Origin of the sequence: Streptomyces sp. DT190 (genome assembly GCF_049846985.1) — a bacterium.
Lineage (GTDB): Bacteria > Actinomycetota > Actinomycetes > Streptomycetales > Streptomycetaceae > Streptomyces.
Genome location: NZ_JBNCNM010000005.1, coordinates 1 through 55,066 on the forward strand (window position 1 = coordinate 1; position 55,066 = coordinate 55,066).

General features: G+C 71.3%; 52 protein-coding genes, 3 pseudogenes and 1 riboswitch (1 of these 56 cut by a window edge). Of the genes and pseudogenes, 23 read left to right on the top strand and 32 right to left on the bottom strand.

Annotated elements, in window-relative coordinates:
- Window positions 1-206: 206 nt before the first annotated feature.
- Window positions 207-1,457 (bottom strand): NAD(P)-dependent malic enzyme, encoded by a 1,251-nt coding sequence (locus ACPXCS_RS11385; RefSeq protein WP_425946426.1) that lies wholly within the window; start codon window positions 1,455-1,457, stop codon window positions 207-209.
- Window positions 1,458-2,081: 624 nt separating this feature from the next.
- Between ACPXCS_RS11385 and ACPXCS_RS11390 the strand changes: the two genes are divergently transcribed.
- Genes ACPXCS_RS11390 through ACPXCS_RS11400 form a run of 3 tightly spaced genes read left to right on the top strand, consistent with a single transcriptional unit; the run spans window position 2,082 to window position 4,770 of the window.
- Window positions 2,082-3,038 carry an ABC transporter substrate-binding protein gene (locus tag ACPXCS_RS11390; protein WP_425946427.1) on the top strand — a complete coding sequence of 319 codons (957 nt, stop codon included), beginning with the start codon at window positions 2,082-2,084 and terminating at the stop codon, window positions 3,036-3,038.
- Between the two features lie 32 nt (window positions 3,039-3,070).
- Window positions 3,071-4,012, top strand: a complete 942-nt coding sequence (locus tag ACPXCS_RS11395) for an amino acid ABC transporter permease (RefSeq protein ID WP_425946428.1) — start codon at window positions 3,071-3,073, stop codon at window positions 4,010-4,012.
- Window positions 4,009-4,770, top strand: coding sequence for an amino acid ABC transporter ATP-binding protein (locus tag ACPXCS_RS11400; RefSeq protein WP_425946429.1), 762 nt, complete (start codon window positions 4,009-4,011; stop codon window positions 4,768-4,770). Before ACPXCS_RS11395 ends, ACPXCS_RS11400 begins: the two co-directional genes overlap by 4 nt.
- Before the next feature lie 55 nt (window positions 4,771-4,825).
- On the opposite strand, the gene ACPXCS_RS11405 is transcribed toward ACPXCS_RS11400, so the two are convergent.
- Window positions 4,826-5,596 (bottom strand): class I SAM-dependent methyltransferase, encoded by a 771-nt coding sequence (locus ACPXCS_RS11405; protein WP_425946430.1) that lies wholly within the window; start codon window positions 5,594-5,596, stop codon window positions 4,826-4,828.
- A gap of 89 nt (window positions 5,597-5,685) precedes the next feature.
- Between ACPXCS_RS11405 and ACPXCS_RS11410 the strand changes: the two genes are divergently transcribed.
- Window positions 5,686-6,345, top strand: a complete 660-nt coding sequence (locus tag ACPXCS_RS11410; protein ID WP_425946431.1) for a CGNR zinc finger domain-containing protein — start codon at window positions 5,686-5,688, stop codon at window positions 6,343-6,345.
- Between the two features lie 65 nt (window positions 6,346-6,410).
- Here ACPXCS_RS11410 and sodX read toward each other — a convergent pair.
- A pseudogene (sodX, locus tag ACPXCS_RS11415) lies at window positions 6,411-6,662 on the bottom strand (nickel-type superoxide dismutase maturation protease); the annotation flags it as partial.
- A 146-nt stretch (window positions 6,663-6,808) separates the two neighbouring features.
- On the opposite strand from sodX, the gene sodN reads away from it, so the two are divergent.
- Window positions 6,809-7,204, top strand: a complete 396-nt coding sequence (gene sodN, locus ACPXCS_RS11420; protein ID WP_004983535.1) for a superoxide dismutase, Ni — start codon at window positions 6,809-6,811, stop codon at window positions 7,202-7,204.
- A 141-nt stretch (window positions 7,205-7,345) separates the two neighbouring features.
- Here the strand turns inward: sodN and ACPXCS_RS11425 are convergent, their stop codons facing one another.
- Window positions 7,346-8,500, bottom strand: coding sequence for an anion permease (locus tag ACPXCS_RS11425; protein ID WP_425946432.1), 1,155 nt, complete (start codon window positions 8,498-8,500; stop codon window positions 7,346-7,348).
- A 104-nt stretch (window positions 8,501-8,604) separates the two neighbouring features.
- Here ACPXCS_RS11425 and ACPXCS_RS11430 point away from each other — a divergent pair, with 104 nt between their 5' ends.
- Window positions 8,605-9,339 (top strand): VOC family protein, encoded by a 735-nt coding sequence (locus tag ACPXCS_RS11430; RefSeq protein ID WP_425946433.1) that lies wholly within the window; start codon window positions 8,605-8,607, stop codon window positions 9,337-9,339.
- 58 nt (window positions 9,340-9,397) lie between these two features.
- Here ACPXCS_RS11430 and ACPXCS_RS11435 read toward each other — a convergent pair whose 3' ends face one another.
- The 4 genes from ACPXCS_RS11435 to ACPXCS_RS11450 all read right to left on the bottom strand — a co-directional run bounded on the left by ACPXCS_RS11435 (window position 9,398) and on the right by ACPXCS_RS11450 (window position 13,575).
- A complete protein-coding gene (locus ACPXCS_RS11435; protein WP_425946434.1) occupies window positions 9,398-9,712 on the bottom strand; it encodes a hypothetical protein in 315 nt (104 codons plus the stop codon).
- 178 nt (window positions 9,713-9,890) lie between these two features.
- Window positions 9,891-10,544, bottom strand: a complete 654-nt coding sequence (locus ACPXCS_RS11440; protein ID WP_425946435.1) for a GNAT family N-acetyltransferase — start codon at window positions 10,542-10,544, stop codon at window positions 9,891-9,893.
- 346 nt (window positions 10,545-10,890) lie between these two features.
- A complete protein-coding gene (locus tag ACPXCS_RS11445; RefSeq protein WP_425946436.1) occupies window positions 10,891-12,057 on the bottom strand; it encodes a family 2 encapsulin nanocompartment cargo protein polyprenyl transferase in 1,167 nt (388 codons plus the stop codon).
- 111 nt (window positions 12,058-12,168) lie between these two features.
- Window positions 12,169-13,575 carry a family 2B encapsulin nanocompartment shell protein gene (locus tag ACPXCS_RS11450; protein WP_425946437.1) on the bottom strand — a complete coding sequence of 469 codons (1,407 nt, stop codon included), beginning with the start codon at window positions 13,573-13,575 and terminating at the stop codon, window positions 12,169-12,171.
- Window positions 13,576-13,901: 326 nt separating this feature from the next.
- On the opposite strand from ACPXCS_RS11450, the pseudogene ACPXCS_RS11455 reads away from it, so the two are divergent.
- Together ACPXCS_RS11455 and ACPXCS_RS11460 are read left to right on the top strand one after the other, a co-directional pair.
- Window positions 13,902-14,300: pseudogene (locus ACPXCS_RS11455) on the top strand (DUF6010 family protein); the annotation flags it as partial.
- Window positions 14,301-14,445: 145 nt separating this feature from the next.
- Window positions 14,446-15,363 carry a 1-aminocyclopropane-1-carboxylate deaminase/D-cysteine desulfhydrase gene (locus tag ACPXCS_RS11460; protein WP_425946438.1) on the top strand — a complete coding sequence of 306 codons (918 nt, stop codon included), beginning with the start codon at window positions 14,446-14,448 and terminating at the stop codon, window positions 15,361-15,363.
- Between the two features lie 155 nt (window positions 15,364-15,518).
- On the opposite strand, the gene ACPXCS_RS11465 is transcribed toward ACPXCS_RS11460, so the two are convergent.
- Window positions 15,519-17,117 carry a Na+/H+ antiporter gene (locus ACPXCS_RS11465; RefSeq protein ID WP_425946439.1) on the bottom strand — a complete coding sequence of 533 codons (1,599 nt, stop codon included), beginning with the start codon at window positions 17,115-17,117 and terminating at the stop codon, window positions 15,519-15,521.
- A 62-nt stretch (window positions 17,118-17,179) separates the two neighbouring features.
- Between ACPXCS_RS11465 and ACPXCS_RS11470 the strand changes: the two genes are divergently transcribed.
- From ACPXCS_RS11470 to ACPXCS_RS11480, 3 genes are all read left to right on the top strand, one after another.
- Window positions 17,180-17,440 carry a UBP-type zinc finger domain-containing protein gene (locus ACPXCS_RS11470; RefSeq protein WP_425946440.1) on the top strand — a complete coding sequence of 87 codons (261 nt, stop codon included), beginning with the start codon at window positions 17,180-17,182 and terminating at the stop codon, window positions 17,438-17,440.
- A 274-nt stretch (window positions 17,441-17,714) separates the two neighbouring features.
- Window positions 17,715-18,128: a hypothetical protein gene (locus ACPXCS_RS11475; RefSeq protein WP_003992877.1), complete on the top strand. Its 414-nt coding sequence runs from the start codon at window positions 17,715-17,717 to the stop codon at window positions 18,126-18,128.
- 17 nt (window positions 18,129-18,145) lie between these two features.
- Window positions 18,146-19,282, top strand: a complete 1,137-nt coding sequence (locus ACPXCS_RS11480; protein WP_425946706.1) for an RNA polymerase sigma factor SigF — start codon at window positions 18,146-18,148, stop codon at window positions 19,280-19,282.
- 52 nt (window positions 19,283-19,334) lie between these two features.
- On the opposite strand, the gene ACPXCS_RS11485 is transcribed toward ACPXCS_RS11480, so the two are convergent.
- On the bottom strand, window positions 19,335-19,784 hold the full coding sequence (locus ACPXCS_RS11485) for a hypothetical protein (protein ID WP_425946441.1): 450 nt from the start codon (window positions 19,782-19,784) through the stop codon (window positions 19,335-19,337).
- Window positions 19,785-19,900: 116 nt separating this feature from the next.
- Between ACPXCS_RS11485 and ACPXCS_RS11490 the strand changes: the two genes are divergently transcribed.
- Window positions 19,901-20,869: a diacylglycerol/lipid kinase family protein gene (locus ACPXCS_RS11490; RefSeq protein WP_425946442.1), complete on the top strand. Its 969-nt coding sequence runs from the start codon at window positions 19,901-19,903 to the stop codon at window positions 20,867-20,869.
- Window positions 20,870-21,187: 318 nt separating this feature from the next.
- Window positions 21,188-21,445, top strand: a complete 258-nt coding sequence (locus ACPXCS_RS11495; RefSeq protein WP_003992873.1) for a WhiB family transcriptional regulator — start codon at window positions 21,188-21,190, stop codon at window positions 21,443-21,445.
- A gap of 228 nt (window positions 21,446-21,673) precedes the next feature.
- Here ACPXCS_RS11495 and ACPXCS_RS11500 read toward each other — a convergent pair whose 3' ends face one another.
- On the bottom strand, window positions 21,674-23,140 hold the full coding sequence (locus tag ACPXCS_RS11500; protein ID WP_425946707.1) for a sensor histidine kinase: 1,467 nt from the start codon (window positions 23,138-23,140) through the stop codon (window positions 21,674-21,676).
- A 368-nt stretch (window positions 23,141-23,508) separates the two neighbouring features.
- Window positions 23,509-24,159: a TetR/AcrR family transcriptional regulator gene (locus ACPXCS_RS11505; protein WP_425946443.1), complete on the bottom strand. Its 651-nt coding sequence runs from the start codon at window positions 24,157-24,159 to the stop codon at window positions 23,509-23,511.
- A gap of 97 nt (window positions 24,160-24,256) precedes the next feature.
- Here ACPXCS_RS11505 and ACPXCS_RS11510 point away from each other — a divergent pair, with 97 nt between their 5' ends.
- Together ACPXCS_RS11510 and nagB are read left to right on the top strand one after the other, a co-directional pair.
- A complete protein-coding gene (locus tag ACPXCS_RS11510) occupies window positions 24,257-25,009 on the top strand; it encodes an SDR family oxidoreductase (RefSeq protein ID WP_425946444.1) in 753 nt (250 codons plus the stop codon).
- 596 nt (window positions 25,010-25,605) lie between these two features.
- Window positions 25,606-26,391, top strand: coding sequence for a glucosamine-6-phosphate deaminase (nagB, locus tag ACPXCS_RS11515; protein WP_425946445.1), 786 nt, complete (start codon window positions 25,606-25,608; stop codon window positions 26,389-26,391).
- 43 nt (window positions 26,392-26,434) lie between these two features.
- Here nagB and ACPXCS_RS11520 read toward each other — a convergent pair whose 3' ends face one another.
- The 6 genes from ACPXCS_RS11520 to ACPXCS_RS11545 all read right to left on the bottom strand — a co-directional run bounded on the left by ACPXCS_RS11520 (window position 26,435) and on the right by ACPXCS_RS11545 (window position 32,216).
- On the bottom strand, window positions 26,435-26,980 hold the full coding sequence (locus tag ACPXCS_RS11520) for a hypothetical protein (protein WP_425946446.1): 546 nt from the start codon (window positions 26,978-26,980) through the stop codon (window positions 26,435-26,437).
- Window positions 26,977-27,225, bottom strand: coding sequence for a helix-turn-helix transcriptional regulator (locus ACPXCS_RS11525; protein WP_425946447.1), 249 nt, complete (start codon window positions 27,223-27,225; stop codon window positions 26,977-26,979). Before ACPXCS_RS11525 ends, ACPXCS_RS11520 begins: the two co-directional genes overlap by 4 nt.
- 261 nt (window positions 27,226-27,486) lie before the next feature.
- On the bottom strand, window positions 27,487-29,025 hold the full coding sequence (locus ACPXCS_RS11530) for a glycoside hydrolase family 3 protein (RefSeq protein WP_425946448.1): 1,539 nt from the start codon (window positions 29,023-29,025) through the stop codon (window positions 27,487-27,489).
- Between the two features lie 9 nt (window positions 29,026-29,034).
- On the bottom strand, window positions 29,035-29,880 hold the full coding sequence (locus ACPXCS_RS11535) for a carbohydrate ABC transporter permease (RefSeq protein WP_425946449.1): 846 nt from the start codon (window positions 29,878-29,880) through the stop codon (window positions 29,035-29,037).
- A complete protein-coding gene (locus ACPXCS_RS11540; protein WP_425946450.1) occupies window positions 29,877-30,866 on the bottom strand; it encodes a carbohydrate ABC transporter permease in 990 nt (329 codons plus the stop codon). The genes ACPXCS_RS11535 and ACPXCS_RS11540 overlap by 4 nt, the downstream gene beginning before the upstream one ends.
- 69 nt (window positions 30,867-30,935) lie before the next feature.
- Window positions 30,936-32,216, bottom strand: coding sequence for an extracellular solute-binding protein (locus ACPXCS_RS11545; RefSeq protein WP_425946451.1), 1,281 nt, complete (start codon window positions 32,214-32,216; stop codon window positions 30,936-30,938).
- A gap of 312 nt (window positions 32,217-32,528) precedes the next feature.
- On the opposite strand from ACPXCS_RS11545, the gene ACPXCS_RS11550 reads away from it, so the two are divergent.
- From ACPXCS_RS11550 to ACPXCS_RS11570, 5 genes are all read left to right on the top strand, one after another.
- Entirely contained in the window at window positions 32,529-33,293 is a 765-nt protein-coding gene (locus tag ACPXCS_RS11550) for a GntR family transcriptional regulator (protein ID WP_309097218.1), read from the top strand.
- 130 nt (window positions 33,294-33,423) lie between these two features.
- The gene (locus ACPXCS_RS11555) at window positions 33,424-33,690 is read left to right on the top strand and encodes a DUF3311 domain-containing protein (RefSeq protein ID WP_425946452.1); all 267 of its coding nucleotides are present in this window, start codon (window positions 33,424-33,426) and stop codon (window positions 33,688-33,690) included.
- Window positions 33,687-35,315: a monocarboxylate uptake permease MctP gene (gene mctP, locus ACPXCS_RS11560; protein WP_425946453.1), complete on the top strand. Its 1,629-nt coding sequence runs from the start codon at window positions 33,687-33,689 to the stop codon at window positions 35,313-35,315. Before ACPXCS_RS11555 ends, mctP begins: the two co-directional genes overlap by 4 nt.
- 203 nt (window positions 35,316-35,518) lie before the next feature.
- A riboswitch (cobalamin riboswitch) is annotated at window positions 35,519-35,647 on the top strand.
- A 122-nt stretch (window positions 35,648-35,769) separates the two neighbouring features.
- Window positions 35,770-38,121 carry a ribonucleoside-diphosphate reductase subunit alpha gene (locus ACPXCS_RS11565; RefSeq protein WP_425946454.1) on the top strand — a complete coding sequence of 784 codons (2,352 nt, stop codon included), beginning with the start codon at window positions 35,770-35,772 and terminating at the stop codon, window positions 38,119-38,121.
- Window positions 38,121-39,128 carry a ribonucleotide-diphosphate reductase subunit beta gene (locus tag ACPXCS_RS11570; RefSeq protein WP_425946455.1) on the top strand — a complete coding sequence of 336 codons (1,008 nt, stop codon included), beginning with the start codon at window positions 38,121-38,123 and terminating at the stop codon, window positions 39,126-39,128. The genes ACPXCS_RS11565 and ACPXCS_RS11570 overlap by 1 nt, the downstream gene beginning before the upstream one ends.
- Here the strand turns inward: ACPXCS_RS11570 and ACPXCS_RS11575 are convergent.
- Window positions 39,041-39,283, bottom strand: coding sequence for a hypothetical protein (locus ACPXCS_RS11575; protein WP_425946456.1), 243 nt, complete (start codon window positions 39,281-39,283; stop codon window positions 39,041-39,043). The two genes, ACPXCS_RS11570 and ACPXCS_RS11575, sit on opposite strands and share 88 nt — an antisense overlap.
- Window positions 39,284-39,376: 93 nt before the next feature.
- On the opposite strand from ACPXCS_RS11575, the gene ACPXCS_RS11580 reads away from it, so the two are divergent.
- Window positions 39,377-40,339 carry a helix-turn-helix domain-containing protein gene (locus tag ACPXCS_RS11580; RefSeq protein ID WP_311679453.1) on the top strand — a complete coding sequence of 321 codons (963 nt, stop codon included), beginning with the start codon at window positions 39,377-39,379 and terminating at the stop codon, window positions 40,337-40,339.
- Window positions 40,340-40,351: 12 nt separating this feature from the next.
- Here the strand turns inward: ACPXCS_RS11580 and ACPXCS_RS11585 are convergent, their stop codons facing one another.
- The 13 genes and pseudogenes from ACPXCS_RS11585 to ACPXCS_RS11645 all read right to left on the bottom strand — a co-directional run bounded on the left by ACPXCS_RS11585 (window position 40,352) and on the right by ACPXCS_RS11645 (window position 52,909).
- On the bottom strand, window positions 40,352-41,722 hold the full coding sequence (locus ACPXCS_RS11585) for a cytochrome P450 (RefSeq protein ID WP_425946457.1): 1,371 nt from the start codon (window positions 41,720-41,722) through the stop codon (window positions 40,352-40,354).
- Complete coding sequence (gene cyc1, locus ACPXCS_RS11590) at window positions 41,719-42,804, bottom strand: epi-isozizaene synthase (protein WP_425946458.1); 1,086 nt, start codon at window positions 42,802-42,804, stop codon at window positions 41,719-41,721. Before cyc1 ends, ACPXCS_RS11585 begins: the two co-directional genes overlap by 4 nt.
- A 295-nt stretch (window positions 42,805-43,099) precedes the next feature.
- Window positions 43,100-43,750: a peptide deformylase gene (gene def, locus ACPXCS_RS11595; RefSeq protein ID WP_425946459.1), complete on the bottom strand. Its 651-nt coding sequence runs from the start codon at window positions 43,748-43,750 to the stop codon at window positions 43,100-43,102.
- A gap of 127 nt (window positions 43,751-43,877) precedes the next feature.
- Window positions 43,878-44,858 (bottom strand): tetratricopeptide repeat protein, encoded by a 981-nt coding sequence (locus ACPXCS_RS11600; RefSeq protein WP_425946708.1) that lies wholly within the window; start codon window positions 44,856-44,858, stop codon window positions 43,878-43,880.
- A 117-nt stretch (window positions 44,859-44,975) separates the two neighbouring features.
- Window positions 44,976-46,223: an HD domain-containing protein gene (locus ACPXCS_RS11605; protein ID WP_425946460.1), complete on the bottom strand. Its 1,248-nt coding sequence runs from the start codon at window positions 46,221-46,223 to the stop codon at window positions 44,976-44,978.
- A gap of 308 nt (window positions 46,224-46,531) precedes the next feature.
- Window positions 46,532-47,833 (bottom strand): annotated as a pseudogene (locus ACPXCS_RS11610) (HD-GYP domain-containing protein); the annotation flags it as partial.
- 153 nt (window positions 47,834-47,986) lie between these two features.
- A complete protein-coding gene (rsrA, locus tag ACPXCS_RS11615) occupies window positions 47,987-48,298 on the bottom strand; it encodes a mycothiol system anti-sigma-R factor (protein ID WP_309095367.1) in 312 nt (103 codons plus the stop codon).
- On the bottom strand, window positions 48,295-48,981 hold the full coding sequence (gene sigR / locus ACPXCS_RS11620) for an RNA polymerase sigma factor SigR (RefSeq protein ID WP_425946461.1): 687 nt from the start codon (window positions 48,979-48,981) through the stop codon (window positions 48,295-48,297). The genes rsrA and sigR overlap by 4 nt, the downstream gene beginning before the upstream one ends.
- A gap of 256 nt (window positions 48,982-49,237) precedes the next feature.
- Complete coding sequence (locus ACPXCS_RS11625) at window positions 49,238-49,903, bottom strand: alpha/beta family hydrolase (RefSeq protein WP_425946462.1); 666 nt, start codon at window positions 49,901-49,903, stop codon at window positions 49,238-49,240.
- A 1-nt stretch (window position 49,904) separates the two neighbouring features.
- Window positions 49,905-50,720, bottom strand: a complete 816-nt coding sequence (locus ACPXCS_RS11630) for an SOS response-associated peptidase (RefSeq protein ID WP_425946464.1) — start codon at window positions 50,718-50,720, stop codon at window positions 49,905-49,907.
- 239 nt (window positions 50,721-50,959) lie between these two features.
- Window positions 50,960-51,895 (bottom strand): YihY/virulence factor BrkB family protein, encoded by a 936-nt coding sequence (locus ACPXCS_RS11635; protein ID WP_425946465.1) that lies wholly within the window; start codon window positions 51,893-51,895, stop codon window positions 50,960-50,962.
- On the bottom strand, window positions 51,885-52,262 hold the full coding sequence (locus tag ACPXCS_RS11640; RefSeq protein WP_425946466.1) for a hypothetical protein: 378 nt from the start codon (window positions 52,260-52,262) through the stop codon (window positions 51,885-51,887). The genes ACPXCS_RS11635 and ACPXCS_RS11640 overlap by 11 nt, the downstream gene beginning before the upstream one ends.
- A gap of 233 nt (window positions 52,263-52,495) precedes the next feature.
- The gene (locus ACPXCS_RS11645) at window positions 52,496-52,909 is read right to left on the bottom strand and encodes a sigma factor (RefSeq protein WP_425946467.1); all 414 of its coding nucleotides are present in this window, start codon (window positions 52,907-52,909) and stop codon (window positions 52,496-52,498) included.
- 201 nt (window positions 52,910-53,110) lie between these two features.
- Here ACPXCS_RS11645 and ACPXCS_RS11650 point away from each other — a divergent pair, with 201 nt between their 5' ends.
- Window positions 53,111-53,833 (top strand): M50 family metallopeptidase, encoded by a 723-nt coding sequence (locus tag ACPXCS_RS11650; RefSeq protein ID WP_425946468.1) that lies wholly within the window; start codon window positions 53,111-53,113, stop codon window positions 53,831-53,833.
- Window positions 53,834-53,906: 73 nt separating this feature from the next.
- A protein-coding gene (gene aroA, locus ACPXCS_RS11655; protein WP_425946469.1) for a 3-phosphoshikimate 1-carboxyvinyltransferase crosses the window boundary here: on the top strand, window positions 53,907-55,066 show its 5' portion. 157 nt of this gene lie beyond the right edge of the window; only the first 1,160 of its 1,317 coding nucleotides appear in the window; its start codon is at window positions 53,907-53,909; its stop codon lies beyond the right edge, outside the window.

Here is a 55,066-nt window from a genome sequence, read left to right on the forward strand (position 1 = left end):
CGCCCCCCGCCGCCCCCCCCCCCCCCCCCCCCCCCCCCCCCCCCCCCCCCCCCCCCCCCCGCCCCACCACCCCCCGTCAGGCGAAGACGCGAAGCCCCCCCACGCACACCCCGCACACCCCGCACACCACCTGAACAGCCGATCCCCGGCAAAGAAATGACCCCGCCCAGCCCGGACGGGGTCACCTCACCACTTCACTCGCGGTGTCAGCGACGCGCGACACCCTCGGCCCGGGCCGCCGCCGCCACGGCCGCCGTCACCGCCGGCGCCACCCGCTCGTCGAACGGAGAGGGGATGACGTAGTCGGCCGCGAGGTCGTCCCCGACCACGGCCGCCAGCGCCTCCGCCGCGGCCAGCTTCATGCCCTCCGTGATCCGCGAGGCCCGCACCTGCAGGGCCCCCGCGAAGATCCCCGGGAACGCGAGCACGTTGTTGATCTGGTTCGGGAAATCCGACCGCCCGGTGGCGACCACAGCCGCGTACTTGTGCGCGACCTCGGGGTGCACCTCCGGGTTCGGGTTCGCCATGGCGAAGACGAACGCGCCCTCGGCCATGGACGCGACCGCGGACTCCGGCACGGTCCCTCCCGAGACCCCGATGAACACGTCGGCCCCGGCCAGCGCCGTCTCCAGCGACCCGGTGATCCCGGCCTTGTTCGTGAACCCGGCCAGGTCCCGCTTGACCGGCGTGAGGTCGTCCCGGTCCGCCGACACGACACCCTTGCGGTCGGCCACCGCGACATCCCCGATCCCGGCCTCGACCAGCATCTTCGCGATGGCGACACCCGCCGCCCCCGCGCCGGAGATGACGGCCCGCAGGTCACCGACGGCCCGCCCGCTCAGCCGCGCGGCGTTCCGCAGGGCGGCCAGCGTCACGACCGCCGTACCGTGCTGGTCGTCGTGGAAGACCGGGATGTCCAGCCGCTCCTGCAGCTTCCGCTCGATCTCGAAGCACCGCGGCGCCGAGATGTCCTCCAGGTTGACCCCGCCGAACGACGGCGCAAGCCGCACCACGGTCTCGACGATCTCGTCGACGTCCGTGCAGTTCAGCGCGATCGGGACCGCGTCCACGCCGCCGAACTGCTTGAACAGGATGGCCTTGCCCTCCATCACCGGGAGGGAGGCCTCGGGCCCGATGTCACCGAGCCCCAGCACGGCCGTACCGTCCGTCACGACGGCGACGACCGAGGACTTCCACGTGTAGTCGTGCACCAGCTCCGGCTGCTCCGCGATCGCGCTGCACACCTTCGCGACGCCGGGCGTGTACGCCAGGGACAGGTCGTCCTTGTCACGGACCGGCACGGTGGCCTGCACAGCCATCTTGCCGCCGCGGTGCAGCGCGAATGCCGGATCGAAGGAGTCGAGGGAGTCGAGGGAGTCGAGGGGCTCCGCACCGCCCTCGCTGCCCGCATCACCGGTCTTGCTCTCGCTGCGAGGATTGACGATCTCCGCTGCCACTTCGTTTTACCCCTTAAATCTTCATCGGTTTGAGGGTGGCCACTCCTGGTGAGGGGTGGGCGGGACCGCGCACGGCCGAGGTCGTGCATGTACGTGATACGTACGGGCGCGTACGCGACGGGCGCGCCGCACACGCGCCCTGAGCCCCGGATGAGGGGTGTAAAGACCCTTCTTACCGGACGGAAGGCACCGAGGACGAGTCCATAACGCCAAGGTCACATGCCGGTGCCCTGACTCTTCGTCCAAAATCGGGACAAGGCCTGGACAAACCATCGAGAACCACTCAAGCAGCGGTGAAGTCCACGGCCCACGTGCCGAAATCCCGGGATATGCCGAAGATCTTCCGGCCGGAAGGAAGCATTCCCACAGAAGGTCCGGCCGTGATGTACCGGAGTGGTGCGGTTCGGGGGTCGCCCGTTATCCGATTTTGACATGGCTGGCCCCCAGAATGGCGCAGTCCGAATGGCAAGATGCCGTAATCACACGAGGTCGCGACACTCGAAGACGTGTGTTCTCGTCGACCCACGGCGCTGCCGACCCCGTCGGCAGGCCACGGCACTGCCGAACCCATCGGCAGCGCTGAGCCCCATCGGCAACTCCACCCATCCGCCGGAGGAACCCACCATGACCGCAAGCTCCACCCGTCGTACGACCGCCGCCCGCTCCCGGCTAGCAGCGGTCGGTGCGATCGCGGTCGCAGGCGCGCTGATGCTCACCGGATGCGGTGACCAGACCAAGGACAACGGCTCGGACAGCGAGACCGCGACGGCCTCCGCCCCGCTCGCCGACAAGCTGCCCAAGGCGATCCGCGACAAGGGCGTCATCAAGGTCGGTTCGGACATCGCCTACGCCCCGGTCGAGTTCAAGGACAGCTCCGGCAAGGTCGTCGGCATCGACCCGGACATCGCCGCCGCCATGGGCAAGCAGCTCGGTGTCGACTTCCAGTTCGAGAACGGCACCTTCGACACGCTGATCACCGGTCTGCGCTCCAAGCGGTACGACATCGCCATGTCCGCGATGACCGACACCAAGGACCGCCAGGAGGGCATCGACTCCGACACCGGCAAGAAGGTCGGCGAGGGCGTCGACTTCGTCGACTACTTCACCGCCGGTGTGTCGATCTACACCAAGAAGGGCGACGACCAGGGCATCAAGACCTGGTCCGACCTGTGCGGCAAGAAGATCGTGCTGCAGCGCGGCACGGTCTCCGAGGACCTCGCCAAGGCCGAGTCGAAGAAGTGCCCGTCCGGCAAGAAGATCGCCATCGAGCCCTTCGACAACGACCAGCAGGCCCAGACCCGCCTGCGCGCGGGCGGCGCCGACGCCGGCTCGTCCGACTTCCCGGTCGCCGCGTACGCCGTGAAGACCTCCGGCGGCGGCAAGGACTTCCAGCTGGTCGGCGAGCAGGTCGAGGCCGCTCCGTACGGCATCGCGGTCGCCAAGAACCAGACGGAGCTGCGGGACGCCCTCAAGGCCGCTCTCGACGCCATCATCGACAACGGCGAGTACGAGAAGATCCTCAAGAAGTGGGGCGTCACCGACGGCTCCGTCGACGAGGCCACGATCAACGGCGGCAAGTGACCGCGACGCAGCGGCACTGAAAGGCAACACCCGTGACTGTTGACATCGACAAGACGGCGGGCGACACGCCCCCGGCCGGGCCGGAGGCCATCAAGGCCATCCCGGTCCGGCACTACGGGCGGTACATCTCCGCCGTCGTCGCCATCGCCCTGCTGGGCGGCGTCGTCTACGCGTTCGCCCAGGGCAAGATCAACTGGGACGCGATCCCGGACTACTTCTTCGACGACCGCATCGTCGACGGCGTCGGCAAGACGCTCCTGCTGACCGTGCTGTCCATGGCGATCGGCATCGTCGGCGGTGTCCTGCTCGCCGTGATGCGCCTGTCGAAGAACCCGGTGACCTCGTCGATCGCCTGGTTCTACATCTGGTTCTTCCGCGGCACCCCGGTCCTGGTCCAGCTGATCGTCTGGTTCAACCTGGGCCTGGTCTTCGAGTACATCAACCTCGGGCCGTTCTACAAGGACGAGTGGTCGGACTTCATGACCCCGTTCCTGACGGCGCTGCTGGGCCTCGGCCTGAACGAGGCCGCGTACATGGCGGAGATCTGCCGCGCCGGTCTGCTCTCGGTCGACGAGGGCCAGACCGAGGCGTCGCACGCCCTGGGCATGAGCCACTCCAGGACGCTGCGCCGGATCGTGATCCCGCAGGCGATGCGCGTGATCGTGCCGCCGACGGGCAACGAGGTCATCAACATGCTGAAGACGACCTCGCTGGTCTCGGTCGTCCAGTACCCCGAACTGCTCCGCGCCGGCCAGGACATCGGCCAGACCTCCGGTGCCCCCGCCGAGATGCTGTTCCTGGCGGCGGCCTGGTACCTGCTGCTGACCTCGGTCTTCAGCGTCGGCCAGTACTACCTGGAGCGGTACTACGCGCGTGGTTCGAGCCGCTCGCTCCCGGCCACGCCGTTCCAGAAGATCAAGGCGAACGTGCTGTCCCTGTCCAACCGCTCGTCGACGACGGGAGGCACCGCATGACCGCCATGGTGAAGGCCGAGGGCGTCCACAAGTCCTTCGGCCCCGTCGAGGTCCTCAAGGGCATCGACCTGGAGGTGAAGGCCGGCGAGGTGTTCTGCCTCATCGGACCGTCCGGCTCCGGCAAGTCGACCTTCCTCCGGTGCATCAACCACCTGGAGAAGATCAACGCCGGCCGCCTGTACGTCGACGGCGAACTGGTCGGCTACCGGCAGAAGGGCGACAAGCTCTACGAGCTGAAGGACAGCGAGGTCGCCCGGAAGCGCCGTGACATCGGCATGGTCTTCCAGCGCTTCAACCTGTTCCCGCACATGACGGCCGTGGAGAACGTCATGGAGGCGCCGGTCCAGGTCAAGGGCGTGAACAAGGGCCAGGCGCGGCTGCGGGCCCTGGAGCTGCTGGACCGGGTGGGTCTGGCCGACAAGGCGGGCAACTACCCCTCGCAGCTCTCCGGCGGCCAGCAGCAGCGCGTCGCCATCGCCCGGGCCCTGGCCATGGACCCGAAGCTGATGCTGTTCGACGAGCCGACCTCGGCGCTGGACCCGGAGCTGGTGGGTGACGTCCTGGACGTCATGCGCGACCTCGCCGAGTCCGGTATGACGATGGTCGTCGTCACCCATGAGATGGGCTTCGCCCGCGAGGTGGGCGACAGCCTGGTGTTCATGGACGGCGGTGTGGTGGTCGAATCCGGTCACCCGCGCGAGGTGCTGACGAACCCGCAGCACGAGCGGACGAAGTCGTTCCTGTCCAAGGTCCTCTGAGGGTCCGCACGTGAGGGGGCGGCACGGGATCTCCGTGCCGCCCCCTTCGCACGGGCTACTTCATGGCGAGCAGCAGGGTGTCCGAGGGCGAGCACCACACGGGCCTGGCCTCGCCGAATCCCTTCTCGCGCAGCACGCGCGCGTGCCACTGCACCGACGGCATGTCGCCGTCGGCGTGGTCGCCGTAGATCTCGTAGCGCCGGGCCGTGGGGCCCGCGAGGAGCGGGTCCTTCGCGGCGAGCTGCCACCACTCGGTCCAGCCGAGCACGCCGGATTCCCTGGCCTGTTCCATGCGGGCGTGGCGCTGCGCGCGTTCGGCGGCGTTGATCCGGGGCGTCGTCTCGTCGATCATGTGGTCCGCGTTCATGAAGACACCGCCGTCGCGGACGAGTCCGGCGATCCGGCCGTAGAGCTCCGCGAGAGGTTCCCGGTGCAGCCAGTGCAGGGCCGTCGCGGTCAGGACGGCGTCGTACGACGCGTGCGGCAGCCGCGCCGGCCAGTCGGGGTCCTTGAGGTCGGCGCTGACGAGGGTGACCCGGTCGTCGCCCGCGAAGGTGCCCTCGGCGATGGCGAGGAGCGCCGGGTCGAGGTCGACGCCGGTGCTGGTGGCGTCCGGGAACCGGGCGAGCAGCCGGGCGGTGATGCTGCCCGTGCCGCAGGCGAGGTCCAGGACGCGCGGGGCGGTGCCCACGACGGCCTCGACCATGTCGAGCATGATCCGGAACCGCTCCTCGCGGTCGGGCATGTACCACTCCTGCTGCCGGTCCCAGCTCTCCTGCCAGGCCTGCCAGTCGGTGGTGGCGGTCCGGATGTCCGCGTCCGTCATCGAGCCCCTCCCTCGTAATACCCTGGATGCACCATCAGCTCTTACCAGTGCGCGCTCACGACCCTAAAGCCCCTCCGTAAGGACTACAAGTGGAACTGGCCTATTACTCGGACTACGCCGTGCGTCTCGTCAACACCGAGGAGCCGGCCCGGGGCAAGGACACCCTGACGTCGGTCGAGGCCGTTCGCGACCTGTTCGGCGGCCAGCAGTCGGCGGCCCGCCGCGCCACGGACGCGGACGTGACCCGCTTCCGTTCGGTGCGGGCCCGGCTGCGCGCGGTCTTCGAGGCGGCCGACAGCGGTGACGAGCAGCTCGCCGTGGACCTGCTGAACTCGCTGCTGCTGGAGTTCCCGGTGAGCCCGCAGATCTCCGGGCACGACTTCCGGGACGACGACGGCCGCCCGCTGTGGCACATGCACCTGGCGGACCACCCGTCGAACGCGACCGCGGGCTACGCGGCGATCGCCGCGATGGGCCTGGCCTTCCACCTGACCGAGTACGGCGTGGACCGCCTCGGTCTGTGCGAGGCCCCGCCCTGCCGCAACGCCTACCTGGACACCTCGACCAACCGCTCCCGGCGCTACTGCTCCGACCGCTGCGCGACCCGCGCCAACGTGGCGGCCTACCGGGCCCGCAAACGCCTGGAGGCGGCCCGGCCCGGCCTGCCCGAGAAGACCGGCCTGGCGGCCGACAGCGCCCAGCCGAGCAGCGCCCACGGCGAGCGCCGGCCGGGCCTGAGCGGCCGGTAGCGGAACCGGACCCGGCCCAGCACCAGGTCGTCGGGCACGACGCCGTAGTCGGTGCTGTCGCCGCCCGCGTAGGCGTTGTCGCCGAGCACCCACCAGCCGTTCTCGCGCCGCTCGGCGGCCCGCTTCACCACGAGCAGGTCCTGCTGGAAGGGATGCCGCAGCACGACGACGTCACCGGCCTTGATCCGGACGCCGTAGTGCACCAGGAGCCGGTCCCCGTGGTACAGCGTCGGCACCATGGACGGCCCGGTCACCTCGGCCACCCCGAACGGAGCGGCCGGCCTCCCCCGCTCGGACTCCTGCGACAGCTCCGGCATCACCCGGCACCTCCCCGGTTCTTTCCTCCACCAGTCTCAGTCTCACCCCGGACTTTTGTCCTAAGCCCTAGGGGGCACTCGCGAAAACCCCTCCCCCACGGAGTAATGTCCCCTGTGAGAAGACGATCACGAGGAAGGAATGCTCCATGCTTTCCCGCCTGTTTGCACCCAAGGTCAAGGTCAGCGCGCACTGCGACCTTCCCTGCGGTGTCTACGACCCCGCCCAGGCCCGCATCGAGGCGGAGTCGGTCAAGGCCGTCCAGGAGAAGATGGCCGGAAACGACGACCCGCACTTCCAGGCCCGCGCCACCGTCATCAAGGAGCAGCGTGCCGAGCTCGCGAAGCACCACGTCTCGGTGCTCTGGAGCGACTACTTCAAGCCCCCGCACTTCGAGAAGTACCCGGAGCTGCACCAGCTGGTCAACGACACCCTGAAGGCCCTCTCGGCCGCCAAGGCGTCGACCGACCCGGCCACCGGCCAGAAGGCGCTGGACTACATCGCCCAGATCGACAAGATCTTCTGGGAGACCAAGAAGGCCTGAGCGCCGCGCACCCCGAAGGGGCCCGGCCGTCGATACGGCCGGGCCCCTTCGTCGTACGCGCCCGGCGCGGCCCGGGCCCCGGCAGTCCTGTGCGCTCCCTCCCGGCGCTCCCGCCCGGCCGGGTGCCGGCCCCCGGTCGCCTCAGGCGGCCGCGCCGACCTTGGACGGCGGATCGCTGTGCAGGCCGACCTCGTGCGTGTCGTTGACGTTCCGCGCGTGCACCGGGTTGCGGCGCGAGAGCAGCACGATGACCGCGGCGAGGGCCGCGCCGACCACGGCGACGACCGCCGTGCCGACGTCGCCGCCGCTCTGCACGATCGCGGCGGCCGCGCCTCCGACCAGCCCGGAGGCGGGCAGGGTGAGCATCCAGGCGACCGCCATCCGGCCCGCGACGCCCCAGCGGACCTCCGCGAGCCTGCGGCCGAGCCCCGCGCCGAGGATGCTGCCCGAGGCGACCTGGGTGGTGGACAGGGCGAAGCCGAGGTGGGCGGAGGTCAGGATGACGGTCGTGGAGGCGGTCTCGGCCGCGAAGCCCTGCGGCGACCGGATCTCGGTGAGGCCCTTGCCCATGGTGCGGATGATCCGCCAGCCGCCGAGGTAGGTGCCGAGGCCGATCGCGATGCCCGCGGAGGCGACCACCCACAGGGGCGGGCCGGCGTCGGGGCCGAGCGCGCCGGCCGCGATCAGGGTGAGGGTGATGACGCCCATGGTCTTCTGGGCGTCGTTGGTGCCGTGGGCGAGGGAGACGAGCGAGGCGGAGGCGATCTGGCCGATCCGGAAGCCCTTCGTCACGGACTCCTCGCTCGCGCGGTCGGTGAGCCGGTAGGCGAGGACGGTGGCCAGCAGCGCCGCCACCCCGGCCACGACCGGTGAGGCCACCGCGGGGACCAGCACCTTCTCGACGACCTGGCCGAAGTCGACCCCGTGGTTGCCCGCCCCCACCCACACGGCCCCGATCAGCCCGCCGAACAGGGCGTGCGAGGAGCTGGACGGCAGGCCGACGAGCCAGGTCAGCAGGTTCCACAGGATGGCCCCGACGAGCCCCGCGAAGATCATCCCCGGGGTGACGAGGGTGTCGTCCACGATGCCGCCCGAGATCGTCCTGGCGACCTCGGTGGACAGGAAGGCACCGACCACGTTGAGGACACCGCTGATCAGGACCGCTCTGCGCGGCGCGAGCGCGCCGGTGGCGATGGACGTGGCCATCGCGTTCGCCGTGTCGTGGAATCCGTTGGTGAAGTCGAAGGCGAGCGCCGTGACGATGACGACGGCCACGAGGAACGTGATGTGGTCCATTGCTGCATGCAAACAAGCCCGGGCCGGCGGGCGGGGACGGCGAGGCGCAGGCAGGTCAAGGTTCACGCAGGTGGCCGTGGCGTGCCCGCTCTACGATCACGGCCATGAGCATCCGCTGGACCTACGCCTTCGCCGACCGGCCGCACGCCGCCTTCGGCGCCGCCTGTGACTTCTGGACGGCGGTCACCGCCACCCGGCTCTCCGAACCGCGCGGTGAGCGGCGCGAGTTCGTCACGCTGCTCCCGGACGGCGCCGACGCCTGCGTCAAGGCCCAGGCGGTCGCATCGGGTCCCGGCGGCGCGCACCTGGACTTCTGCGTCGACGACGTACGAGGGTTCGCCGACTCGGCGGTGCGGCTCGGGGCGCGGGTGGTGCGGGACGTCGACTCGCTCGTCGTCCTGCGCTCACCGGGCGGGCAGTTGTTCTGCGCGGACGCCTGGCAGGGGCAGGCGTCCCGGCCGGGCGTGGTGCGGGGCAGCCGGCTCGACCAGGTGTGCGTGGACGTGCCGCCGTCGGCGTACGCGGCGGAAGTCGCCTTCTGGAGCGCGCTGTTGACCGGCTGGGAGTCCCGGCCGGGCTCCCTCCCCGAGTTCCACGTGGTCGAACCGCCGCCGGAACTGCCGATCCGGCTGCTCCTGCAACGCCTCGGCACGGAACGCCCGGCCTCCGCCCACCTCGACCTCGCCTGCGCGGACGCGGCGGAGACCCGGGCGTGGCACGAGACGCTCGGGGCCGCGTTCGTGGCCGGCTTCTCCGGCTGGACGGTGATGCGCGACCCGGCGGGCGGCACGTACTGCCTGACGACCCGGGACCCGGAGACGGGCCGGCCGCGGGTCTAGTCCGACTTGCCCCTGGGCCCCGAGCCCCGGCGCCCCGGCCCTGGTGCGCACGCCGGGCTCAGGGGTTCTTGGTGACGGTCTCTCCGGGGGCCGTCTCCGGCGGAGCCGTCTCCGCCGGGGTCGTCACGGGTCGGGTGGTCACCGCAGGAACGGAGCCCTCGGCGGACCGGGCCGTCCCGGCGTGCTCGGCGGGCCGGGCGCCCTCGGCCGGGCGGCCGGCTTCCGAGTCCTCCGCGTCATAAGCCCCGCAGTCGGGATTGCGGCAGGGGCCCGCCACCCACTTCGGGACCCATGTGCCCAGCGTCTTGTGCCGCCGGACGACTGTTTCCACTGGCTGTCCGCAGGTCGGACAGACGTGCTCGTCGCTGCCCATGCCTTCAGGGTAGGCCGGTGCGGGCCCGCGTGCTTGGCGACCGTGCGGCCGGAGGGGGACCGGGCCCTCGCCGTGGGTGACGGGGGTGTCCTCGCCGTACGGGGACCGGGTGCCCCTCGCCGTGGGTGACGGGAGTGTCCTCGCCGTACGGGGACGGGGCTGACCTCGCCGTACGGGGCTACGCGGCCCTCTCGGTGCGCGGCTCGCGCCACATCGGCCACATGGCCGGGCCGTCGGGGAGGTCCAGGACCGGGCCGGAGAGCTCGAAGCCGAGACGTTCGTACAGCTTGCGGCTGCGGGCGCTGCTCGCCTCCAGATACGCGGGCAGCCCTTCGCGGTCGCAACGGTCGAGGACCGACCCGATGAGCGCGGTACCGAGCCCCTCGCCCTGACGGCCGGGGGCCACGCCGATCATCCACAGGTACTCGTGGGCCCGCCCGGAGGGGTGGATCGCGGCCGTGAGACGGCCGATCTCCTCGATGCGCGGGTTGTCCGGGTCGACGGCCTGCCGCACCTGGGCCGGGCCGTCGTCCTCGTCGGCGAGGCCGTCCTCGCCGTGGCCGTCCGGGCCGTGGCCGTCCGCGCCGTGGCCGTCCTCGGCCGGCATGGAGAGCCACAGCGCGCAGGCGGAGCCGTCCTCGGTGACGTCGATGCGGCCGGAGGCGAGCACGATGTCGGTGAAGGCGGCCATGAGCCCGGGGTGCTTGGCACGGCGGTCCGCCGCGCCGGGGAAGACCCAGCCGCTGACGGGGTCGTCCTGGAAGGCCTCATCCAGGAGCCGGACGATCAGTTCCCGGTCCGCCTCGCCCGCCGTCCGGATCGCCACGCCCATGTCCCCGCCCCTTCGGTCGTGCCGGCCGCCGGTGCCGCTCACCGGTGCCGACGGGCGTTGATCGTAGGGCGGCCCGGGCCCGAGGCGGGGAGACGGACCGGGACCTTGGCGGAAACGCGTCGAACGCCGTCCAAAGCGGGGCACGTGACACGAGTGAGGGGGGCGGGGCACGTGACAAAAGAGGGACGGGCCCCGCACACCGTGGGGCAGTGCGGGACCCGCCGGCCGGAGCCCGGAGACCGTGCGGGGTCAGGATCCGCACGGCCCCGGTGCCCCGGAGCTCTGCCCTCCGGTCACCCGGAGAGCCGTCAGATGTCGTGCCATCAACCTCCGCCGCCGTCGGCCGTCAGCCGCTGCGCCGGGTCACGAACTCGGCGAGGGCCAGCAGACCGCCCGCCGCCTCGGGATCCGGTACCGCACGGGCCAGTTGCTGCATCGCCTGGACCATCCGGTCGGCCGCCTGGTCCTGCGCCCAGTCACGGCCGCCCGCGCGCTCCACGGTCAGGGCGATGTGCTCCAGGTCCTCGGTGTCACCGGGTCGTGCGTACAGGTCGGCGAGTTCGGCGGCCTCGGGCGTGCCGGAGACGAAGGCCGCGACCACCGGCAGGGACTTCTTGCGGGCGGCCAGATCCGCGCCGACGGGCTTGCCGGTGCGGCTCTGGTCGCCCCATATGCCGATGATGTCGTCGATCAGCTGGAAGGCCAGCCCGGCCTCCCGGCCGAAGGCGTCCAGCGCCGCCACCTCGGCCTCCTCGACCCCCGCGTACAGCGCGCCGAGCGCGCAGGCGCTGCCCAGCAGGGCGCCCGTCTTGGCCTCCGCCATGGCGAGCACCTCGTCCAGCGTGACCTCGGCCGGGGCGCGCCGCTCCAGGGCCGTGTCCGCGTGCTGCCCCGCGCACAGTTCGACCACGCAGTCCGCGAGCCGGGCGGCGGCCGCCGAGGACGCCGGATGCGGGTCCTCGGCGAGCAGCCGCAGGGCCAGCGCCTGCAGGGCGTCCCCGGCGAGGATCGCGGCGGCGTCACCGAACACGGCCCAGACGGTGGGCCGGTGGCGGCGGGTGGCGTCGCGGTCCATCACGTCGTCGTGCAGCAGCGTGAAGTTGTGGACCAGCTCCACCGCCGCGGCTGCCCGGACCGCCCTCGCCCGGGCCTCCGGTCCCCCCAGGGCGGCCGCGGCCGCGAGGACGAGCGCGGGACGGATCGCCTTGCCCGAGCCGCCCTCGGCCGGTGTGCCGTCCGCCTGCTCCCAGCCGAAGTGGTAGCGGGCGATCCGGCGGAGCGGCCCGGGCAGTGAGTCGAGCGCGGCCCGCAGCACCGGGTCGACCTCCGCCCGGGCACGCTCCAGGAGTGTGACCGCCTCATGCACCTCGGCCGGTCCCGGCCCGCCGTCCTGCTGCGTCCCGATGGGCCCCCGCCCTTCCGGCGCCCCGGCTGCCTGCCGGGGCTCGGGGCCGCGCTGCCCGGGGGCGGGCAGTGTCGGCCCCGTCCTGGACTCCGTGAGGGACTCACTCATGGGACCGCCTCGGAGAAGGAACGGACGGTGGCGCCTGGGCTGCCGCCGGGCGCGTACCCCCAGGGTGTACCCGTCCCGCCGCGGCGGGACACGGCCTGCGTACCGGAAGCGTCACTGCCAGCGGCCGATCTCGACGTTCTCCAGGACACCGAGCGCGTCCGGTACCAGGACCGCTGCCGAGTAGTAGGCCGTGACCAGGTACTTGATGATGGCCTGTTCGTTGATGCCCATGAAGCGCACCGACAGGCTCGGCTCGATCTCGTCCGGGATGCCGGAGGCCCGCAGACCGATGACGCCCTGGTCGCTCTCGCCGGTACGCATGGCGATGATCGACGTCGTGCGCGCTTCCGTCACCGGGATCTTGTTGCACGGGAAGATCGGCACGCCGCGCCAGGTGGGGATGCGGTTGCCGCCCATGTCGATGGTCTCCGGGACCAGTCCCCGCCTGTTCAGTTCGCGGCCGAACGCGGCGATCGCGCGCGGGTGGGCGAGCAGGAGCTTGGTGCCGCGGCGCCGGCTGAGCAGCTCGTCCAGGTCGTCCGGGCTGGGCACGCCGTCGTGCGGCTGGATGCGCTGGTCGTACTCGCAGTTGTGCAGGAGCCCGAAGTCGCGGTTGTTGATGAGCTCGTGCTCCTGGCGCTCCTTCAGCGCCTCGACCGTCAGCCGGATCTGCTGCTCGGTCTGGTTCATGGGCTGGTTGTACAGATCCGCCACGCGCGTGTGGATGCGCAGCACGGTCTGGGCGACGCTCAGTTCGTACTCGCGCGGCCGGGCCTCGTAGTCGACGAACGTGTGCGGGATGTCCGGCTCCCCGGAGTGGCCGGAGGCGAGGTCGATCTCCTTCTCGCCGTACTTGTTGGAGCGCTGCGAGGGGATCGAGCGGCGCTGCCGGAGGTGCTCCCGCAGCGAGTCCGAGCGCTCGGCGATCTGCGCGAACTCCTGGCGGGGCAGGACGAGGACGGTGCACGCGGTGAGCGCGCGGGCCGTGTACTCCCAGATGGCGTCCTCGTTCAGCAGCGCGTCGTCGCCGAAGTAGGCGCCGTCGGCGAGGATGCCGAGGGACTCGTCGTCCCCGTAGGGGCCGGTGCCGACCTTCTCGACGCGGCCGTGCGCCAGCAGGTACACCTCGTCCGCCGGGCTGCCGAAGGGGACGATCACCTCGCCCGCCGGGATCTCCCGCTGCTCGCAGCGGCGGGCGATCTCGTAGAGCACCTCCTCGTCCTCGTAGGAGCGCAGCGCGGGCAGTTCGCCCAGCTCCGCTGGGATGACCTCGACGCGATCGCCGGTCTTGACGAACGTCAGCCGCCCGTCGCCCACGGCGAACGTCAGCCTCCGGTTCACCCGGTACGTACCGCCCTGGATGTCGACCCAGGGCAGCATCCGCAGCAGCCAGCGGGAGCTGATCTCCTGCATCTGCGGCACGGACTTGGTCGTGGTGGCCAGGTTCCGCGCGGCCGCCGTGCCGAGACTCTGCTGCGGCTTGGTCTGCTCCGTGCGGACCTCTTCGCCTACCGACATAGAGAACTGCCCTCCCGGTTGTGACCGACGCCCATACGCCTCGGGCATCGATGTGCACGACCAGCCTTCCTCACGCAGCGCAGCGATGGTATTACCCGAAAGAGCGGGAATGGATCTTCGTACTGCTGGGCAGGAGGCGCTTCTTCCGGTGTCCCATCCGGTGGTTCTCCGGTGTCCCTAGCGGCGTTCGAGGAGAGCCCTGCCGGGGTCCGGCGCCGGGCTGGCGGCAACCCGTGGGAACTTGGCGGCCGTACCCCTTTGGGGCTGGTGGGGCCGGTTCTAGCGTGATGAGCCGTTCCCCCACCGCCTCCAGAAACGGCCCCGCCATGCAGTACGTCGCGCCGATCGGTATCGGCCTCCTCTACGCCCTGGTGATGTCCCTGGTCCGCGAACCGCACCGGCGGCGGCTGAACGCGGTCATGGTCGCCGGTGCCGGCGCCGCTTACCTCAGCGGGGGCGGCCTGGGCGGCTGGGAGTTCGCCTTCACCGCGCTGCTGACGTACGTGGCCTTCCGCGGTCTGGAGTCGTGGACGTGGATCGGCGTCGGCTGGATGCTGCACACCGCGTGGGACGTCGTCCACCACATCAAGGGCAACCCGATCATCCCGTTCGCCCACACCTCCTCGCTGGGCTGCGCGATCTGCGACCCGGTGATCGCGCTCTGGTGCCTGCGCGGCGGGCCGTCGCTCACCGCGTGGGCGCGCAGCCGGCTCGGAGCCGGGCGGCCGCGGCTCGGAGCCGGGCGGCCGCGGCTCGGAGCCGGGCGGCCGCGGCCCGCCGCGCGGGCCGGCGAGGACCGCGGCTCCGACGAGCCCGGCCGCGGTGGGAGGGCCGACGCCGCTTCTCCCACCCCCGGGTGACAATGGCCCGGTGACCAGCCCCGGCACCCCCGACACCCCCGGCCTCGCCGGCCTCCGGCCCCGGCTGCCCTCGCCGGTGCAGGAGGTCGTCGACGGCCGGTTCGAGCGCCGGGGCGTGCGCCTGCTGCTCAAGCGGGACGACCTGATCCACCCGGAGCTCATCGGCAACAAGTGGCGCAAGCTGGCGCCGAACCTCGCTGCGGCGGCCGGCCGTACCGTCGTCACGTTCGGCGGCGCCTGGTCCAACCACCTGCGCGCCACGGCCGCGGCGGGGCGCCTGCTCGGCATCCCCACGATCGGTGTCGTGCGCGGCGACGAGCTGGCCGACCGGCCCCTCAACCCCTCCCTGGCCCGGTGCGCGGCCGACGGCATGCGGCTGCACTTCACCGACCGGTCGACCTACCGCCGCACGTCCGAGCCGCATGTCCTGAGCGGCCTGCTGCGCGCGGCGGACGCCGAGCACGCGTACGTCGTCCCCGAGGGCGGCAGCAACGCCGAGGCGGTGCGCGGCTGCCGGGAGCTCGGTGCCGAGCTGCGCGGCCGGGCCGACGTCGTCGCCGTGGCGTGCGGTACCGGCGGCACGCTGGCGGGGCTGGCCGCCGGTCTGGCGGCCGGGCAGCGCGCGCTGGGCGTGCCGGTCCTCAAGGGCGGCTTCCTGACCGCTGACACCGAGGCCCTGCAGCGGGACGCCTTCGGCGGGCCGCGGGGCACCTGGAGCATGGACGACCGCTTCCATTTCGGCGGCTACGCGCGCGTGCCCGCCGAGCTCGACGCCTTCGCCGCGGACTTCGAACAGCGGCACGGGCTACCCGTCGAACGCCTGTATGTCGCCAAGCTGCTGTACGGGCTCGTCGCTCTGGCCGGCGAGGGCGCCTTCCCGCGCGGGACGACGGTGGCGGCCGTGATCACAGGCCGTCCCTTTCCCTGACGTCCGGCCGCACCTTTTCCGACGTCCGGCTGCTCCTTTCCCTGATGTCCGGCCGCCCTACCCGGCCGTCAGGGCGCCTTTCCCCAGCTCAGGCCGCCTGCCTTAGCCTCCCGAGCCCTCCGGTCCGCCCCGGTGGTCCGGACCAGGCCCCGCCGCTACGCCGCCTCCCGGAAGGCCGCCGCCTCCTCCAGGTCCAGCCGGCGCAGCAGCGTGCGCAGCATCTCGTCGTCGATGTACCGGCCGTCCCGGAGCCTGACGAACACCTCGCGCTCGGCGCTGATCATCTCGCGCGACAGCCTCCGGTAGGTGTCGTCGACGGACTCCCCGGTGACCGGGTTGGCCTGCCCGAGCCGCTCCCAGACCGCGTTGCGACGGCGCTCCAGAACGGTGCGCAGCCGGTCGGCGAGGGGGGCGGGCAGGGCGTTGCGCTCGTCGGACAGCAGTTCGTCCAGGCGCCGCTCGGCGGCCCGGGAGGCCTGCGCCTGAGCGTTGGCCTCGGCGAGCGTCTCGGCCTGCGCGTCCCGCCCCGGGAACTTCAGCAGACGGATCAGCGGGGGCAGGGTCAGGCCCTGTACGACGAGGGTCCCGATGACGGTCGTGAAGGTCAGGAAGAGGATGAGGTTGCGCTGCGGGAACGGTTCCTCACCGTCGTGCATGGTGAGCGGGATGGAGAAGGCGATCGCCAGCGAGACCACGCCCCGCATGCCGGCCCACGCGATCACGAACGGCCCCTTCCAGGTCAGCTCCCCCTCCCGCTCCCGGATGCGTGCCGACATCAGCCGCGGCAGGAAGGTCGCCGGGTACACCCAGACGAACCGGGCCGCGACGACCACCAGGAAGACGGCGACGGCGTACCAGGCGGCGTCGACGCCCTCGTACTCGCCGAGGCCGCGGAGCACCACGGGCAGCTGCAGTCCGATCAGCGCGAACACCGCGGACTCCAGGACGAAGGCGACCATCTTCCACACCGCCTCCTCCTGCAGGCGCGTGGCGAAGTCGACCTCCCACGCGCGGTGTCCCAGGTAGAGCGCGACCACGACGACCGCGAGGACACCGGAGGCGTGCACCGCCTCGGCGACGGCGTACGCGACGAACGGGATCAGCAGGGAGAGCGTGTTCTGCGGCAGCGCCTCCTTCACGTGCGTGCGCAGCCAGTGGATCGGCGCCATGAGAAGCAGTCCGACCACGACGCCGCCGATCGCCGCGAGCAGGAACTCGCCGATGCCCCCGGCCCAGGTGGCACCCTCCCCGACGGCGGCCGCCAGGGCGACCCGGTAGGCGGTGATCGCGGTCGCGTCGTTCAGCAGGGACTCGCCCTGCAGGATCGTGGTGACCCGCGACGGCAGCCCGACCCGGCGGGCCACGGCGGTCGCCGCGACGGCGTCCGGCGGTGCCACGACCGCGCCGAAGACCAGGGCCGCGGTCAACGGCATGCCCGGCACGATCAGGTACAGCGCCCAGCCGACCACGAAGGTCGCGAAGAGCACGTACCCGACGGACAGCATCGCGACCGGCCTCAGCTGCGCCCGCAGGTCGAGGTAGGAGCTGTCGGTGGCGGCCGTGTGCAGCAGCGGGGGCAGGATGAGCGGCAGGACGATGTGCGGGTCGAGGGTGTAGTCGGGCACGCCCGGCAGGTAACTGACCGCCAGACCGGCCGCGACCAGCAGCAGCGGCGCCGGCACCGGGGTGCGCCGCGCGGCCGCGGCGATCGCGGCGCTGCCCGCCACCAGCAACAGCAGTGGCATCACGTCCATGGTTCTCGCCCGCCCTCTTTTTTCGACGCGGTCTTCCGCTCGACCGTCGTAACCTGGCAATCATGAAACAGTGCACGCACGCCGACGCGCTGCCGCACCCCGAACCGGGCCCGCTCACCGAGACCTGTCCGGAGTGCCTGGCGGAGGGCACGGATCCGGTGCAACTACGGCTGTGCCTCAGTTGCGGTCACGTCGGCTGCTGCGACTCCTCGCCGGGGCGGCACGCGGCGCAGCACCACAAGCAGTCCGGTCATCCCGTCATGCGGACGCACGAGCCCGGGGAGACCTGGCGCTGGTGCTTCGTCGACCATGTCCTCGTGTGAGACGGCACCCGCCCGGCAAAGGACGGTCCGACCAGGACGGTTCGAGCGTCTGACGTCTGGGTACGTCAATCCGGCGCGCGCTCTTCCCATTTGGGCCCGCCCAACCCCTAGACACGGAGCGTGTCCACAGGTTTACTGTGAGTGACGGCAAGGGGTTGGGGTCCCGGGGACAGGATCGTCGAGAGCGCGATAGCGTCACCGCTGAACCACGTATCGCGTTACCCCGGGGGGCGACCCTCGGCCCTGAAACGCTTGTACCACCATGGAGGTGAGGGTGTCCCAGATCGCAGGCGAGCCCGCGACCCAGGACTTCGTCGAAGTCCGGCTGCCGGCCGCGGGTGCCTACCTGTCGGTGCTGCGTACGGCCACGGCCGGTCTCGCGGCCCGTTTGGACTTCACCCTCGACGAGATCGAGGACCTGCGCATCGCGGTGGACGAGGCCTGCGCGATCCTGCTGCAGCAGGCCGTGCCCGGCTCGGTGCTCAGTTGCGTCTTCCGCCTCGTCGACGACTCACTCGAGGTCACCGTCTCGGCGCCGACCACGGATGGTCATGCCCCCTCGCGGGACACCTTCGCCTGGACCGTCCTGTCCGCCCTGGCGGGCAAGGTCTCCTCCGCGGTGGACAAGGACAAAACCGTTTCGATCAGCCTCTACAAACAGCGCGGCGCGGGACCCGGGCCGGCGTGAGGAACGAGGACGGGCCGGTGCGGGACGAAGAGCGCGGCACACGAGAGCTGCCGGCCGAGGGCGCGGGCGTGAGTGGCCCGGCCGGAGCCCGGCGCATGGCTGAGGGCATCGACGGCATCCCCGAGCAGGCCCGCCCGCATCCCGAGGACGACTCCGCGGGGTCCGTCCTCCCGGACGGCGGGCGGCTCGGCCAGGGCGGTGCCGTGCGGAGCGCGCCTCCGGGCGGAGGGATCACCGCATCCCCGGCCCAGGGGGTTCCCCCCACTCGCGCGAAGTCGGGAGGGGCGGAGGAGGCGAGGGCTCGGGGAAGGGCGACGGGCGGGACGATGAGCGAGCACGAGCGACACTCCGAGGACGAGTCGCCGAGCGCACAGCACGCGCACGGCGCGCAGCACGGCGCCCCGGACCGCAGCGGGGCACGCGAGATGTTCCTCAAGCTGCGCACGCTGAGCAACGGCAGCCCGGAGTACGCGGAGCTGCGCAATCAGCTGGTCCGCATGCACCTGCCGCTCGTCGAGCACCTCGCGCGCCGCTTCCGCAACCGCGGCGAGCCGCTGGACGACCTGACCCAGGTCGCCACCATCGGACTGATCAAGTCGGTCGACCGCTTCGACCCCGACCGCGGCGTGGAGTTCTCCACGTACGCGACACCGACGGTCGTCGGCGAGATCAAGCGGCACTTCCGCGACAAGGGCTGGGCGGTGCGGGTACCGCGCCGGCTGCAGGAGCTGCGGCTGTCGCTGACCACGGCGACGGCCGAGCTGTCGCAGCTGCACGGCCGCTCCCCCACGGTCCACGAGCTCGCCGAGAAGCTGGCGATCTCCGAGGAGGAGGTCCTGGAGGGCCTGGAGTCGGCCAACGCGTACTCCACGCTGTCCCTGGACGTCCCCGACACCGACGACGAGTCCCCGGCGGTCGCCGACACCCTCGGCGCGGAGGACGAGGCGCTGGAGGGCGTGGAGTACCGGGAGTCCCTCAAGCCGCTGCTGGAGGATCTCCCGCCGCGCGAGAAGCGGATCCTGCTGCTTCGCTTCTTCGGGAACATGACCCAGTCGCAGATCGCGCAGGAGGTCGGCATCTCGCAGATGCACGTCTCCCGGCTGCTGGCACGCACCCTGGCGCAGCTGCGGGAGAAGCTCCTCGTCGAGGAGTGACCGCCGCTTCTCCGCACCGCTGCGGCTCAGGTACGGCTGCTTCGCGGTACCGCTACTTCTCCGTACCGCCGGCGTTGCCGGGCCCGCGGATCCCGAGGGCCCGGGTCGTCTCCGGGTTCACCAGCAGGACGAGCGAGGCGACGGCGACCACGGCGAGCGCGATCCCTCCGGGGATGGCCATGCTGTCGGCCTGGAGCAGGTTGTAGGCCACCGGCAGCGCCATGAGCTGGGTGATGACGGCCGGACCGCGGCTCCAGCTGCGCAGGGCGAGCAGCCCGCGCGCGGCGAGCAGCGGCAGCAGCGCGAGCACGACCAGCGTGATTCCCCCGGTGACGGCCTGCTGCCGGTCGTCGGGGTGCCCGGTGAAGCCGAGGACGAGGATCCAGACCCCGCCGACGACCAGCGCGAGCCCCTCCAGCGCGGCCAGCAGCGCGGCGTACGTCAGGCGCCGCGGACGGGGGCCGGTGATCGCGGGGGTGGTGGAGGTCTGCTCACTGCTCACCCCTGAAGGGTAGCCCTCGCGCCGCGCGCCCCCGGGAGCGAGGTTCACCCCCGCTCTCTTACCCGATCCCCACCTCGGTCTGGGCCCGGTACCACCCAGTAGGTACGCTGCCAGTCATGCGTGCACTTCTTGTGGTCAATCCGGCGGCAACCACTACGAGCGCGCGCACACGCGATGTACTGATCCACGCACTCGCCAGCGAGATGAAGCTGGAAGCGGTCACCACCGAATACCGCGGTCACGCGCGCGACCTGGGCCGGCAGGCGGCGGACAGCGACGACATCGACCTGGTGGTCGCCCTCGGCGGCGACGGCACGGTCAACGAGGTGGTCAACGGCCTGCTCCACGCCGGCCCCGCCCCGGAGCGCCTCCCCGGCCTCGCCGTGGTCCCGGGCGGCTCCACCAACGTCTTCGCCCGTGCCCTCGGCCTGCCGAACGACGCCGTGGAGGCCACCGGCGCCCTCCTGGACGCCCTGCGCGACGGCAGCGAACGCACCGTCGGCCTGGGCCTGACCTCGGGCACGCCGGGCACCGAGGACGAGTCGGTGCCGTCCCGCTGGTTCACCTTCAACGCGGGTCTGGGCTTCGACGCGGGAGTGGTGGGCCGGGTGGAGCAGCACCGCGAGCGCGGCCGGAAATCCACACACGCCCTTTACGTACGTCAGGTCGTGCGTCAGCTGTTCGGGGAGACCCACCGCCTGAACGGGACGATCACCCTGGAACGGGCCGGCGCGGACCCGGTCACCGATCTGGTGCTGTCCATAGTCTCGAACACCTCCCCGTGGACGTTTCTGGGGAATCGCCCGATCTACGCGGCGCCTAAGGCCTCGTTCGATACCGGCCTCGACATCTTCGCTCTCAGCCGCCTGTCGACCGCGGCTGTTGCCCGGTATGGCACCCAGTTGCTCACTTCGTCCCCCGAGCGCGGACCCCACGGTAAGCACGCCACCTCTCTGCACGACTTGACAGAGTTCACCTTGCATTCGAAGGTGCCGCTCCCCCTCCAGATGGACGGTGACCATCTGGGGCTGCGAACCAGCGTGACGTTCACAGGCGTACGCCGTGCACTGCGTGTGATTGTGTGAGCAGAACTGGCTAAAGTCCTTTCACTCGAACGTTTAGGCCAGGATCCACCCCATGGAAGTACGGCTGTGACCTAGTCGACACCGAAGAATCAAAAAAAACTTTCCGGAAGGGGTTGTATCCGCCGCTGAGGTTTGCGAGTCTCTACGTGGCGATCGAGACGGCCCGCAACACCGGCCTCCACTGATCACCAGAACCCCTCTTCAACTCACAGGACCTTCGCCGGGAACCTGGCAGTCGGCCCTTCACTTGTTGAGGGATTCGTGAAAGCGTTCACATTCACAAGCACCTGCACGTAATACCAAGGAGAGGTAGCAGCCATGGACTGGCGTCACAACGCCGTTTGCCGCGAGGAAGACCCCGAGCTCTTCTTCCCCATCGGCAACACCGGTCCTGCGCTGCTGCAGATCGAGGAAGCCAAGGCCGTCTGCCGTCGCTGCCCGGTGATCGAGCAGTGTCTGCAGTGGGCGCTCGAGTCCGGCCAGGACTCCGGCGTCTGGGGTGGTCTCAGCGAGGACGAGCGCCGTGCCATGAAGCGCCGCGCCGCCCGCAACCGGGCCCGTCAGGCCTCCGCCTGACAACCCACCCCTGCTGACAGCCTGAGCTTGGCGGCGCGTGCAGCGAGCACGCATCTCCCGCCCCCGAGCCGCAGCGCGCAGTTCCCCCGATGCGCTTAGTAAAAGCAGCAACGAGCTTTAGCCCCGGGCCACTTGGTGGCCCGGGGCTCATCGCTTTCCTGGCCTGTTCACCAGGAGTTTCCGCGCTCCCCGCTCGGCGGCGCTCCCTGCGCCGGGACGGGGAATCCGTTACTTCTGGGCCCGCACCGGAATGTCGAGGATCACACGGGTGCCGCGCTCCGGAGCCGGGACCATGTCGAAGGTGCCACCCAACTCCCCCTCCACCAGGGTCCGGACGATCTGGAGGCCGAGATTGCCGGCGGTGTGCGGATCGAAGCCCTCCGGCAACCCGACGCCGTCGTCCTGGACGGTGACCAGCAGCCGGGCCTCCTTCGTCGTGCCGCCGCGGACCGCCGACACCTCCACGGTGCCGGTGTCGCCTTCACGGAAGCCGTGCTCCAGCGCGTTCTGCAGGACCTCGGTCAGCACCATGGACAGCGGGGTGGCGACCTCGGCGTCGAGGATGCCGAAGCGTCCGGTGCGCCGGCCCGCGACCTTGCCCGGGGAGATCTCCGCGACCATCGCCAGGACCCGGTCGGCGATGTCGTCGAACTCCACGCGCTCGTCCAGGTTCTGGGAGAGGGTCTCGTGCACGATCGCAATCGATCCGACGCGCCGCACCGCCTCCTCCAGAGCCTCGCGCCCGCGGTCGGACTCGATGCGCCGGGCCTGGAGGCGGAGCAGGGCCGCCACCGTCTGGAGGTTGTTCTTGACCCGGTGGTGGATCTCCCGGATCGTCGCGTCCTTGGTGATCAACTCACGTTCGCGGCGGCGCAGTTCCGTGACGTCCCGGAGCAGCACCAGCGAGCCGATGCGGGTGCCCTTGGGCTTGAGGGGAATCGCGCGGAACTGGATGACACCGTCGTTGGCCTCGATCTCGAACTCGCGCGGTGCCCAGCCGCTGGCGACCTTGGCCAGCGCCTCGTCCACCGGGCCCCGGGTGGGAGCGAGTTCCGCCGTGGTCCGGCCGAGGTGCTGTCCGACGAGGTCGAAGGCGAGGCCGAGCCGGTGGTAAGCGGACAGGGCGTTCGGTGAGGCGTACTGGACGAGGCCGTCGGCGTCGAGCCGGATGAGGCCGTCGCCGACGCGGGGCGAGGCGTCCATGTCGAGCTGCTGGTTGGCGAACGGGAAGGATCCGGCCGCGATCATCTGCGCGAGGTCGGACGCGCTCTGCAGATAGGTGAGCTCCAGCCGGCTCGGGGTGCGCACCGTGAGGAGGTTGGTGTTGCGCGCGATGACGCCGAGGACCCGGCCCTCCCGCCGCACGGGGATGGACTCGACCCGGACGGGCACCTCCTCGCGCCACTCCGGGTCGCCCTCGCGCACGATGCGGCCCTCGTCCAGGGCGGCGTCCAGCATCGGGCGGCGGCCTCGCGGGACGAGATGACCGACCATGTCGTCCTGGTACGAGGTCGGGCCGGTGTTGGGGCGCATCTGCGCGACCGAGACGTACCGGGTGCCGTCGCTGGTGGGGACCCACAGGACCAGGTCGGCGAAGGAGAGGTCGGAGAGCAACTGCCACTCCGAGACCAGCAGGTGCAGCCACTCGAGGTCGGTGTCGTCGAGGGCGGTGTGCTGGCGTACGAGTTCGTTCATGGAGGGCACGTGGCGAGCGTACCCGGGCGTTTGTACGGCTCCGAAATACCGGGAGCCCGGAAACACCCGCGGGCCGCGGCGCCTGAGAGGGACCCTCAACCCTCCCGGCACCGCAGCCCGGAGCAATATCGGCCGTGGGGTGTGCGGTCCCGGTCGGCCGAAGGATGAGGAGCCGGGGCAGTCAGGGCAGAGAGCCTCGGATCCTCGGTCCGCCTTCCTGTGCGGGGAGGGCGGAGGCTTGGTGCGCGTGGTGCACGCGCTCTCATCACGCATTGTGGACTAGACCACTCGGGGTGTCCATGCATGGGAGGCTGTTCGTTGTTGTTGATTTCGCGACGCGCCGGACGCGCGAGTGTCCACCACGCAGCCTAACCCGTGTGGGTTCCTGTGCGGGGCCAGATGGACATGGCAATTTCGGCGACGGCCTCCAGTTCCTCCCGGCTCGCCCCGTCGCGCGCCTGTTGCGACATGCCCTGGATCATCGCGCCCGTGTGCCGGGCCAGGGCGGCGGCGTCGGTGTCCGCGGGCAGGACGCCGGCGGCGACATCGGCCCTGATGCGTCTCTCGAAGGTCGCGATGTTGGCGTTGCGGCGATCCCGCAGCGACTGCTCGACCTCGGGCGTGGAACAGTTCGCGGCGGCGTGCACGACGAGGCAGCCGTGCGGGTGGCCGGGCTCCGTGTACGCGGTGGCCGCCTCGCGCAGTACGCGGGCCACGGCGGCCCGCGCGGTCGGCTCCTCCGCGAGGGCGCGGTCCGCGAACGAGCCGTAGCGCGTGCCGTAGACGCGGACGACCTCGTCGAAGAGGGACCGCTTGTCGCCGAAGGCCGCGTAGAGGCTGGGTGCGCCGATGTCCATGACGCGGGTGAGGTCGGAGACGGACGTGGCCTCGTAGCCGTGCTCCCAGAAGGCCAGGATCGCCTTCTCCAGGGCCGTCTCGCGGTCGAAGGAGCGGGGGCGCCCGCGGGGCCTGGTCGCGGCCTTGCCCCGGTTCTTCGCGGATCCGTCGTCGTTCACCATGGGGTGCATTTTATAGCGGGCACTAGAGAAATGTCGGCGGGCTGCGGTACGGTCATTTTTGTAGCGACCGCTAGACAAATGCGAAGGGGGCGCCGTCATGGGCGTGCTCACGGGCAGGACTGCCCTGGTCACAGGGGCGAGCAGGGGCATCGGGCGAGGGATCGCCGAGCGGCTGGGGCGTGACGGCGCCCGGGTCGCGGTGCACTACGGCAGGAACGAGGCGGCGGCCAAGGAGACGGTCGCCGCGATCGAGGCGGCGGGCGGCTCGGCCTTCGCGCTCGGGGTCGAGCTGGGCGTGACCGGTGACGCGGAGTCGCTGTGGGAGGAGTTCGACCGGCACGCGGACGGGCTCGACATCCTGGTGAACAACGCGGCCATCGGCAGCACGCGCCCCATCGTGGAGCTGGAGGAGCGCGAGTTCGACGAGACCTTCGCGGTGAACGTGAAGGCGCCGTTCTTCATCCTCAAGCACGGCATGACGCGGCTGCGCGACGGCGGCCGGGTCGTCAACATCTCGTCCGGGCTGGCCCGCACGGCGGTGATGCCGGACAACGTGGCGTACGCGATGACGAAGGGCGCGCTGGACGTCCTCTCCCGCGACCTGTCCAAGGTGCTGGGCGCCCGGGGCATCACGGTGAACTCGGTCGCGCCGGGCATCATCGACACGGACAACACGGCCGCGCTGCTGCACGGCTCCGCGGACGGCTGGGCGAAGGCCGCGGCGATATCCGCGCTGGGCGGGGTGGGCCGGCCCGCGGAGGTCGCCGATGTGGTGGCGTTCCTGGTCTCGGACGGGGGCCGGTGGGTGACGGGGAGCTGGGTGGATGTGACGGGGGGTTCACTGACCTAGCGGGCCCGCCGGACGGTGGCGGTGCGGCTCGTGCCGCCTTCGCGGGGATGCGGGAGCGCGCCACGTCCGGGGGCGGGGCTGAGCCCCTCCGACCTCCGTCGGCGGCCCTTCCGACTTCCGTCGGCGGCCCTTCCGGTCACCGTCGGCGGCCCTTGCACAGGCACCGTCGGCGGCCCTTGCACAGGCACCGTCGGCAGCCCCTCCGGTCGCCGTCGGCAGCACCTCCCGTCGTCGCCGGTTCACCGACGGCCGTGCATGCCTCACCGCGTCCTCGACGGCCGCCGGTTCACACGCGCCTTGGTGCGGCCCGGCAGCTCGGCGGAGGGGTCCGATGGAGCGCCGGCGGTCATGACGGCTCCTTCCGGGGGCATGGCGGATCAGCGCCCCTTGCACTCCCCGCACCGCGGGACGCCCCCGCGGGAACGCGCGTTGTTCACCTGCCGGAGACCTGGCCGGCACTGCGCCGCCGCCCCGGACGGCAGTGGCTTCCCGCACCCTGGGAGGGGCGCCCCTGCTCTGTTAGATTGGTCTAAACCACACGACCCCTCCCGGGTCCAGTCCCAGTTGAGCATCCCTCTCAGATCGGCAGGCCCAGCGTGGAAGTTGTCATCGTTCCGGACGCCAAGGCGGGCGGCGAGCTCATTGCCGAGGCCATGGCGCAGCTGCTCCGGCGCAAGCCCGACGCCCTGCTCGGCGTGGCCACCGGTTCGACTCCGCTGCCGGTGTACGAGGCGCTGGCGGCCAAGGTGCGTTCCGGTGCCGTGGACGTCGCGCGGGCGCGGATCGCCCAGCTCGACGAGTACGTGGGGCTGCCCGCCGACCATCCGGAGTCGTACCGGTCGGTGCTGCGGCGCGAGGTGCTGGAGCCGCTCGGGATCGGGATGGGGCAGTTCACCGGTCCGGACGGCACGGCGGAGGACGTGCAGGGGGCGTGCGAGGCGTACGACAGGGCCCTCGCGGAGGCCGGCGGGGTGGATCTGCAGCTGCTGGGGATCGGGACCGACGGGCACATAGGGTTCAACGAGCCGTGTTCGTCGCTGGCCTCGCGGACCCGGATCAAGACGCTGACCGAGCAGACCCGGATCGACAACGCCCGCTTCTTCGACGGCGACATCGACCAGGTGCCGCACCACGTGATCACACAGGGCATCGGCACCATCCTGGAGGCCCGGCACCTGGTGCTGCTCGCCACTGGCGAGGGCAAGGCGGACGCGGTGGCGGCGACGGTGGAGGGGCCGGTCGCGGCGGTGTGCCCGGCGTCCGCGCTCCAGCTCCACCCGCACGCGACCGTCGTCGTCGACGAGGCCGCCGCGTCGAAGCTGAAGCTGGCGGACTACTTCCGGCACACCTACGCCAACAAGCCGGACTGGCAGGGGATCTAGCAGCCCCTGGGTCCTGTCCTGCGACCTGGTCCGAACGACAGCCCTAGCCCTCGAAGACTGCGGCCGCCGGGACGTCGTCGTCGGCCGGCTCGTCCTCGGCCAGCCAGCCGGCCACCCACAGGGGCATCACCCAGTGGGTGACGAGCACGGCGATGAGCAGGGGGGCCGCGTAGGCCTTCGGGGCGTTCCCGGCGACGCCGCCGGTGATCAGCAGGGTCGCAGCGGCGGCGGCCAGCAGCAGGGTCGTCACGCGGTGGGCGCGGGCCAGGACACGGCTGCGCTCGGCGGACTGCCGCTCGTCCAGGACGTGAGCGCGCAGTTCCAGCAGGCCGCGGGTGGCGCCGTTGATCACGCCGGTCGCGACCATCCAGGGCAGCAGCAGCACCGCCATCACGGCGACGGTCCACAGCGGTTCGCCCTCGGCGAGGTACAGGTGGGTCATCAGGCCGCCGAGAGCCAGGGTGAGGGCGGCATGAAGGGTGACGGCCATCCGGCGACGGGCCGCCGTGGCGTACCAGGCCGCTCCGCGGCGGTCGTTCATCAGCCGCAGCATGGTCCGGTCGTAGCGGGTCAGGCGTGTCGTCGTCATGGCTGGTTCCTCCCGTAGACCTCGTCCGTGAGCGGCCGGAACGGTTCGAGGGAGAACAGGGCCTCGACCGGCAGTCCGAAGTACTTCGCGATCTTCAGCGCCAGGTCGAGGCTCGGGTTGTACTGCCCCCGCTCGATGTAGCCGATGGTCTGGTAGTGGGCTCCCACTGCCTCGGCCAGGCTCTGGCGCGACACCTTCCGTTCGGCGCGCACCACGGCCAACCTGTTGTGCACCTGCTCGCTCATGTATAAGAAGTACTACATCAGGTTGCAGGTTTACAACCAGACCATCGTCGGGACAGCGAGGGCTCCACGCTCCGCGGCTTGAAGAGTCCCGCCCGCTTCAGCACTCCGCCCGCTTCAGCAGCCCGCCGCTTCAACAGTCCGTGCCTCAGCGACACGCACCTTCAACCGCCCAGGGCCTCAGCCGCCCACGGCCTCGACCGCCCACGGCCTCATCCACCCGCAACCTCAGCCGCTCGCGGCTCAGCGGCATGGCCCGTGGCCTCAGCGCCCGGTCGCTCCGGCGATCACCTCGGCCGCCGCGCGGCCGCAGACGCGGGCCGCGCCGTGGGTGGCGATGTGCAGGGCGCCGCGCGGGGCGGCCTGCGGGACGCCCATCTCGACGACGATCGTGTCGGGGCGGGCGGCGAGCAGGGCGTCGAGGGCGGAGGCCATCCAGGGGTGGCGGTGTTCGTCGCGGACGACGGCGACGATGCGGCGCGGCCCGGCCGCCTGCAGGGCGGCCCGTCCGGCGCTCTGCCCGGCGTCGCCCTCCGTGCCGTCCCCGGCGGAGAAGCTGCCGGTCACCGTGCCGGGCAGGAGGTGGATCAGCTCGGCGGCGACGCCCCAGGGCGTCTCGTCGCCGACGGCGATGTTGGCGACGGGGGTGAGGGCGGCGACGAAGGGCGGTTCGGTGAGGGGCTCGAAGGCCTCGGGGCTGCCGAGGCCCGGGGCGGGGGTCACCGTCAGGGCGCGTCGGGCGGCGCGCAGGCCGACGTCGCTGCCGTGGGGGCCCTCGGCCGAGCGGCCGGCCGTGCCCGTCCAGCGGGCCAGGGAGCGGACGCGGTCGGCGGCCTCGGCGAGACGTTCCTCGGGGAGTTCGCCGGCGCGGACGGCTCCGACCAGGGCGTCCCGCAGGCGGAGCACGGTCGCGTCGTCGGCCAGGCCGCCGCCGACGCAGATCGCGTCGGCTCCGGCGGAGACGGCGAGGACGCTGCCGCGTTCGATGCCGTAGGTGCCGGCGATGGCGCGCATCTCCATGCCGTCGGTGACGATCAGGCCGTCGTAGCCGAGTTCGCCGCGCAGCAGGCCGGTGAGGATGCGGCGGGAGAGGGTGGCCGGGTGGTCGGGGTCGAGGGCCGGGACGAGGATGTGGGCGCTCATCACGGCCCGGGTGCCGGCGGCGATGGCGGCGCGGAAGGGGGCCAGTTCGCGCTCGGCCAGTACTTCGGCGGAGACGTCGATGCGCGGCAGGGCGTGGTGGGAGTCGACGGCCGTGTCGCCGTGGCCCGGGAAGTGCTTGGTGCAGGCGGCGACCCCGGCGGACTGCAGGCCGGTGACATAGGCGGCGGTGTGCCGGGCGGCCAGGGCGGTGTCGGCGCCGAAGGAGCGCACGCCGATGACCGGGTTGCGCGGGTCTGAGTTGACGTCGGCGGAGGGGGCCCAGTTGAGGTTGACGCCGCAGGCGGCGAGGCGGCGGCCCAGTTCGTGGGCGACCTGGTGGGTCAGCTCCACGTCGTCGACCGCGCCGAGGGCGTGGTTGCCCGGGAAGGAGGAGCCGCTGCGCACCTCCAGCCGGGTCACGTCGCCGCCCTCCTCGTCGATCGCGACGAGGACGTCGTCGCGCTCGGCCCGCAGCTGGGCGGTCAGGGTGGCGAGCTGGTCAGGTGAGGCGATGTTGCGGCCGAAGAGCCCGACGGAGGCGAGGCCCTCACCGAGCCGGCGCAGCAGCCAGTCGGGGGCGGTGGTGCCGGTGAAGCCGGGCTGCAGGACGGTCAGGGCGTCGCGGGTGAGCGTGTCGGTGCCGCTGGCGAGTGTCGTCATCGGGTGAGGTCATCCCTTCACGGCGCCCGCGGTCAGGCCCGCGGCCATCTTGCGCTGGACGAGGAGGAAGAGGGCGACGATCGGCACGGCCATCATCGTGGCTCCGGCCATCATCGGGGCGTATTCGGTGCCGTGCTTGGTGGTGAAGTTGCCGAGCCAGACGGTCGCGGTCTGGTTCTTCTGGCTGAGGAGCATGAGGGCGTAGAGGTACTCGTTCCAGGCCTGGATGAAGGCGTAGACCGAGGTGGCGACCATGCCGGGGGCCAGGAGCGGGAAGACGACCCGCAGGAAGGCGCCGGTGCGGGAGCAGCCGTCGACCATGGCCGCCTCCTCCAGCTCCTTGGGGATGTTGACGATGAAGCCCCGCAGGGTCCACACCGTGAAGGGCAGGACGAAGGTCAGGTACGTGATGATGATGCCGGTGAGGCGGTCGTACTGGCCCAGGTCGTTCAGGAGCAGGAAGACCGGGATGATCATGGCGACCAGCGGCACCATCTGGACCGCGAGGATGCCCACGATGACGATCTTGCGGCCGCGGAAGGCGAACCGGGAGATGGCGAGCGCGGCCAGCAGCCCGACGGCCATGCCGATGAGGACCACCGCCAGCGACACCACCACGCTGCGGCCCACCGGGCCCCAGAAGTCGGCGATGTCCAGTGCCCGGCCGAAGTTGTCGAAGGTGAGGCCGGTCGGCAGCAGGCTCGGATCGGGGTCGATGGCGTCCTTGGCGGGCTTGAACGCCGTGTTGAGCATCCAGTAGAGCGGGAAGCCCGCGGTGAGGAAGACCAGCAGACCGAGCAGGTTCCAGCCCAGCCGCGCGTGCTTGTGGCGGCCGGCTCCGGCGAGCGCGCTCATTCGACCTCTCCGATCTTCAGCATCTGCCGCATGTAGACGGCGACCACGCCGAGCAGCAGCAGGACGGTGATCAGCGCGATGGCCGAGCCCTGGGCGTAGTCGTTGACCACGAAGGCGCGGTCGTAGGAGTAGGTGTTGAGGACCTGGAACTCCGGTTCGGGGTGGCCGTTGCGCATGACGAACACCTGCGGGAAGACGCCCATGTCCCAGATGACCGACAGGGTCGTGAGCATCACGATGATCGGCTTGAGGACGGGCAGGGTGACATAGCGGAAGACGCCCCAGGAGCCGGCGCCGTCCAGGCGGGCCGCCTCCTCCAGTTCCTTGGGCACCTGGGTGAGACCCGCGCTGAGCGTGATGACCACGAACGGCACGGCTCCCCACACCACCAGCAGCATGATCACGGCCAGACCCTCGGGGCCGCTGGCGAACCAGTTGTGGCCGATCATGTCGACGCCGGGCAGCTTGCTCAGCAGGGCGTTGAAGACGCCGTAGTCCGAGTCGAAGAGCCACTTGAAGACCGTGGTGGCCACGATGACGGGCATGCCCCAGCTGGCCACCAGCACGATGTTGATCAGTACCTTCAGCCAGCCCGAGACGCGCTGGAGCAGCAGCGCGAGCGCCATGCCGATCACCATGGTGAGGACGACCGCGCCGCCCGCGAAGATCACGGTCCGCAGCACGACGGCCCAGAACTCGCCGTCGCCGAGCACCTTGGCGAAGTTGTCGAAGCCGACGGACTCGGCCGGCTGGAAGCCCCACAACTGGGACTGCCCGAACTTCTGGAAGGACAGCGTGACCAGGCGGGCCAGCGGATAGCCCATGACCAGGGCGAGGATCAGCAGGCAGGGCGCGAGCAGCAGCCAGGGGACGGCGGTACCGCCCGGGGTGCGCTGCCCGCGGGGCCGCCGCCCGGTGGGGGGCGGCACAGGTACCGGCCGCGGTGGCGGCACCTTGGCGGGGGTGGTGGTGTCTGCGGCACTCATCGCGCGCTCCTTGGCGGTCCCTCAGGTCCTGACGACGGCGGGGCTCCGCGTGGGAGCCCCGCCCGTAGGTCACTTGGTGTTGATGACCTTGTCGATCGCGGCGTCCGCCTCCTTGGCGGCGGCCTCGACGGACTTCTTGCCGGTGCCGATGCTCTGCAGCATGGTCTGCAGGATCTGCGCCTTCTCGACCTGGCCCCAGCCCGGCGCCATCGGGACGAACCAGTTGGCCTCGGCCGCGGTGGCCGGGACGGCCGTCTTCGGGTCGTTCTTCAGCGTCGCGAGGTCCGTCTTGTTGTTGGGCAGGTTGCCCTTGGCCATCAGGCCCTTCTGTCCGGAGGAGCCGGCGAAGGCGTTGATCCACTCGGCGGCCAGGTCCTGCGCGTCGGACTTCACCGGCACGGCGAGGTCGGAGCCGCCCAGGAAGACGGGCATGTTCTTGCCGGACGGGCCGGGCATCACGAAGTTCTCGAGGTTGCCCTTGAGCTTGCCGGTCTTGTCGTTCTTCGGGTCCTCGGCGGTGGCGCCCTCCCAGGCGGCCGCGAAGATCATGGCGGACTTGCCCTGGCCGTAGACGATGTAACGGTCGGACTCGTCCTTGGTCTTGTCGCCGTGCATGTACTTGTCGACGACGTTCTTGAACTCCTTGAGGCCCTTGAGGGACTCGGGCGAGGAGAGCGTGGCCTTCCACTGGCCGCCCGACTCGGTGGCGATGGCGCCGCCGGCGTCGTAGACGAAGGACATGGCCGCGTACCAGTCGCGGGTGGGCTGGTACCAGGCGTTGTACTTGTCGCCCTGCTTCTTCTGGATCTTGTCCAGGGCGTCGGTCAGCTCCTTGTACGTCTTCGGAGCCGTCTTCACGCCGACCGAGGCGGCGACGTCCTTGCGCCAGTTGGCGACGCGGCCGCCGGCGTAGTAGGGGACACCGTAGGTCTTGCCCTCGTAGGTCACCGAGGCCTTGAGACCGTCCAGCCAGGCGTCGGAGTTGTCGAACTTGCCCTGGTCGAGGGGGGCGAAGGCGCCCTTGACCATGTAGCCGAGCATCTCGGTGTTGCCCATCTCGACCACGTCGGGGACCTTGTCCGTGGCGAGGACGGCGTCGAGTTTGGCGTTCTTGTCGGGCCAGCCGTAGTACTCGTGGTTGATCTTCAGGCCCGGGTGCTTCTTCTTCACCGCGGCGTCGGCGGCCTTCACCAGCTCGGGCCAGTTGTTCTGGGCGTCGACGGTGAGCCAGACGGTCAGCTCCTTGGCGTCCGCGCCCTTGTCCGAGCCCCCGTCGCCCTCGCCGCCGCACGCCGCGATGGAGACCATCATGCCCGCGATACCGATCGCGGCTGTCAGCTTGCGCTTCACGCCACCCTCCTCAGGGATCCCACAACCCCCCTGGCTCCCCGCAGTGAACGTGGGGCCGGGCCTGGACCATTGGTGTAGACCAGTACGGGGAGCTTGGCCCAGGCCAACCAGCCTGTCAAGGGTCGCGAGAAGGCTCTGACCAGCCGTTATGTGACCTACATATGCAGGAACCTTTAAGTAAGAAGCCAGCGAAAAACCGGCTGCACGGGCCATACTTCAGGTAGACCACTTGGAGTGGTGGACTAGACCAAACAAAGCGCCGACGGTATACAAGTGAGATCGTGTCGGCGGACCTGGCCGGGAAGGCGGAGCATGAGCACCGACGTCAGCAGTGCGGAGAACGAGAACGGGGTACCCGTCCGTACCGCGCGCGTGCCCAAGTACTACCGCCTGAAGAAGCACCTGCTCGACATGACGGAGACGCAGGCGCCCGGCACGCCCGTCCCGCCCGAGCGCACCCTCGCCGCGGAGTTCGACACCTCCCGCACGACCGTGCGCCAGGCGCTGCAGGAACTGGTCGTCGAGGGCCGGCTGGAACGGATCCAGGGCAAGGGCACGTTCGTCGCCAAGCCGAAGGTCTCGCAGGCCCTGCAGCTGACCTCGTACACCGAGGACATGCGCGCCCAGGGGCTGGAACCGACCTCGCAGCTGCTGGACATCGGCTACATCACCGCCGACGACCGGCTCGCCGGGCTGCTCGACATCACGCCCGGCGGACGCGTGCTGCGCATCGAGCGCCTGCGCATGGCCAACGGTGAGCCCATGGCCATCGAGACCACCCACCTGAGCGCGAAGCGCTTCCCCGCCCTGCGCCGGTCGCTGGTGAAGTACACGTCCCTCTACACCGCGCTCGCCGAGGTCTACGACGTCCATCTCGCCGAGGCCGAGGAGACCATCGAGACGTCCCTGGCCACCCCGCGCGAGGCCGGACTGCTCGGCACGGACGTCGGCCTGCCGATGCTGATGCTCTCCCGGCACTCGCTGGACCGCGACGGCCAGCCGGTGGAGTGGGTGCGCTCGGTGTACCGGGGTGACCGGTACAAGTTCGTGGCCCGTCTGAAGCGCCCTCAGGAGTAGCCGGCCCGCGGCGGAACTCCCGTTGCTTTTGGGTACCGCATTGCGGACGAGGGGTTCCGCTGTCGCCGCACCCTGACCTAGATTGCCTGCGCATTGCACAGGTGATCACTTGAGGGGACGGAGCCGCCTGATGTCGCAAGCCCCGGAAATCAGCAGAGGGCCGGTGGTGACGCCGACGCGCGTCGTCATCGCCGTCTGTCTCATAGCGCCCTTCGTGGCCATGCTGTGGGTCGGTTCGTACGCGAAGACCGACCCGGCCTTCATCGGGATCCCGTTCTTCTACTGGTACCAGATGGCGTGGGTGCTGATCTCGACGGTGCTGACGATGATCGCTTTCAAGCTGTGGCAGCGTGACCAGCGCGCCCGCTCGGCCGGGAAGGGCGGTGCGTCGGAGTGAAGGACGGCGTGAACGGCGTCGCGCTCGCCGTCTTCATCTTCTTCTTCCTGGCCGTCACGGTCATGGGCTTCCTCGCCGCGCGCTGGCGCAAGGCCGAGAACGAGCACAGCCTGGACGAATGGGGCCTCGGCGGGCGCTCGTTCGGCACCTGGATCACGTGGTTCCTGCTCGGCGGCGACCTGTACACGGCGTACACCTTCGTCGCCGTGCCGGCGGCGATCTACGCGGCGGGCGCGGCCGGCTTCTTCGCCGTGCCCTACACGATCCTGGTCTACCCGCTGATCTTCACGTTCCTCCCGCGCCTGTGGTCGGTCTCCCACAAGCACGGCTACGTGACCACCTCCGACTTCGTGCGCGGCCGCTTCGGCTCCAAGGGGCTGTCCCTGGCGGTGGCACTGACCGGCATCCTGGCGACGATGCCGTACATCGCGCTGCAGCTCGTCGGCATCCAGGCCGTGCTGGACGTGATGGGCGTCGGCGGCGGCGAGGACACCAACTGGTTCATCAAGGACCTGCCGCTGCTGATCGCCTTCGGTGTGCTGGCGGCCTACACGTACTCGTCGGGTCTGCGGGCGCCCGCGCTGATCGCGTTCGTGAAGGACACCCTGATCTACATCGTCATCGCGGTGGCGATCATCTACATCCCGATCAAGCTGGGGGGCTTCGACGACATCTTCGCCAAGGCGGGTGACGCGTTCAGCCAGACCAACCCGGCCACGGGCGCGCCGCGCGGCGCGCTGACACCGCCGGAGGCGGGCCAGTGGACGTACGCCACGCTGGCGCTGGGCTCCGCCCTGGCGCTCTTCATGTACCCGCACTCCATCACGGCGACGCTGTCCTCCAAGAGCCGTGAGGTGATCCGCCGCAACACCACGATCCTGCCGCTGTACTCGCTGATGCTGGGCCTGCTGGCGCTGCTCGGCTTCATGGCGATCGCGGCCGGCATCAAGGTGCAGAACGGGCAGCTGGCGATCCCGCAGCTGTTCGAGACGATGTTCCCGGACTGGTTCGCGGGGGTGGCGTTCGCGGCGATCGGCATCGGCGCGCTGGTGCCGGCGGCCATCATGTCCATCGCGGCCGCGAACCTCTTCACGCGCAACATCTACAAGGACTTCATCAAGCCGGACGCCACGCCCGCGCAGGAGACCAAGGTCTCCAAGCTGGTGTCCCTGCTGGTGAAGGTGGGCGCGCTGGCCTTCGTCCTCACCATGGACAAGACGGTGGCCATCAACTTCCAGCTGCTGGGCGGCATCTGGATCCTGCAGACCTTCCCGGCCCTGGTCGGCGGCCTGTTCACCCGCTGGTTCCACCGCTGGGCGCTGCTCGCGGGCTGGGCGGTCGGCATGGTCTACGGCACGGTCGCCGCCTACGGCGTCGCCTCGCCCACGCAGAAGCACTTCGGCGGCTCCTCCAAGGAGATCCCGGGCATCGGCGAGATCGGCTACATCGGTCTGACGGCGTTCGTCCTGAACGTGGTCGTGACGGTGGTCCTGACGTTCGTCCTCAAGGCCCTGAAGGCGCCCGACGGCATCGACGAGACCAAGCCGGAGGACTACACGGCCGACGCCGGCGACCCCGGGGTGCAGGTGGAACTGCCGCCCGCCACCGCCGGTTCGTCGCACTGACCTCCAGGGCGCCCGGCACCGCGCCCCGCACGACGAACGACCCGCAGCGGGCCGCCGTGAGAACACCTCACGGCGGCCCGCCGTCGTTCGCCCGGCGCCCGTCCCGCGCCTGCCGGAGATCACTCTGCACACCTACCAGCTGACGCTCTGAAACCAGCGCGACACAACATCTGGGGGTGCCAACCGAACGCGGCACAAGATGTATGCTCATGCTCGCTGTCGCCGCAGGGGAATCCGGTGCGAATCCGGAACTGTCCCGCAACGGTGTACCCATGCCCTTTCACGGGGGTTTGGGCGTCAGTCCGAGGACCTGCCGACAGTGCACCCGGCCACCCGGCCGGCGTGCCTGACGTCCGGGCCTCGTGGAATGGGCCGGTGGACGCGACGCCGCGTGCGTTCGTGTGCTGCCCCCTGCCCTCGACGAGGCCCCGTGCCGAGCGAGGGAGAGCCCCACGTGACCATCGCGCCAGCCGATCCGGTCTCAGCCGCCGAAGAAGAGCACGACGCTCCCGGTGCCGCCCTGTTGCGGACCCTGACCGAGCTGACCGCCGACCTCCCCGACGCGGACGCCGGCCGGGTCGCCGCCGCCGCCCTGCGCGGCCGGTCCGCGCGGGCGGACGAGTCGGAGCTCCGCGAGCTGGCGACGGAGGCGGCCGCCGGTCTCATCTCCGAGGACCCCGCCTACTCCCGGCTGGCCGCCCGGCTGCTGACCATCGGCATCCGCGCCGAGGCCGCCTCCCAGGGCGTCACGTCCTTCACGCAGTCGGTCGCCGTGGGCCACCGTGAGGGCCTCATCGCCGACCGCACCGCCGACTTCGTCCGGCTCCACGCGGCCCGGCTCGACGCCCTGATCGACACCGAGGCGGACGACCGCTTCGGCTACTTCGGCCTGCGCACGCTGCACAGCCGCTACCTGCTGCGCCACCCCATCACCCGCAAGGTGATCGAGACGCCCCAGCACTTCATGCTGCGCGTGGCGAGCGGCCTCGCCGAGGACGACACCGCACGGGCGGTGGACGAAGTCGCGGCGCTCTACCGGCTGATGAGCCGCCTCGACTACCTCCCCTCCTCCCCCACGCTCTTCAACTCCGGCACCCGGCACCCCCAGATGTCGTCCTGCTACCTGCTCGACTCCCCCAAGGACGAGCTGGACTCCATCTACGACCGCTACCACCAGGTCGCCCGCCTGTCGAAGCACGCCGGCGGCATCGGCATCGCCTACTCCCGCATCCGCGCCCGGGGTTCGCTGATCCGCGGCACCAACGGCCACTCCAACGGCATCGTCCCGTTCCTGAAGACCCTCGACGCCTCCGTCGCCGCCGTGAACCAGGGCGGCCGCCGCAAGGGCGCGGCCGCCGTCTACCTGGAGACCTGGCACTCCGACCTCGAGGAGTTCCTGGAACTGCGCGACAACACCGGCGAGGACGCCCGGCGCACGCACAACCTGAACCTGGCGCACTGGGTGCCCGACGAGTTCATGCGGCGGGTGAACGCCGACGCGCAGTGGTCGCTGTTCTCCCCCTCGGACGTGCCCGAGCTGGTCGACCTGTGGGGCGAGGAGTTCGACGCCGCCTACCGGGCCGCCGAGGCCAAGGGCCTGGCCAGGAAGACGCTGCCGGCGCGTGAGCTGTACGGCCGGATGATGCGCACCCTCGCGCAGACCGGCAACGGCTGGATGACCTTCAAGGACGCCGCCAACCGCACCGCCAACCAGACCGCCGAGCCCGGCCACGTGGTGCACTCCTCCAACCTCTGCACGGAGATCCTGGAGGTCACCAGCGACGGCGAGACGGCGGTCTGCAACCTGGGCTCGGTCAACCTCGGCGCGTTCGTGGCCGACGGGGACATCGACTGGGAGCGCCTGGACGAGACCGTCCGCACGGCCGTCACCTTCCTCGACCGGGTCGTCGACATCAACTTCTACCCGACCGAGCAGGCGGGCCGCTCCAACGCCCGCTGGCGCCCCGTCGGCCTCGGCGCCATGGGACTGCAGGACGTCTTCTTCAAGCTGCGCCTGCCCTTCGACTCCCCCGAGGCCAAGGCCCTGTCCACCCGTATCGCCGAGCGCATCATGCTCGCCGCCTACGAAGCCTCCGCCGACCTCGCGGAGCGCAGCGGCCCGCTGCCGGCCTGGGAGAAGACCCGCACGGCCCGGGGCGTGCTGCACCCGGACCACTACGACGTGGAGCTGACCTGGCCCGAGCGCTGGGCGGCCCTGCGGACGCGGATCGCCACGACCGGCCTGCGCAACTCCCTGCTCCTCGCCATCGCGCCCACGGCCACCATCGCCTCCATCGCGGGCGTGTACGAGTGCATCGAGCCGCAGGTGTCCAACCTGTTCAAGCGCGAGACGCTGTCGGGTGAGTTCCTCCAGGTCAACTCCTACCTGGTGGACGAGCTGAAGCGGCTCGGCGTGTGGGACGCCCGCAGCAGGGAGGCGCTGCGCGAGGCCAACGGCTCGGTGCAGGGCTTCGCCTGGATCCCCGAGGACGTGCGCGCCCTCTACCGCACGGCGTGGGAGATCCCGCAGCGCGGCCTGATCGACATGGCGGCGGCCAGGACCCCGTTCCTGGACCAGTCCCAGTCCCTGAACCTGTTCCTTGAGACGCCGACCATCGGCAAGCTCTCCTCGATGTACGCCTACGCCTGGAAGTCCGGGCTGAAGACGACGTACTACCTGCGCTCGCGCCCGGCGACCCGGATCGCCCGCGCCGCACAGGCCACCGTCCCCGTGCAGGCCACCCCGGACCCCGAAGCGGTCGCCTGCTCCCTGGAAAACCCCGAGTCCTGCGAGGCCTGCCAGTAATGAGCACCCAGAACCTTCTCGACCCCGGCTTCGAGCTGACGCTGCGCCCGATGCGCTACCCGGACTTCTACGAGCGCTACCGGGACGCCATCAAGAACACCTGGACCGTGGAGGAGGTCGACCTCCACTCGGACGTCGCCGACCTCGCCAAGCTCTCCCCCGCGGAGCAGCACCTCATCGGCCGGCTGGTGGCGTTCTTCGCGACGGGCGACTCGATCGTCGCGAACAACCTGGTGCTGACGCTGTACAAGCACATCAACTCCCCCGAGGCGCGGCTGTACCTGAGCCGCCAGCTCTTCGAGGAGGCCGTGCACGTCCAGTTCTACCTGACACTGCTCGACACCTACCTGCCCGACCCGGAGGACCGCGCGGCGGCCTTCGCGGCCGTGGAGAACATCCCGTCCATCCGGGAGAAGGCCGGGTTCTGCTTCAAGTGGATGGACTCGGTCGACCGGCTGGACCGGCTGGAGTCACCGGCGGACCGCCGCCGCTTCCTGCTCAACCTGATCTGCTTCGCGGCCTGCATCGAGGGCCTGTTCTTCTACGGCGCCTTCGCCTACGTGTACTGGTTCCGCAGCCGGGGCCTGCTGCACGGTCTGGCCACCGGCACCAACTGGGTGTTCCGTGACGAGACCATGCACATGTCGTTCGCGTTCGACGTGGTCGACACCGTCCGCAAGGAGGAGCCGGAGCTCTTCGACGACCGGCTCCAGCAGGAGGTGACGGACATGCTCCGGGAGGCCGTCGAGGCCGAGCTGCAGTTCGCGCGCGACCTGTGCGGGGACGGCCTGCCGGGCATGAACACCGAGTCGATGCGGCAGTACCTGGAGTGCGTCGCCGACCAGCGGCTGACCCGCCTGGGCTTCGCTCCGGTGTACGGCTCCGAGAACCCCTTCTCCTTCATGGAGCTCCAGGGGGTTCAGGAGTTGACCAACTTCTTCGAGCGGCGGCCCTCCGCGTACCAGGTGGCGGTGGAGGGCACCGTCGACCTGGACGAGGACTTCTGAGCCGGCGCTCCGTCGCGGGTCTCCTGGGCCTCCCGGATCTGCCGGTCGATGCGCCGGTCGCGCACGAGGCCGATCACGGACGGGAGGACCAGGAGGACCAGCGTCCCGAGTACGAAGACCATTGCGATGAGTGTCTGTGCCTGGTTCGTGTCCATGGACACCACTGTCGCGCCGAATGGTCCTTACGGTCAGTGGCAGTACTGCCGCAGACCCTCGAATTACTGCCAGCGGCGAGGCACACTGGGGGCATGCTGCAGAACGTGGCCGTCGCCCTGCTCGACGGCGTGACCCCCTTCGAACTCGGTGTGGTGTGCGAGGTCTTCGGCACCGACCGCAGTGACGACGGCCTGCCGGTGTACGACTTCGCCGTGGCCTCGGCCGAGGGCCCCGCCCTGCGCATGGCCTCGGGCTTGTCGCTGCGGGTCGAGCACGGCCTGGAGCGGCTGGAGACGGCCGACCTGATCGCCGTCCCGGCCGGGGACGGCTACTCCACCCGCACGTTCCCGCCGGAGCTGCTGGAGGCCCTGCGCCGCGGCGTGGACCGCGGCGCCCGGGTGCTCAGCGTCTGCTCCGGCGTCTTCGTCCTGGCCGCGGCCGGACTGCTGGACGACCGCCGCTGCACGGTGCACTGGAAGCACGCGCGGGAGCTCGCCGTGCGCTACCCCAGGGTGGTGGTCGAGCCGGACGTGCTCTACGTCGACGAGGACCCGGTGATCACCTCCGCGGGCACCGCCGCCGGCATCGACGCCTGCCTGCACCTGGTCCGCAAGGAGCAGGGCTCCGAGGTGGCCAACAAGATCGCCCGCCGGATGGTGGTGCCGCCGCACCGCGACGGCGGCCAGGCCCAGTACATCGAGCGCCCGCTGCCGCACTCCGAGGCCGACACGATCGGCGAGGTGCTGGCGTGGATGGAGCGCCATCTCGACGAGGAGGTGACCGTCGAGCAGCTGGCCGCCCGCGCCCTCATGTCCCCGCGCACGTTCGCCCGCCGCTTCCAGCAGGAGACGGGGACGACCCCCTACCGCTGGGTGCTGCGCCAGCGCGTGCTGCTGGCGCAGCGGCTGCTGGAGGCGACGGACGAGACGATGGACGCGATCGCCGGCCGGACGGGGTTCGGCAACGCGGCCACGCTGCGCCACCACTTCGTCCGGTCGGTCGGAACCACGCCGCACGCCTACCGGCGTACGTTCAGGGGCCCCGAGGCGGCCTGAGGCCCGCGGTTCTCACCTCGCCACCGGCCGTACCCGCAGGTCGTTCGGCCGCAGCGTGATGCCGACCCGCGTGCTGTCGTCGGAGCCGGCCACCTGCTCGAAGCGGTACTTCGCGGCCAGCGCCGCGGTGATCAGCGTCAGCTGGGCCATCGAGAAGTGGTCGCTGGGGCACTTGCGGTTGCCGGTGCTGAACGGGCTCATGGCGTGCTTCGGGATCGCCTTGACCCGCTCCGGCAGCCAGCGGTCGGGATCGAACTCCAGGTTCCGCTCGTACGACTTCCCGTCGCGCTGGATCGCGTACGGACTGTAGACGATGTCCGCCCCGGCCGGAATCCGGTAACCGCCGAGTTCCGTGTCCCGTACCGCCCGCCGCGTCAGAATCCACACCGCGGGGCTCAATCGCATGGACTCGACCACGACATTGTTGGTGTGCCTGAGCTCTCGGACGTCCTGGAATGCCACCGGCCTCCCACCGGTGACGGCTTGCACTTCGTCGCGCACCCGGTCGGCGTGTTCAGGGTGTTCCGCGAGCATATGCAGCAGCCACATGATCGTGGACGCCACGGTTTCGCTGCCCGGAGTGAGGATCGCGACGACCTGGTCGTGGATCTCCTGTTCCCCGATGGGGTCGCCATTCTCGTCCTTCGCCTCCAGCAATGCCGTCAGCAAATCGTCCGGCTTTTGACCGCTTGCGCGGCGCTCGGCAACGATCTCGTCGACCAGGAGATGCAAATCGGCCAGAGCCCGGTTGAATTCGCGGTTGGCCGGGAGCGGAAGGTTGTAGAGGGGCCCGAGCGGGACCACCATCCGCCGGTACATCCCGCGGAAGACGGTGGCCAGGGCGACGCACAGCCGCTCCGCGCGCTCGTCCATGTAGTCGCCGCGCAGCAGGCAGCGGGCCGCGATCCGCACGGCCACCCGGAAGGACTCGGAGGTGCAGTCGATCGTCTCGCCGGACGTCCAGCGCTCGGTGAGCGCGTGCGCCTCCTCCTCCATGATCGGCCCGTAGGCCGGGATGGCATCGAGCCGGAAGGCGGGCTGGATGGTGCGCCGCTGGCGGCGGTGGCGCGGGCCGTTCGCCGTGGCCACGCCCTCCTTGCCGAGCAGGCCCTCCAGGGACTCCCACAGCGGTCCGGCGATGATGAAGTCGTTGCTCAGCGCCAGCGCGCCCGTGAGATCCGGGGTGGTCACGGCGTAGACCGTCTTCGGGCCGAGCTTGAGGCGGACCACCTCGCCGTGGTCGCGCAGCCGGGACATGAACGCCAGCGGGTCGCGCACCAGCCTCCAGCCGTGCCCGAGGACGGGGACCCCGCCGCCGGCCCGGGGCGGCTCGCGCAGCTCCGGGGCCAGGGGCGTTTCGGGCTTCACAGACTCGACGGTCATTTCTCACCTGCCGCTTCGTTGTTGACGTACGGGGGCGTGGACCGGTCGTCCCAGCTGTCGACCATGTACCGGCCGGACTCGTGATGGAACCAGTAGACGGAACTGAACCAGTTCCGCATATCGCTCAGGCAGAGCCGGACGGCGGCGCTCAGTTCCTTTCCGCCCACGGTGCCGTCGTCGAGGCCGTCGGCGAACAGTGACGCCTCCCGCTCGACGTCGAGGAATTCCGTGATGCATTCCTCGACCCGGCGCCTGACGTCCACGACCGCCTCTTCCAGCGTCAGCCCCTCGTGGGTGATGAGACTGATTCCGAGATTGTGCACCTCGTCGCCCGCTATCTCCTTCGGCAGCGAGCAGAGGTCGTTGTACCAGGCGGCGAATTCCTGGCTCAGCAGCGCCGCCCGCCGAAAGGCCGGGTGTTTCCGCACGGCGTCGGGGAGTTCGCACCCCGCGGTCGGCTCCAGCAGGTCCGTCCATATCCAGTGCGCGAAGGTGAGCCGGCGCAGCCGGAGGTATTCCTCGACCGTCGGCACGATGCCGTGCGTGCGATTGTGGAACTCCTGGTCGTACGCCTCGATCACCGCGTGGAAATGCCGGGCGAACCGGAGGTTCCACGTCCGGGGCAGGAACCCGTACAGCCGCTGCACGCTGTCGGCGAACCCGGCGACCAGTGGGTCCTCGTGGTGCAGGTGCTCCCCGGGGGAGTCGAGCGCGGCGTGCAGCCGGTCCCGCAGCTTCCGCCAGGCGAGCGGGCGACCGTGCACGATGTCGCGGTCGTGACGGTCGTCCCAGACGAAGAACCAGGCGCTGTAGTCCGCGATGGCCTGCATCACCTCGTCGGAGGCGCCGATGTAGTACCCGGCCATGAGGTCCGTGTAGCACAGGCCGTCGGCATATTCCGCCACCTTGTCGGCGGGCATGAGCCGCTTTTCGAGCAGCCACGCCCGCGTCTTCTCCTGGCACTTCGGCCAATACGGGTGGAGTCGCCGGGGAAACGCCGCCTCGATCACCGGGAGAGAGAGCGACGGTGGAACTGCGATGGTGGTCGGTGTCGATGTGGTGCCGTGTGACAAAGCATGCACGAACTAACCCCTCTCAGCCGCCAGTTGGCGCGGGCGCCCCTCCCTTCGTGCCGGGCGTGCGCCGTTGCATACCCCGCTCAACCCATTCAGCACTACAACTGACCGTTCTGGGAACGTATTTGCTTCATTCACTCCCCCACACTGCCGGGATCCTCCCGTTGTGTGACGGGTGCCGGATCACCGGGAGAGCGACAGCGTTCGAACGTGCGACGGAGAGGCGAACGACACAGACGAACGGCGCCTGTCCGGGGTGGGAGACCCGGACAGGCGCCGTTCGCGTGGTGCGTCTGAGGTGTCAGTCGTTGGCCACCACGGGGTAGCGGGGCTCGTTCTCGGCCATCTGGCGCAGCGCGTCCTTGCGCTCGCGCTTGGAGAGCCGGTCGATGTACAGGTAGCCGTACAGGTGATCCGTCTCGTGCTGCAAACACCGCGCGAAGTATCCGGTGCCGCGCACCTTGATCGGATTGCCCTGCTCGTCCTGCCCGGTCACCTCGGCGTAGTCGGGCCGGGCGAGCGGCGCGTACGCGGTCGGCACCGACAGGCAGCCCTCGTTGCTGTCGTCCAGCCGGCGCTTCTCGGCGGGCAGTTCGACCAGCTTCGGGTTGCAGACGACACCGGTGTGCCGGACGCCCTCGTCGTCGGGGCAGTCGTAGACGAAGACCTTCGCGTCGACGCCGATCTGGTTTGCGGCGAGGCCCACGCCCTCGGCGGTGCGCTGGCTGGCGAACATGTCCGCGACGAGCTGCTGCAGCTCCTCGCCGAACTCGGTGACGTCCTTGCACTCCTTGTGCAGCACCGGGTTCCCGACCACGGTGATCGGCCGCGAGGTCCCCCGCTCCCGCCAGGCCGCCTCGCGCTGCTCGCAGTCCTCCGTGTCGATCACGTACCCCTCGTCGTCGACGGGGAGTACGCCCACGTGCTGCTGATCGGTGTCCTGCTGAGCCATGACGTTACGTACGCCTTCCTGAACAAATCCGAGCCGAGATGCTGATACAGGGTACGGGGAAGGCGCCCCCTCAGGGGCGCGGGGAACCGCGCGAACAACCACCACGAGCCCGCACCCGGGCGACGGCCTAACAGACCTCTTCCAGATCCCGCCAGTCCCGGGAATCCGGACTGTCGGCAACCCACCCGTCCAGCAACCCCCTCACCAGCGCGGCCGGCGCGGCCAGCCCGCACTCCCGCTCCGGCACCCACAGCTGCCCGTCCGTCCGGTGCCCCAGCGGCCCGGGATGCCCCGGCTCACTGTGGTCGTGCGGGTCCAGGTGCTCCCCGTCGCCCTCGTCCGACGGCATCCGTGACTCCGAGCACATCCGGCACAGCAGCCGCACCGAGGAGGACCAGTCCTCCGCGGCGAACCCGGCGTCCGCGGCCAGCTGCTCCAGCGCGTCCCGGTCGGCCTCCGTCGCCGCCTCCAGCAGCACCACCCAGGTCGGCACCGGCGACGGCGCCCACAGCTCGATCTCGTCGAACACCGGGTAGGTGTGCCCCACCGCCGTGGTCCGCTCGCCGTGCGGCACCCCGTCGTGCAGGACGACTTCGCCCCAGCGCCGTCCCGAGGACGGCAGCGGGATGGACAGCACCTCGATCCGCGCGGGATCCAGCCGCCGCCCCCACACGACCTCGGCCTCCCCTTCCGGGGACAGCCGTACGGCCGCGCTGCCGAGGTCCATGCCGACGGGCTCCCCGGAGTCGTTCGCCGCGCCCGGCACCCGCAGCCCGTAGGCCTGCCAGGCGCGCCGGGCCAGCGGCCAGTCCTGCAGGGCGGTGGCCGCGATGCCGACGTTCCACCAGTCGGGCGCGCCGGTGTCCCGGTCGAGCAGGGCCACGGCCCGCAGGCCCGCGGCCCTGGCCTGCTCCCAGTCGTGCCGGAACTTGTGCAGCAGGGCGAGGTTGAACCAGGACTCCGACAGCCAGGGCTCCAGATCGGCGGCACGTGTCAGCAGTGCGCCCGCGTCCTCGTACCGGCCGTCGCCGATGAGAGTGAATGCCCGGTCCGTGGCCTGCCGCCAGGAGGCGGAGGGCCGGTGCCGTCCCTTGCCGAAGATCCTCACGATTCCCGCCTGCCAGTTCCGTGCGGTGGGCTGGCCGTAGCTGTGTTTCGAGCCCCCGGACACCTTCTCCTTCGCATCCAACCACGTACGGCCTCGGGGGCGCTCATTACCCATGGGTTACCCAGCCACGGGCAGCGTCAGACTGCTCCTTGCCAGTACCCGGGCCAGTGATTCCACCACTTCCGGCGCGTACTCCCCGGCGGTGGCGAGCCGGAGTTCCTCCAGCGCCGTCAGCGACCCGCCCGGGCCGCCTTCCCTGGACTTCTCCTCGTACGCGTTCACGGCCCGCACGATCCGTGCGGCGAGCGGCTGCTCCGCGTACGGGTCGGCCTGCCGCTCCACGACCACGGCGACCGCCTCGTCCACCCCCGTCTGCCGGACCACGGCCCCGCCGAGGAGCGCGATCCTGCGCTGCTCCGCGGCGGGCAGGGCGGCGGTGGCGCCCGCCGGCACGGGGTCGACGAGGCTCAGCTGCCCGATGTCGTGCATGAGGGCCGCGTACTCCAGCACCCCCAGCTCCGGCTCGGTGAGGCCCAGGTCACGCCCGACGGCGAGGCTGAGGGCGGCGACCCGGCGGGCGTGCCCGGCGGGGGTGTACCCGGCGACCTCGGTGGCCCGCGCGAGGGAGGCGATGGTCTGCCGGTAGGTCGCCCGGACGGCGGCGTAGCGGCGGAAGGACAGCTGGGCGAGCAGCAGCGGCACGGAGAAGACGGGCAGCGCCCACAGCCCCACCACGGCGACCGCCAGTGCCATCACCGCCCCGGTCGCGATGACGGCGGACCCGATGCCGTGCACGGCCCGCAGCTCGTCGCGCAGCACCGGCCCGAACGGCCAGCCGGTGCGGGAGTGCGCCAGCGCGGCCGCGAGCACCGCGTCGCACAGCGCGGTCAGGGACAGCAGCGCGAGCAGCAGCAGCGCGTAGGCGGGTCCGCCCCAGTCGTCGAACATGCCCCGGTTGTACGGGGGCTGGAAGCACACGGCGACGAACCCGACGGTGAGCACGCGGCGGGCGAGGTGGTCGAGCGTGGGCCCCTGCCCGCGTGCCACGTGCGGCACGCTGCCGAGCAGCGAGGCGGCCAGCACGACGGCGACCACCTGGGCGGGCCCGTGGTGCGTGGCCCGCCCGCCGGCCTCCCCGAGCAGCGCGTACGACAGGGCCGCTGCGGCTCCGAGCGGTGCCGGCTCCCTGACCTGGGCGTCGTTGTGCCGGGTGAGCTCGCCGACGGCGACGAGCACGCCGAAGGCGAGGGCGACCGGGCGTTCCTCCAGACCGCTGTAGAGGGTGGCACCGAGGGAGCCGGCGGCGAGGACGGCGGCGCAGGCGTGCACGAGGGAGAGGAGCGGGGGCGGACGGTCGGTGCTCATCGATGCGCCCCCGGCCGTCCGGCGACGGGAGCGCCGGGCGGGGGCACCCCGGGCCTACGGTCCCCGTGGCCCGCCTCACCGGCCTGACCGGCCTGGCTCGCCTCACCGGCCTGGCCTGCCTGACCAGCCTGGCCCGCCTGACCAGCCTGGCCCGCCTGACCAGCCTGGCCCGCCTGACCAGCCTGACCAGCCTGACCAGCCTGGCCCGCCTGACCAGCCTGACCAGCCTGGCCCGCCTGACCAGCCTGGCCCGCCTGACCGGCGTCGCCGGCCCGGTCGCCTTCGCGGGCTCGCCCGCCCCGCCCGCCCGGTGCTCCGGAGGTGTTCTCCTCGCCCCCCGCCGCATCGTCCGCGGTCACCGCGGGCCGCCACCCCGCCCGGGCCACGGCCTCGACCAGGGCCGTGACCATCTCCGGGTCGAACTGGCTGCCCGCGCAGCGCTCCAGCTCCGCGAGGGCCACCGGCACGGGCCGGGCCCTGCTGTAGCAGCGGTTGGAGGTCATGGCGTCGAAGGCGTCCGCGACCGCCACCACCCGGGCGGACTCCGGGATCTGACGGCCCACCAGCCCGTACGGGTACCCGCTGCCGTCCAGCCGCTCGTGGTGGTGCAGCACGGCGGCCCGGGCCTCTCCGAGGAAGCCGATGCCGCGCACCATCTCGTGCCCGTACTCGGGGTGCAGCTCGATCACCCGCCGCTCCTCGGGGGTGAGCGGCCCGTCCTTGCGGAGCAGCCGGGTGGGCACGCCGAGCTTGCCCACGTCGTGCAGGATCCCGGCGAAGCGGAGCACCTCGACGCGCTCGTCGTCCATGCCCAGCTCGCGGGCGATCATCATGGAGGCGTGCCCGACGCGCTCGCTGTGCCCGCGCGTGTACCCGTCCTTGATGTCGACGGCCTGCACCAGGGCCCGGATGGTCGCCTGGTGGGCCGCCCGTTCCCGGTGGTACTGGGCGAACGCCCACCACGAGACGCACATCGGCAGCAGCACCAGCAGCGCGGCCACGGGCCCGTACGGGCTGCGCCACAGCACGGCCATCATCAGCCCGGCCAGCCCGTGCACGGCGATCGGCGCGAGCGAGCGCGCCACCAGCCCCCGCCAGGCCCGCCGCAGCGGCACGCGCTCGGCCACGGCCAGGATGCCGCCGTCCAGCACCGCCAGCACCAGGCAGAACGCCAGCACGGCCGCACCGGCCGGGCCGAGCGCGTAGGGGACGTCCCCGGCGACGACCGCGTCCCGGCCGCCGAGCAGCCAGTGCACCCGGGCCGCCGCCCACACGCCGAGGACGAGCTGGGCGGCCCGCCACAGCCGCCGCAGCGCCACCGGCCGGTGCGCGACGTGCGAGAGCAGCGCGCCGGGCACCGCCACCAGGGCGGCGGCCGGCGCGGGCAGCAGGAACGCGCCGGCGAGCAGCACGGGGTAGAAGGTGCCGGCCGGGTACGAGAGCCCCACGAACCGGGACCGGGCGATCCGCTCGCACCCGGCGTACAGCGCGGCCAGCAGTGCGACCGCCCACCAGGGCGCGCGCACGCCCGGCAGCGGCAGCAGGCAGAGGACCGCGGCGACCACGACACAGCCGACATACACACGTGTCCGTGCCGGTACCGCTTCCATGCGTCCCTCCCCGGCCCTGTCCGTCAGGCACGGGAGCCTAGGGCGGCGGAAGGGGGGTCCGCGGGCCGATAACCCGCGGATTAGCACGTTCGAGTGATGCGTTCGAGTGCGACTACCCCGGCAGAGGAGGGGTAGGTGTAAAGCGCAGGGGTGTCAGGACTCCTGCGGTGTGGCCGGTGAGGCCGTGACGTCCTGCTCGGGGACGGCCTGGCCGGAGCGGATCAGGTCGATCCGCCCCATGACCTTGGCGCGCAGGTCCCCGGGGACGTCGTCGTGCCCGCAGCAGCGCTTGACGAGCTTCTTCACAGCCTGCTCCAGGCCGTACTTCTCCAGACACGGCGAGCATTCCTCGAAGTGGTGCTCGAACTTCACGCAGTCCGAGTCCGGCATCTCACGGTCGAGGAACTCGTAGAGATGATCGAGGATTTCGCTGCAATCCGTCTCGTGCGGCTCTCCGCAGCTCATGACCCCGAGCCTTTCGCTTCGTTCGACTCTCCGGCGCCGGCCGGAACCATCCCCCGCTCACGGGCGTAGTCCTCCAGCATGCCGCGCAGCTGGCGGCGGCCGCGGTGCAGCCGGGACATCACCGTTCCGATGGGTGTCCCCATGATGTCGGCGATCTCCTTGTAGGCAAAGCCCTCGACATCGGCCAGATAGACGGCGATGCGGAACTCCTCGGGGATCGCCTGGAGCGCCTGCTTCACGTCCGAGTCGGGCAGGTGGTCGAGCGCCTGCGACTCGGCGGAGCGCAGACCCGTCGACATGTGCGACTCGGCGCGGGCGAGCTGCCAGTCCTCGATCTCCTCGGCCGCCGAGCGCTGCGGTTCCCGCTGCTTCTTGCGGTACGAGTTGATGAAGGTGTTGGTGAGGATCCGGTACAGCCACGCCTTGAGGTTGGTGCCCTCGCGGAACTGGTGGAAGGACGCGTACGCCTTGGCGTACGTCTCCTGCACCAGGTCCTCGGCGTCGGCCGGGTTGCGCGTCATGCGCAGCGCGGCCGAGTACATCTGGTCGAGGAACTCGAGCGCGTCCCGCTCGAAGCGCGCACTGCGCTCCGTGGCGGTCTCCGTGCTCGTACCGCCCTGGCCCTCGGGCTGCTCCGCCTGGCCGTGTTCGGTCCCTGCGTCGGTCCCAGTGACCGGACCCACCTCCTCCAGTGTTCTCGTGAGACCGAGACCGGTCTCACCCGAATCGGAGGATAGACGACGATCCGGTCCGCCCGCCGCCCGAATCGGGGCGGTCCTGGCCGCGTGCAGCACCGTCCACTCCAGGTCGGCACGGCTGCTTCGGCTCGGGCAGAAGGTCGAACCCATGCGGCGGACTTCCTCTCCTACGGCGTCGGTGCTGGTCCCCAGCACGTACGTCCCGCACAACAGTGACCGCCGTCCCGGCATTCCCGAAGCTTTACCCGAGTGACCCGGCCCACCCGGTCACCGCGTCCGTGACGACCGCCACGGCCTCTTCCTGCGAGATCTCCGCACGCGCGGGCACGGCGAAGCCGTGATCCCCGTACGGAACCTCCACGAGCCGGTAGTCGCCCTCGGGGAACTCCGCCGGCTTCCCGAACGGGTCGTTGCCGCCCTGGACGACCAGGGTGGGCACGCCCGAGTCCAGCAGTTCCCCGGCCCGGGACTTCTCCGGCCTGCCGGGCGGATGGAGCGGGAAGCTCAGGGCGAGGACCGCGTGGGCGCCCAGCTCGCGCGCGGTACGGCAGGCGACCCGGGCCCCGGCGCTGCGGCCGCCGGAGATCACCGGCAGTCCGGGCGCGGCCAGCGCGGGCCAGATGCCGCGCCAGCCGGTGTCGAGCGTCCTCGGCGCGGGCGCGAGCTTCTTCCCTGCCACCCGCCAGGGCTGCTCCACGCGGGCCACGGTCACGCCGTGGGCGGGCAGGACGGCGGCGAGGGCCCGCAGGTCGCGGGCCTCGATGCCGCCGCCGGCGCCGTGGCTGACGGCGAGCACCAGCCGGGGCTCGTGCGCCGTGTGCCAGGTGATGCGGGCGGTTCCGGTCTCGGTCTCGACGGTCTCGGTCGTCTCACGGGCCGCGCCGGCCCCGTCGTTCACATCGGTCACGTCAGAAGAGTGTGCCCTCCTCGGGCCCTTCCAGCTCCTTCAGCAGCTCCGGCCCGTTGTTGCGGACGTTGCTGACGGCCGTGGTGACGGGGTAGGCGCGCATCAGCCCGGCGGGCGGCGGGGCGAGCAGTTCGCGCAGGCCGTCGACGTCCGTGCGGGACGGGTCCAGCCAGTCGTCCCAGCGGTCGGGCGTCAGCATCAGCGGCATCCGGGGGTGGATGTCGGCCAGCGCCCGGGGGCCCTCGGCCGGCGCCACCCCGAGCGGGCCCGTCTCGGCCTCGGTGGTGATGACGGAGCACGTCACCCACCAGGCCTGCGGGTGGTCGTCCGGCAGGGTCCTGTCCCGCCAGAACTCGTACAGCCCGGCCATCGCGAAGACCGACCCGTCCGCCGGGGTGACGAAGTAGGGCTGCTTGCGGGGGCGCTTCTTCTTGCCCTCGACCTCCAGCTCGCGCTCCTGCGTGCCGGTGACCCACTCGTAGTAGCCGTCGGCGGGCAGGATGCAGCGCCGGGAGCTGAAGGCGCGGCGGTAGGACGGCTTCTCGTGGACGGTCTCCGCGCGGGCGTTGATCATCCGGGCGCCGCCCTCGGGCGTCTTCGACCAGGACGGGACGAGGCCCCACTTGAGCGTGCGCAGCTGGCGGACCGGCCGCGGGTCGCCCGCGTCCTTCACGGGGCGGTCGAGGACGGCGTAGACCTCTTTGGTGGGCGCCACGTTGTAGTCGGGTTCGAGGGTCTCCTCGGGCTCCCACTTCTCGATCTCGAAGATGCCCGCGAGATCCTCCGGCCGACGACTCGCCGCATACCGTCCGCACATGTCCGACACCCCTCCGACCCGCGGAGACGCGGGATCATGCCGCTTCACCCGGCACGGTCCCCGAGGCGCCACCACCGCTGTCGCCGCGGCGGTCGGGCCGTCCCGGCGCTGCGGAGCGGCGTGCGCCGACGACGTCTCCTCGCTGCTCTGGTGTCCCGGCCACCGGGACACGTCCAAGAATCGCAGACGGCGCCCGGCGCGATCGACCGTGTCCCGGCGGGCGCCGGGCCCGCCCCGTCTCACCCGGTGGGGCCGGGCCCGGAGTCGCGGCCGGGGGCGCCGTCCTTCGCGAGTTCGGCTGCGAACTGCGCCCCCGTGAGCAGCGCGAGGTTGGACAGCCACAGCCAGACGAAGAAGACGACGACGCCCGCGAGCGAGCCGTAGAGCCTGCTGTACGCGCCCAGGGTGGAGGTGTACAGCGCGAAGCCGGTCGAGACGATCAGCCACAGGACGGCGGCGAGGACACCGCCGGGCAGGTAGAGCCCGCGCCGGCGGGCGGGGGCCGGGCCGGTGTGGAAGACGACCACGACGAGCAGCGCCACCAGGCACAGCAGCAGGGGCCAGCGCAGCACGCTCCAGCTCCAGGCCGCCGTGCCGCCCAGGCCCAGCGCCCGGCCCACGGTCTCCGCCAGCGGCCCGGTCAGCAGCAGGGCGAGGGAGCCGGTCAGGAGCAGCGCGAGCAGGGCGAACGCCGTGAGCACGATCCGGTGGGCCTTGCGCCAGGGCGAACGGCAGTCCTCGATCCGGTGCATGCGGTGCAGGACGCGGCGGAAGACGGCGAGGTAGCTGGAGGCGGACCACAGCGCGCTGACGGTACCGGCCGTCAGCAGCGGCCACGCCCCGCCGTCCGCGTTGAGCATCCGGGACAGGGCCGCGTGCAGCTCCCCGGCGGACTCGGCGGGCGCGTACGCGGTGACGTGGGTGACGAACTCCTTCGCCGTTTCGGGGCTGACCAGGCCGAACGCCAGGACCGTGGCGAGCATGGCGGGCAGCACCGCCAGGATGGCGTAGTACGTCAGGGCCGCCGCGTAGTCGGTGATGTCGTCGTTCCACAGGGACACCGGGGTGCGCCGCAGCGCGGGCCACCAGGAGGCGGGCGGCCGGGGGGCGGCGGTGCGGCGGGGGGCGGGGCGGGCGGCGCCGGGGTGCGGCTGCGGGTGCGGGTCAGCGGACACGGCGCAGCCGGGGGGACGCGGCGCTGAGGCGCGAGGAGGGGTACGCGGTGGGCACCGCCGACTCGGCGGTCCCGGCCGTCACCGCGCACGACGGGGGCAGGACGGCCTGCCGGGCCGTGTCCGGCCCGGGCCGGACGGGCAGCCGCGCCTCCCGCCGGTGCCCCCGCCGGGGCAGGACGCGGGCGCGGCCGGGGGCGGCGCCCGGGACCGTCGCCGCACGCAGGGCCGGCGCGTCGGCGAGCGCTCGGGCACGCACGCTGCCACCCGGCGCGACGAGCCGCAGCGGCCCGGCGCCGCCGGGGCGGAACTGAGCGAGGAAGCAGTGCATGAAGAGCAGGGTGCCGCTCACCGCCGCCGCGATGACCACCGGGGTCCACCTCCTCGACCCGCAACGCCCCGGGCCCCGACGCCAGGGGTGCCGGTGGTGACTGCGGTCTGCGTGCTCATGGTGGTGTCCTTCCGTCTCGGCTCTCGGTGAGGGGCCTGTACTCGTTCGGACACGCCGCGGCCGCCGTTGTGACGCGGATGCCCGCAAAACGTCCCGTGGAACGCCGACGGGGGGCCGGGACCGCATCGGCCCCGGCCCCGGCTGACTTACCGTCAGGACGCGGGCATCAGCACCGAGTCGATGATGTGGACGTTGGCGTTGGCGGTCTTGACGTTGCCGCACACCACCTTGGCGGAGTCGTTGACGGTGTAGGACTCGCCCTCGACCGAGCGGACCCGGTCCACGGCGCGGCGGTGGGCCGGCGTGAGGATCCAGTTGATGGCCGTCCCGCGGTCGGGCCGGTACCGGGGCGCGGTGCGCCACACCTCCACCAGGACCTCCTGCGCCACCTCCTCCGACTGCGCCGGGTCGCGCAGCACGGCCCGCACGACGCCCAGGACGGATCCGGCCACGGCGTCGTAGACGGAGGCGAACGCGTCCTCGTCGCCCAGGGCGACACGCCCCACGAGCTCCTGCAGATCCGGTTCGGACGAGGGACTTCCGCCGATGTACACGGCTTCTTTCACAGGGGGGCCTCCGCTGTTGGACATCTCCGGACGTAATCCGGTCCCCGTGGGGCGGCGGATTGGTCCCGGCGCCGAGGAAACCGCAGGTGCCCGCAGGAGGTCGCGCACGGGGTCCGCGGGCCCTCAGGCTTCTCGGATACCGTCCGCACGTACGTGCCACACTGCCAGATTCCATCCGCCCACAGGGAGCCCACGCCGCACATGGACAGCACCGCAACCGCCTCGCTCGCCTCCCTCTGGGACGAGGTCTCCGGCACGCAGCCCGACCCCGACCTGTGGGTGGTGATCGCGACCCTGGGGGCCGCGCTCGCCGTGGTGATCCCGCACGCGCTGTGGCGCGTCTCCCGCAACGCCATCACCATCGCGCACGAGGGCGGACACGGGCTCGTGGCCCTGCTCACGGGCCGCACCCTGACGGGCATACGGCTGCACTCGGACACCAGCGGCCTGACCGTCAGCCGCGGCAAGCCGCACGGCATCGGCATGATCCTCACGGCCGCCGCCGGCTACACGGCCCCTCCCCTGCTGGGCCTGGGCGGCGCGGCGCTGCTCGGCGCCGGCCGCATCACGCTCCTGTTGTGGCTGGCCACGGCCCTGCTGCTCGCGATGCTGGTGATGATCCGCAACGCCTACGGCGCCCTGACGATGATCATCACCGGTGGTCTGTTCGTCGTGGTGTCCTGGCTGGCCGGGCCCCAGGTCCAGGCGGCGTTCGCGTACGTGGTGGTGTGGTTCCTGCTGCTGGGCGGGGTGCGTCCCGCCTTCGAACTGCAGGCGAAGCGGGCGCGGGGCGGGGCGGGCGACTCGGACGCGGACCAGCTCTCCCGCCTGACGCACGTACCGGCGGGACTGTGGTTCTTCCTGTTCCACGCCGTGTCGCTGTGCTCCCTGCTCGGCGGAGGGCGCTGGCTGCTGGACCTGTGACCGCGGGCGGTCCCGGCGCGTGCGGCCGCGAAGCAGCCGCCCCCGAACCACCGCCTGCTTATAAAGTAAAGGCATGGTCCCGAACACCGCAGACACCGCCCTTTGGCCCGCCCCGCACGCGAGCGGAGCCGTCGACGCGACGGTCCACGTGCCCGGGTCCAAGTCGGTCACCAATCGCGCCCTCGTCCTCGCCGCCCTCGCCTCCGAGCCGGGCTGGCTGCGCCGCCCCCTGCGCTCGCGCGACACCCTGCTGATGGCCGGCGCGCTGCGCGCGATGGGGATCGAGATCGAGGAGGGCGTGGGCCCCGACGGCACCGGCGAGGCCTGGCGGGTGCTGCCCACGGGCCTGCGCGGCCCGGCCACGGTCGACGTCGGCAACGCCGGCACGGTGATGCGGTTCCTGCCGCCCGTCGCCGCGCTCGCCGACGGCCCCGTCCGCTTCGACGGCGACCCCCGCTCCTACGAGCGCCCGCTGAACGGCGTCATCGACGCGCTGCGTCAGCTCGGCGCCCGGATCGACGACGACGGCCGCGGCGCGCTGCCGCTGACCGTGCACGGCAGCGGTGCCCTGGACGGCGGCCCGGTCTCGATCGACGCGTCCAACTCCTCTCAGTTCGTCAGCGCCCTGCTGCTGTCCGGCCCGCGCTTCAACCAGGGCGTCGAGGTCCGCCACACCGGCGCCACCCTGCCCTCCCTGCCGCACATCCGCATGACCGTGGACATGCTGCGCGCGGTCGGCGCCCAGGTGGACACCCCCGAGTCGGGCGGCGAGCCGAACGTCTGGCGGGTCACGCCGGGCGCCCTGCTCGGCCGTGACCTGGTCATCGAGCCGGACCTGTCCAACGCCCAGCCGTTCCTCGCGGCGGCCCTGGTCACGGGCGGCAAGGTCGTCATCCCGGACTGGCCGGCCCGCACCACCCAGCCCGGTGACCGGCTGCGCGAGATCTTCACCGAGATGGGCGGCTCCTGCGAACTCACCGAATTCGGGTTGGTGTTCACCGGCTCCGGTTCGGTCCACGGCATCGACGTCGACCTCGGCGAGGTCGGTGAGCTGACGCCGGGCATCGCCGCCGTCGCGGCCCTGGCCGACTCCCCGTCCACCCTGCGCGGCGTGGCCCATCTGCGCCTGCACGAGACGGACCGGCTGGCGGCGCTGACCAAGGAGATCAACGAGCTCGGCGGTGACGTGACGGAGACCGCCGACGGCCTGCACATCCGCCCGCGCCGGCTGCA

Excerpts from the sequence above, each read along its gene's own strand:
- rsrA (WP_309095367.1), bottom strand. The coding sequence starts at position 48,298 with ATGAGCTGCGGAGAGCCGCACGAGACGGATTGCAGCGAAATCCTCGAT.
- ACPXCS_RS11585 (WP_425946457.1), bottom strand. The coding sequence starts at position 41,722 with ATGACCGTCGAGTCTGTGAAGCCCGAAACGCCCCTGGCCCCGGAGCTG.
- ACPXCS_RS11435 (WP_425946434.1), bottom strand. The coding sequence starts at position 9,712 with ATGGGCAGCGACGAGCACGTCTGTCCGACCTGCGGACAGCCAGTGGAA.
- ACPXCS_RS11580 (WP_311679453.1), top strand. The coding sequence starts at position 39,377 with ATGCTGCAGAACGTGGCCGTCGCCCTGCTCGACGGCGTGACCCCCTTC.
- ACPXCS_RS11650 (WP_425946468.1), top strand. The coding sequence starts at position 53,111 with ATGGACAGCACCGCAACCGCCTCGCTCGCCTCCCTCTGGGACGAGGTC.
- ACPXCS_RS11575 (WP_425946456.1), bottom strand. The coding sequence starts at position 39,283 with ATGGACACGAACCAGGCACAGACACTCATCGCAATGGTCTTCGTACTC.
- ACPXCS_RS11520 (WP_425946446.1), bottom strand. The coding sequence starts at position 26,980 with ATGACGACGACACGCCTGACCCGCTACGACCGGACCATGCTGCGGCTG.
- ACPXCS_RS11425 (WP_425946432.1), bottom strand. The coding sequence starts at position 8,500 with ATGGACCACATCACGTTCCTCGTGGCCGTCGTCATCGTCACGGCGCTC.
- ACPXCS_RS11505 (WP_425946443.1), bottom strand. The coding sequence starts at position 24,159 with ATGGTGAACGACGACGGATCCGCGAAGAACCGGGGCAAGGCCGCGACC.
- ACPXCS_RS11440 (WP_425946435.1), bottom strand. The coding sequence starts at position 10,544 with ATGGGCGTGGCGATCCGGACGGCGGGCGAGGCGGACCGGGAACTGATC.
- ACPXCS_RS11510 (WP_425946444.1), top strand. The coding sequence starts at position 24,257 with ATGGGCGTGCTCACGGGCAGGACTGCCCTGGTCACAGGGGCGAGCAGG.
- ACPXCS_RS11555 (WP_425946452.1), top strand. The coding sequence starts at position 33,424 with ATGTCGCAAGCCCCGGAAATCAGCAGAGGGCCGGTGGTGACGCCGACG.
- ACPXCS_RS11470 (WP_425946440.1), top strand. The coding sequence starts at position 17,180 with ATGAAACAGTGCACGCACGCCGACGCGCTGCCGCACCCCGAACCGGGC.
- ACPXCS_RS11535 (WP_425946449.1), bottom strand. The coding sequence starts at position 29,880 with ATGAGCGCGCTCGCCGGAGCCGGCCGCCACAAGCACGCGCGGCTGGGC.
- ACPXCS_RS11445 (WP_425946436.1), bottom strand. The coding sequence starts at position 12,057 with ATGAGTGAGTCCCTCACGGAGTCCAGGACGGGGCCGACACTGCCCGCC.
- ACPXCS_RS11630 (WP_425946464.1), bottom strand. The coding sequence starts at position 50,720 with ATGTGCGGACGGTATGCGGCGAGTCGTCGGCCGGAGGATCTCGCGGGC.
- ACPXCS_RS11405 (WP_425946430.1), bottom strand. The coding sequence starts at position 5,596 with ATGACGGACGCGGACATCCGGACCGCCACCACCGACTGGCAGGCCTGG.
- ACPXCS_RS11550 (WP_309097218.1), top strand. The coding sequence starts at position 32,529 with ATGAGCACCGACGTCAGCAGTGCGGAGAACGAGAACGGGGTACCCGTC.
- ACPXCS_RS11570 (WP_425946455.1), top strand. The coding sequence starts at position 38,121 with ATGAGCACCCAGAACCTTCTCGACCCCGGCTTCGAGCTGACGCTGCGC.
- ACPXCS_RS11500 (WP_425946707.1), bottom strand. The coding sequence starts at position 23,140 with ATGAACGAACTCGTACGCCAGCACACCGCCCTCGACGACACCGACCTC.
- ACPXCS_RS11450 (WP_425946437.1), bottom strand. The coding sequence starts at position 13,575 with ATGTCGGTAGGCGAAGAGGTCCGCACGGAGCAGACCAAGCCGCAGCAG.
- ACPXCS_RS11495 (WP_003992873.1), top strand. The coding sequence starts at position 21,188 with ATGGACTGGCGTCACAACGCCGTTTGCCGCGAGGAAGACCCCGAGCTC.
- def (WP_425946459.1), bottom strand. The coding sequence starts at position 43,750 with ATGGCTCAGCAGGACACCGATCAGCAGCACGTGGGCGTACTCCCCGTC.
- ACPXCS_RS11400 (WP_425946429.1), top strand. The coding sequence starts at position 4,009 with ATGACCGCCATGGTGAAGGCCGAGGGCGTCCACAAGTCCTTCGGCCCC.
- ACPXCS_RS11390 (WP_425946427.1), top strand. The coding sequence starts at position 2,082 with ATGACCGCAAGCTCCACCCGTCGTACGACCGCCGCCCGCTCCCGGCTA.
- ACPXCS_RS11430 (WP_425946433.1), top strand. The coding sequence starts at position 8,605 with ATGAGCATCCGCTGGACCTACGCCTTCGCCGACCGGCCGCACGCCGCC.
- ACPXCS_RS11490 (WP_425946442.1), top strand. The coding sequence starts at position 19,901 with ATGCGTGCACTTCTTGTGGTCAATCCGGCGGCAACCACTACGAGCGCG.
- ACPXCS_RS11525 (WP_425946447.1), bottom strand. The coding sequence starts at position 27,225 with ATGAGCGAGCAGGTGCACAACAGGTTGGCCGTGGTGCGCGCCGAACGG.
- sodN (WP_004983535.1), top strand. The coding sequence starts at position 6,809 with ATGCTTTCCCGCCTGTTTGCACCCAAGGTCAAGGTCAGCGCGCACTGC.
- ACPXCS_RS11540 (WP_425946450.1), bottom strand. The coding sequence starts at position 30,866 with ATGAGTGCCGCAGACACCACCACCCCCGCCAAGGTGCCGCCACCGCGG.
- ACPXCS_RS11530 (WP_425946448.1), bottom strand. The coding sequence starts at position 29,025 with ATGACGACACTCGCCAGCGGCACCGACACGCTCACCCGCGACGCCCTG.
- ACPXCS_RS11605 (WP_425946460.1), bottom strand. The coding sequence starts at position 46,223 with ATGAGCACCGACCGTCCGCCCCCGCTCCTCTCCCTCGTGCACGCCTGC.
- ACPXCS_RS11465 (WP_425946439.1), bottom strand. The coding sequence starts at position 17,117 with ATGGACGTGATGCCACTGCTGTTGCTGGTGGCGGGCAGCGCCGCGATC.